Annotated in this window: 60 protein-coding genes, 2 tRNA genes and 1 other RNA gene (1 of these 63 running past the window's edge); 30 read left to right on the top strand and 33 right to left on the bottom strand. The window is 47.5% G+C overall.

Annotated features, from left to right (window positions below):
* The 7 genes in view from MVO87_RS05165 to MVO87_RS05135 are tightly spaced (at most 9 nt apart) and all read left to right on the top strand, a layout consistent with a single transcriptional unit that may run on beyond the window.
* Positions 1–597, top strand: partial view of a class III signal peptide-containing protein gene (locus MVO87_RS05165; RefSeq protein ID WP_297552465.1) — the 3' portion only. Its footprint begins 57 nt before the window's first position; only the last 597 of its 654 coding nucleotides appear in the window; its start codon lies off the left edge, out of view; it ends in the stop codon at positions 595–597.
* A gap of 1 nt (position 598) precedes the next feature.
* Positions 599–1,048: a hypothetical protein gene (locus MVO87_RS05160; protein WP_297516369.1), complete on the top strand. Its 450-nt coding sequence runs from the start codon at positions 599–601 to the stop codon at positions 1,046–1,048.
* Entirely contained in the window at positions 1,023–1,529 is a 507-nt protein-coding gene (locus MVO87_RS05155) for a hypothetical protein (RefSeq protein WP_297516368.1), read from the top strand. Before MVO87_RS05160 ends, MVO87_RS05155 begins: the two co-directional genes overlap by 26 nt.
* Complete coding sequence (locus tag MVO87_RS05150) at positions 1,526–2,956, top strand: hypothetical protein (RefSeq protein ID WP_297516366.1); 1,431 nt, start codon at positions 1,526–1,528, stop codon at positions 2,954–2,956. Before MVO87_RS05155 ends, MVO87_RS05150 begins: the two co-directional genes overlap by 4 nt.
* A 6-nt stretch (positions 2,957–2,962) precedes the next feature.
* Positions 2,963–5,050, top strand: a complete 2,088-nt coding sequence (locus MVO87_RS05145) for a TPM domain-containing protein (protein WP_297516364.1) — start codon at positions 2,963–2,965, stop codon at positions 5,048–5,050.
* Positions 5,050–7,440, top strand: coding sequence for a DUF2341 domain-containing protein (locus MVO87_RS05140; protein WP_297552463.1), 2,391 nt, complete (start codon positions 5,050–5,052; stop codon positions 7,438–7,440). Before MVO87_RS05145 ends, MVO87_RS05140 begins: the two co-directional genes overlap by 1 nt.
* 9 nt (positions 7,441–7,449) lie before the next feature.
* Positions 7,450–8,205: a DUF2101 family protein gene (locus tag MVO87_RS05135; protein WP_297552461.1), complete on the top strand. Its 756-nt coding sequence runs from the start codon at positions 7,450–7,452 to the stop codon at positions 8,203–8,205.
* Here MVO87_RS05135 and MVO87_RS05130 read toward each other — a convergent pair.
* Positions 8,160–8,435: a TonB-dependent receptor gene (locus MVO87_RS05130; protein WP_297552459.1), complete on the bottom strand. Its 276-nt coding sequence runs from the start codon at positions 8,433–8,435 to the stop codon at positions 8,160–8,162. The two genes, MVO87_RS05135 and MVO87_RS05130, sit on opposite strands and share 46 nt — an antisense overlap.
* A gap of 120 nt (positions 8,436–8,555) precedes the next feature.
* Here MVO87_RS05130 and snatA point away from each other — a divergent pair, with 120 nt between their 5' ends.
* Complete coding sequence (snatA, locus tag MVO87_RS05125) at positions 8,556–9,203, top strand: neutral amino acid NAAT transporter SnatA (RefSeq protein WP_524540271.1); 648 nt, start codon at positions 8,556–8,558, stop codon at positions 9,201–9,203.
* Positions 9,204–9,254: 51 nt separating this feature from the next.
* A complete protein-coding gene (locus MVO87_RS05120) occupies positions 9,255–9,533 on the top strand; it encodes a family 4A encapsulin nanocompartment shell protein (RefSeq protein ID WP_042691463.1) in 279 nt (92 codons plus the stop codon).
* Here MVO87_RS05120 and MVO87_RS05115 read toward each other — a convergent pair.
* The 3 genes from MVO87_RS05115 to MVO87_RS05105 form a co-directional block, all read right to left on the bottom strand.
* Entirely contained in the window at positions 9,517–10,440 is a 924-nt protein-coding gene (locus tag MVO87_RS05115; RefSeq protein ID WP_297552457.1) for a triphosphoribosyl-dephospho-CoA synthase, read from the bottom strand. The two genes, MVO87_RS05120 and MVO87_RS05115, sit on opposite strands and share 17 nt — an antisense overlap.
* A 44-nt stretch (positions 10,441–10,484) precedes the next feature.
* Positions 10,485–10,985, bottom strand: a complete 501-nt coding sequence (gene pfpI, locus MVO87_RS05110; protein WP_297512519.1) for a deglycase PfpI — start codon at positions 10,983–10,985, stop codon at positions 10,485–10,487.
* A gap of 70 nt (positions 10,986–11,055) precedes the next feature.
* A complete protein-coding gene (locus MVO87_RS05105; protein ID WP_297552487.1) occupies positions 11,056–11,511 on the bottom strand; it encodes an Lrp/AsnC family transcriptional regulator in 456 nt (151 codons plus the stop codon).
* 117 nt (positions 11,512–11,628) lie between these two features.
* Here MVO87_RS05105 and MVO87_RS05100 point away from each other — a divergent pair, with 117 nt between their 5' ends.
* Complete coding sequence (locus tag MVO87_RS05100; protein ID WP_297552455.1) at positions 11,629–12,795, top strand: OBG GTPase family GTP-binding protein; 1,167 nt, start codon at positions 11,629–11,631, stop codon at positions 12,793–12,795.
* Here MVO87_RS05100 and MVO87_RS05095 read toward each other — a convergent pair.
* Positions 12,792–13,274 carry a hypothetical protein gene (locus MVO87_RS05095; protein WP_297515821.1) on the bottom strand — a complete coding sequence of 161 codons (483 nt, stop codon included), beginning with the start codon at positions 13,272–13,274 and terminating at the stop codon, positions 12,792–12,794. The two genes, MVO87_RS05100 and MVO87_RS05095, sit on opposite strands and share 4 nt — an antisense overlap.
* A gap of 149 nt (positions 13,275–13,423) precedes the next feature.
* On the opposite strand from MVO87_RS05095, the gene MVO87_RS05090 reads away from it, so the two are divergent.
* The 5 genes from MVO87_RS05090 (at position 13,424) to MVO87_RS05070 (ending at position 19,254) form a co-directional block, all read left to right on the top strand.
* Entirely contained in the window at positions 13,424–13,597 is a 174-nt protein-coding gene (locus tag MVO87_RS05090; RefSeq protein WP_297552454.1) for a hypothetical protein, read from the top strand.
* Complete coding sequence (locus MVO87_RS05085; RefSeq protein WP_297552452.1) at positions 13,594–15,210, top strand: sodium/proline symporter; 1,617 nt, start codon at positions 13,594–13,596, stop codon at positions 15,208–15,210. The genes MVO87_RS05090 and MVO87_RS05085 overlap by 4 nt, the downstream gene beginning before the upstream one ends.
* A gap of 90 nt (positions 15,211–15,300) precedes the next feature.
* On the top strand, positions 15,301–16,779 hold the full coding sequence (locus tag MVO87_RS05080; RefSeq protein ID WP_297515829.1) for an FAD-dependent oxidoreductase: 1,479 nt from the start codon (positions 15,301–15,303) through the stop codon (positions 16,777–16,779).
* Between the two features lie 2 nt (positions 16,780–16,781).
* Positions 16,782–17,942, top strand: coding sequence for an NAD(P)/FAD-dependent oxidoreductase (locus MVO87_RS05075; RefSeq protein ID WP_297552450.1), 1,161 nt, complete (start codon positions 16,782–16,784; stop codon positions 17,940–17,942).
* Positions 17,943–18,015: 73 nt separating this feature from the next.
* Positions 18,016–19,254 (top strand): MFS transporter, encoded by a 1,239-nt coding sequence (locus MVO87_RS05070; protein WP_297552449.1) that lies wholly within the window; start codon positions 18,016–18,018, stop codon positions 19,252–19,254.
* On the opposite strand, the gene MVO87_RS05065 is transcribed toward MVO87_RS05070, so the two are convergent.
* The 12 genes from MVO87_RS05065 to MVO87_RS05010 all read right to left on the bottom strand — a co-directional run bounded on the left by MVO87_RS05065 (position 19,238) and on the right by MVO87_RS05010 (position 29,186).
* Positions 19,238–19,774: an RNA 2'-phosphotransferase gene (locus tag MVO87_RS05065; RefSeq protein WP_297514416.1), complete on the bottom strand. Its 537-nt coding sequence runs from the start codon at positions 19,772–19,774 to the stop codon at positions 19,238–19,240. The two genes, MVO87_RS05070 and MVO87_RS05065, sit on opposite strands and share 17 nt — an antisense overlap.
* A gap of 32 nt (positions 19,775–19,806) precedes the next feature.
* On the bottom strand, positions 19,807–20,565 hold the full coding sequence (locus tag MVO87_RS05060) for a hypothetical protein (protein WP_297514414.1): 759 nt from the start codon (positions 20,563–20,565) through the stop codon (positions 19,807–19,809).
* 54 nt (positions 20,566–20,619) lie between these two features.
* A complete protein-coding gene (locus tag MVO87_RS05055) occupies positions 20,620–21,939 on the bottom strand; it encodes an NAD(P)/FAD-dependent oxidoreductase (protein ID WP_297514428.1) in 1,320 nt (439 codons plus the stop codon).
* A gap of 60 nt (positions 21,940–21,999) precedes the next feature.
* A complete protein-coding gene (locus MVO87_RS05050; RefSeq protein ID WP_297514412.1) occupies positions 22,000–22,266 on the bottom strand; it encodes a type II toxin-antitoxin system RelE family toxin in 267 nt (88 codons plus the stop codon).
* Entirely contained in the window at positions 22,263–22,472 is a 210-nt protein-coding gene (locus MVO87_RS05045; RefSeq protein WP_297514409.1) for a hypothetical protein, read from the bottom strand. Before MVO87_RS05045 ends, MVO87_RS05050 begins: the two co-directional genes overlap by 4 nt.
* Positions 22,473–22,517: 45 nt before the next feature.
* Positions 22,518–23,510: a potassium channel family protein gene (locus tag MVO87_RS05040; RefSeq protein ID WP_297514406.1), complete on the bottom strand. Its 993-nt coding sequence runs from the start codon at positions 23,508–23,510 to the stop codon at positions 22,518–22,520.
* 85 nt (positions 23,511–23,595) lie between these two features.
* Positions 23,596–24,753 carry a pentapeptide repeat-containing protein gene (locus tag MVO87_RS05035; protein ID WP_297514403.1) on the bottom strand — a complete coding sequence of 386 codons (1,158 nt, stop codon included), beginning with the start codon at positions 24,751–24,753 and terminating at the stop codon, positions 23,596–23,598.
* An 81-nt stretch (positions 24,754–24,834) separates the two neighbouring features.
* The gene (gene pyrH, locus MVO87_RS05030) at positions 24,835–25,512 is read right to left on the bottom strand and encodes a UMP kinase (RefSeq protein WP_048150627.1); all 678 of its coding nucleotides are present in this window, start codon (positions 25,510–25,512) and stop codon (positions 24,835–24,837) included.
* A 90-nt stretch (positions 25,513–25,602) separates the two neighbouring features.
* The gene (locus MVO87_RS05025; RefSeq protein WP_297552485.1) at positions 25,603–26,769 is read right to left on the bottom strand and encodes an NAD(P)/FAD-dependent oxidoreductase; all 1,167 of its coding nucleotides are present in this window, start codon (positions 26,767–26,769) and stop codon (positions 25,603–25,605) included.
* Complete coding sequence (locus MVO87_RS05020) at positions 26,762–27,034, bottom strand: (2Fe-2S)-binding protein (RefSeq protein ID WP_015857979.1); 273 nt, start codon at positions 27,032–27,034, stop codon at positions 26,762–26,764. Before MVO87_RS05020 ends, MVO87_RS05025 begins: the two co-directional genes overlap by 8 nt.
* Before the next feature lie 207 nt (positions 27,035–27,241).
* The gene (locus MVO87_RS05015) at positions 27,242–27,748 is read right to left on the bottom strand and encodes a 4Fe-4S binding protein (RefSeq protein ID WP_297552447.1); all 507 of its coding nucleotides are present in this window, start codon (positions 27,746–27,748) and stop codon (positions 27,242–27,244) included.
* Positions 27,741–29,186, bottom strand: coding sequence for an FAD-dependent oxidoreductase (locus MVO87_RS05010; RefSeq protein ID WP_297552445.1), 1,446 nt, complete (start codon positions 29,184–29,186; stop codon positions 27,741–27,743). Before MVO87_RS05010 ends, MVO87_RS05015 begins: the two co-directional genes overlap by 8 nt.
* Before the next feature lie 123 nt (positions 29,187–29,309).
* Here MVO87_RS05010 and ffs point away from each other — a divergent pair.
* The 8 genes from ffs to relB all read left to right on the top strand — a co-directional run bounded on the left by ffs (position 29,310) and on the right by relB (position 33,555).
* Positions 29,310–29,623, top strand: an RNA gene (gene ffs, locus MVO87_RS05005) — signal recognition particle sRNA.
* A 62-nt stretch (positions 29,624–29,685) separates the two neighbouring features.
* The gene (locus MVO87_RS05000) at positions 29,686–30,588 is read left to right on the top strand and encodes a dihydroorotate dehydrogenase (RefSeq protein WP_297552443.1); all 903 of its coding nucleotides are present in this window, start codon (positions 29,686–29,688) and stop codon (positions 30,586–30,588) included.
* Between the two features lie 90 nt (positions 30,589–30,678).
* Positions 30,679–30,915, top strand: a complete 237-nt coding sequence (locus MVO87_RS04995) for an AbrB/MazE/SpoVT family DNA-binding domain-containing protein (RefSeq protein ID WP_297516606.1) — start codon at positions 30,679–30,681, stop codon at positions 30,913–30,915.
* The gene (locus tag MVO87_RS04990) at positions 30,903–31,313 is read left to right on the top strand and encodes a PIN domain-containing protein (protein ID WP_297516608.1); all 411 of its coding nucleotides are present in this window, start codon (positions 30,903–30,905) and stop codon (positions 31,311–31,313) included. Before MVO87_RS04995 ends, MVO87_RS04990 begins: the two co-directional genes overlap by 13 nt.
* Positions 31,310–32,029 carry a 7-cyano-7-deazaguanine synthase QueC gene (queC, locus tag MVO87_RS04985; RefSeq protein ID WP_297516610.1) on the top strand — a complete coding sequence of 240 codons (720 nt, stop codon included), beginning with the start codon at positions 31,310–31,312 and terminating at the stop codon, positions 32,027–32,029. Before MVO87_RS04990 ends, queC begins: the two co-directional genes overlap by 4 nt.
* 67 nt (positions 32,030–32,096) lie before the next feature.
* Positions 32,097–32,173, top strand: a tRNA-Phe gene (locus MVO87_RS04980).
* A gap of 8 nt (positions 32,174–32,181) precedes the next feature.
* Positions 32,182–32,259: transfer RNA gene (locus MVO87_RS04975), tRNA-Gly, on the top strand.
* Positions 32,260–32,823: 564 nt separating this feature from the next.
* The gene (gene relB / locus MVO87_RS04970) at positions 32,824–33,555 is read left to right on the top strand and encodes a type II toxin-antitoxin system RelB family anti-toxin (RefSeq protein ID WP_297516612.1); all 732 of its coding nucleotides are present in this window, start codon (positions 32,824–32,826) and stop codon (positions 33,553–33,555) included.
* Here relB and MVO87_RS04965 read toward each other — a convergent pair.
* The 11 genes from MVO87_RS04965 to MVO87_RS04915 form a co-directional block, all read right to left on the bottom strand.
* The gene (locus MVO87_RS04965; protein ID WP_297516614.1) at positions 33,552–34,334 is read right to left on the bottom strand and encodes a 4-phosphopantoate--beta-alanine ligase; all 783 of its coding nucleotides are present in this window, start codon (positions 34,332–34,334) and stop codon (positions 33,552–33,554) included. The genes relB and MVO87_RS04965 overlap by 4 nt on opposite strands.
* A 50-nt stretch (positions 34,335–34,384) precedes the next feature.
* Positions 34,385–34,849, bottom strand: a complete 465-nt coding sequence (locus MVO87_RS04960) for a hypothetical protein (RefSeq protein ID WP_297516616.1) — start codon at positions 34,847–34,849, stop codon at positions 34,385–34,387.
* 272 nt (positions 34,850–35,121) lie between these two features.
* Positions 35,122–35,619, bottom strand: a complete 498-nt coding sequence (locus tag MVO87_RS04955; protein ID WP_297552441.1) for a hypothetical protein — start codon at positions 35,617–35,619, stop codon at positions 35,122–35,124.
* 74 nt (positions 35,620–35,693) lie between these two features.
* Complete coding sequence (locus MVO87_RS04950) at positions 35,694–36,449, bottom strand: hypothetical protein (protein ID WP_297552439.1); 756 nt, start codon at positions 36,447–36,449, stop codon at positions 35,694–35,696.
* Positions 36,450–36,565: 116 nt separating this feature from the next.
* Positions 36,566–36,874: a M48 metallopeptidase family protein gene (locus MVO87_RS04945; protein ID WP_297552437.1), complete on the bottom strand. Its 309-nt coding sequence runs from the start codon at positions 36,872–36,874 to the stop codon at positions 36,566–36,568.
* Positions 36,852–39,812 (bottom strand): type I restriction endonuclease subunit R, encoded by a 2,961-nt coding sequence (locus MVO87_RS04940; RefSeq protein ID WP_297552435.1) that lies wholly within the window; start codon positions 39,810–39,812, stop codon positions 36,852–36,854. Before MVO87_RS04940 ends, MVO87_RS04945 begins: the two co-directional genes overlap by 23 nt.
* Entirely contained in the window at positions 39,773–40,570 is a 798-nt protein-coding gene (locus MVO87_RS04935) for a hypothetical protein (RefSeq protein ID WP_297552433.1), read from the bottom strand. Before MVO87_RS04935 ends, MVO87_RS04940 begins: the two co-directional genes overlap by 40 nt.
* Positions 40,557–41,030, bottom strand: coding sequence for a hypothetical protein (locus MVO87_RS04930; RefSeq protein ID WP_297552431.1), 474 nt, complete (start codon positions 41,028–41,030; stop codon positions 40,557–40,559). The genes MVO87_RS04935 and MVO87_RS04930 overlap by 14 nt, the downstream gene beginning before the upstream one ends.
* A 74-nt stretch (positions 41,031–41,104) precedes the next feature.
* Complete coding sequence (locus MVO87_RS04925) at positions 41,105–42,451, bottom strand: restriction endonuclease subunit S (RefSeq protein ID WP_297552429.1); 1,347 nt, start codon at positions 42,449–42,451, stop codon at positions 41,105–41,107.
* Positions 42,451–44,061 (bottom strand): type I restriction-modification system subunit M, encoded by a 1,611-nt coding sequence (locus MVO87_RS04920; protein WP_297552427.1) that lies wholly within the window; start codon positions 44,059–44,061, stop codon positions 42,451–42,453. Before MVO87_RS04920 ends, MVO87_RS04925 begins: the two co-directional genes overlap by 1 nt.
* A 101-nt stretch (positions 44,062–44,162) precedes the next feature.
* Positions 44,163–45,413, bottom strand: coding sequence for a hypothetical protein (locus MVO87_RS04915; protein ID WP_297552425.1), 1,251 nt, complete (start codon positions 45,411–45,413; stop codon positions 44,163–44,165).
* A 565-nt stretch (positions 45,414–45,978) separates the two neighbouring features.
* Between MVO87_RS04915 and MVO87_RS04910 the strand changes: the two genes are divergently transcribed.
* Both MVO87_RS04910 and MVO87_RS04905 read left to right on the top strand, forming a co-directional pair.
* Positions 45,979–46,218: a hypothetical protein gene (locus MVO87_RS04910; RefSeq protein ID WP_297552423.1), complete on the top strand. Its 240-nt coding sequence runs from the start codon at positions 45,979–45,981 to the stop codon at positions 46,216–46,218.
* A 188-nt stretch (positions 46,219–46,406) separates the two neighbouring features.
* Positions 46,407–46,763 carry a hypothetical protein gene (locus MVO87_RS04905; protein WP_297552421.1) on the top strand — a complete coding sequence of 119 codons (357 nt, stop codon included), beginning with the start codon at positions 46,407–46,409 and terminating at the stop codon, positions 46,761–46,763.
* Between the two features lie 27 nt (positions 46,764–46,790).
* On the opposite strand, the gene MVO87_RS04900 is transcribed toward MVO87_RS04905, so the two are convergent.
* A complete protein-coding gene (locus tag MVO87_RS04900; RefSeq protein WP_297552418.1) occupies positions 46,791–48,350 on the bottom strand; it encodes a winged helix-turn-helix transcriptional regulator in 1,560 nt (519 codons plus the stop codon).
* Positions 48,351–48,604: 254 nt separating this feature from the next.
* Positions 48,605–48,769 (bottom strand): hypothetical protein, encoded by a 165-nt coding sequence (locus MVO87_RS04895; protein ID WP_297552416.1) that lies wholly within the window; start codon positions 48,767–48,769, stop codon positions 48,605–48,607.
* A 313-nt stretch (positions 48,770–49,082) separates the two neighbouring features.
* Here MVO87_RS04895 and MVO87_RS04890 point away from each other — a divergent pair, with 313 nt between their 5' ends.
* From MVO87_RS04890 to MVO87_RS04870, 5 genes are all read left to right on the top strand, one after another.
* On the top strand, positions 49,083–49,997 hold the full coding sequence (locus tag MVO87_RS04890) for a hypothetical protein (RefSeq protein WP_297552415.1): 915 nt from the start codon (positions 49,083–49,085) through the stop codon (positions 49,995–49,997).
* Between the two features lie 46 nt (positions 49,998–50,043).
* Complete coding sequence (locus tag MVO87_RS04885) at positions 50,044–51,255, top strand: MFS transporter (RefSeq protein WP_297552413.1); 1,212 nt, start codon at positions 50,044–50,046, stop codon at positions 51,253–51,255.
* Between the two features lie 185 nt (positions 51,256–51,440).
* Complete coding sequence (locus tag MVO87_RS04880; protein WP_297552411.1) at positions 51,441–52,211, top strand: type IV toxin-antitoxin system AbiEi family antitoxin domain-containing protein; 771 nt, start codon at positions 51,441–51,443, stop codon at positions 52,209–52,211.
* Positions 52,208–52,363 carry a hypothetical protein gene (locus tag MVO87_RS04875; protein WP_297552409.1) on the top strand — a complete coding sequence of 52 codons (156 nt, stop codon included), beginning with the start codon at positions 52,208–52,210 and terminating at the stop codon, positions 52,361–52,363. The genes MVO87_RS04880 and MVO87_RS04875 overlap by 4 nt, the downstream gene beginning before the upstream one ends.
* Before the next feature lie 18 nt (positions 52,364–52,381).
* The gene (locus tag MVO87_RS04870; protein WP_297552407.1) at positions 52,382–53,872 is read left to right on the top strand and encodes an AAA family ATPase; all 1,491 of its coding nucleotides are present in this window, start codon (positions 52,382–52,384) and stop codon (positions 53,870–53,872) included.
* A 568-nt stretch (positions 53,873–54,440) separates the two neighbouring features.
* On the opposite strand, the gene MVO87_RS04865 is transcribed toward MVO87_RS04870, so the two are convergent.
* From MVO87_RS04865 to MVO87_RS04855, 3 genes are read right to left on the bottom strand one after another with little or no spacing between them, the layout of a single operon-like run.
* Positions 54,441–54,623 (bottom strand): hypothetical protein, encoded by a 183-nt coding sequence (locus tag MVO87_RS04865; RefSeq protein WP_297552406.1) that lies wholly within the window; start codon positions 54,621–54,623, stop codon positions 54,441–54,443.
* Positions 54,617–55,078: a hypothetical protein gene (locus tag MVO87_RS04860; protein ID WP_297552404.1), complete on the bottom strand. Its 462-nt coding sequence runs from the start codon at positions 55,076–55,078 to the stop codon at positions 54,617–54,619. The genes MVO87_RS04865 and MVO87_RS04860 overlap by 7 nt, the downstream gene beginning before the upstream one ends.
* Positions 55,079–55,094: 16 nt before the next feature.
* On the bottom strand, positions 55,095–55,424 hold the full coding sequence (locus MVO87_RS04855) for a hypothetical protein (RefSeq protein ID WP_297552402.1): 330 nt from the start codon (positions 55,422–55,424) through the stop codon (positions 55,095–55,097).
* Between the last annotated feature and the right edge of the window lie 387 nt (positions 55,425–55,811).

Genomic DNA, 55,811 nt, shown 5'->3' with positions numbered 1-55,811 from the left:
TCGGTAATGCTGATTATGCTACTCTACTCCGTCAAGAACGTGGGGTTTGATTCAAGCTCTCCCTCCTCCAGTACTTTAGCGATTCAAATCGCCCTTGAGGAAAAAAGCCTCGCCAACGCAATCTCCAACACCATAAGCCAAGTTTACGCCCAAGGGCCAGGTTCAAAGGCAACAACATATATTAAAGTAGTGTATCTTAGGAATCCCTCGTATTTAGAAAAAGGGCTAAATGTAGTCACTCCGAGGATATTCATCACGTATGGGTCGTATCCCTCGGGGGGAAATGGAACCTATGTGGCTGTCGTGAACGGCACCGGAACAGCAAGGCTGATTCGCTTAGGTGAGGGCAAAAACGCATTCTGGAGTAGAGCCATGTACCAAGCAGACCTGTTTAAGAACTCCTCTGTGTGGGTAAGCCCTAGAGTCACGCTTAAATGGGCGGACGATGGAGTGACTGTTTATGGGCTGGGTCTTGACCCTGCTACCTTACCCTCTGAATTGAAAATCGTCGTTGAATGGAATCCTGACCGAGAGGACTCTTGGTTTTATAACGGAACGGCTGGTGAGCTTAGGATAAATATTAATCCGGGGGGATAAAATGAGAGGCGGCCAGGTGAGTCTTGACCTCATGTTCGCCGTGACACTTGTCGCCCTAACCATCGTAAGTCTGATAAGTCTTGCAACCCACGAAGTTGAAGAGGTGAAGGCGTTCGACGCATCCACTAAGCTAAAAGTCTTCACAATTGACCTTCGGGATACTGTGACCAAGGTTTATGCCTCTGGAGATGGATTCGCGGTTAGGAAGACAAGCCCATTCGCGCTGAAAAGCGGTGAGTACGTAAGGGTCATATTAAACGCGACATCTAACGAACTAAAAGTCGAAGCGGAAATTAACGGGGAAACCTATACAACCGCCCAGAAGGTTCCCGTGCCCATTGTATCAAGTAGTGCGGTCACGCTCACACAATCAAATGATGAACTCTGGATAGTTTGTAAATACAACGAGACTGTCGGTGGGTTAGATGTTAGGGTCAGCGAGAATCCGTAAAGGACAGACCGCGATTGAGATGCTCTTCATAGTTGGGATAATACTCACTGGGATAGTTGTTATTGTTCCTCTATATGTCCACGAGAGCGGAGATTCAGTCATGATAACGGTGGTAAGGGACGCCGCGGCACAGGCCGCAGTTTACATCGAGACGGGGGTTGTCACTAACAAGCCAGGATACGAGAAGCTGAATGAGATTATACAAAACTATACTGAATACAGAAGTGTGGGATTTCGGTTTGTGGGACTCGGTGTAACTTCCGAAAGCGACAGGAATATCACGATAGCTGTAAAATTCATCCATGGTCTCTCTCAGAACACTTCAAGGGACTCCAGAATAGCTAGGGATATAGGAGAATTTTTCAAGGAGTATCTTAAGGATGTAAAAGGATTTCAGCTTGAAGAAGGTCACCTTTACTATCGGGGACGGCTTATCGAATTCAACGTCACGGTTGGTGGGACTTGGGAGGTGGTATCGTGAGACGCGGCCAGCTCTTTTCGATGGATGCGCTCGTCTCGATAGTTCTTGTAATCATGATACTTGGTACAGTCTCGGCTACGTCTGAGAACCTAAGGAGTGAGATAGCCTCGATGGTTGGATGGTATGAGAGGGTAAACATAGCGGACAACATGCTGGACATTCTGACAAAGAGCCCTGGTGAGCCGGAGGACTGGGAAACTAATTTTGTGAGAGTTAAAATTCTTGGACTGAGAGGGAAGACGGGTTTTGGCCTTAGTTATGACAAGATAACCGCTATGAACGAGCACGCGAATGAGCTCATTGATAAGCTCACCAATCTGTCGATGGGAAGGGATTTTCTTATTTTCACTTATATCTCAAAGTTCCAAGTAGGAATCAGTGGAAGCTTTCCTAAAGTCTATATTGATAACATGACATTTTCGAATCCCAATGGTAATCCACCGGGGGTATACTTTCAAGTATCCGGCGGAAATGGAAACAACCCTGTAACAGTGAGTTACATTGAGATTGTTAGAAATGGGAACCACTATATAAATGAGGAGATATGTAGTCTGAAAACAGGCAGTAGTATTAACCTTGCAGATGGTGACACTCTAAGTTTCATTCTAGCTGATACTGCGATACTGACTGCTAAGAGAGGCCAATATATATACACCAAAACACTCCCCGAGGGTACCTTTGTTAGGATATACATAACTGGACCAGACTCCAGTAATTTTCAGATAAACTTTGGAGGCGGTAGCTGTCCTTATTCCTTTAAATTCTCCGGAAACGGAAACGTCATTGTCACAGTATCTGCCTATGATAGTACCGTACCCGATATAACGGTCAATTACACCTACGCATCAGAGCTTATGGATGAGGGAAGCCCCACGTACTACTTTGCTATTATAAATGGTACTTTAACGACAAACATGAATGTTGTACAAGAATCTAAAAATAACTCCCCGTGGAGTGAAGTTGCTCAGAAAAATATTATTGTCGAAAGACTCGAATACAACCTATCCAGGGGACCCTCTCCTGAGAGACCTCTTGTTTACGGAATTCTTGACGGAAAATTGCCGTTAAATGCACAGTTGCTTATCTCAGTTCCCAAGGGAGTGGGTAATTTAACCTTCGTAATCTTGAGTGGGTCGGATGTTAGAGGTTTGATGGTTTATAAAGATGAGATTAATGAACCAGTTAGAGCAGTTCTTGTTAGAGACAATACAACGATTCTATACAAAGGAAATTCGACGACCCTAATAATTCCTCTAAAAGATCTCATAGGGAACAAGATAAAGATTCCTATAGGGATATGGCTTTACTCTGTAAATGGCTGGGATAGAGAAAGTATTGAAATTTCCATCATACCCTCTATAAAGTGGAACTTAAAGCCAAAGTTCGAGGAGGGCATGCTAAAACTTGTTGTATGGGACGATGGGTGATGAGAGATGAGAGCAAGGGTAGGATTTGTACTTACACTTGATGCAATGTTATCTTTAATAATAATAACATTATTCGTTACTGGCATAATTGCTGTAACTGAAAACAGCTCAAAGGTTTACTCCACCTACATGAGGGATCAGTCAAGAAAGATAGCATCGAGCACCTTACTGGCCCTTAGAACAGTTCCCCTTAATGAGATAGTCGATCCTAGTGTCATTCAAAGTTGGATCCACAATGGAATCCTTGAAACTGATCTCGTGAGTCCTGATATGAGTCCTCTTGACATAGTTGCAACCTACTGGGCAACTGCTCCGATATATCCTAATTTAAACCTGAGCCACAAGGCGGAAATCATCCTGGGGTATATCCTCAATAAAACGCTCACGGAATACAACTACGAGCTCCTAATTAACAATTACACCAGCCCATATTTGAGAAAGGTTGGATCAAGCTACTCCACGGCTTCTGATGTTTCACCTGCGACGCTAATAATGAGCGGTTACGCATACAACCAAACGCCACGGGGGTACATGGCTAGGGCATACTTAACGAGAGCAACCTTTGAGAGGTCCGACATATTTGGAATACAGAGAGTTCTGGCACGGTGTCACTATTATTCCTACTACGGATGGCACTCCAACACCTTACGCGTTGAGACACACTTTAAACTGCCCTATGATGCAGTGATAGAGAGCGCGGATCTTAATTTGGTAGAGAGGACCGGTGCTCAGACTTCCTACTTCAAGCTCAATGGCTACCCCTTGAGTGCTGGTTATCACTTTGATGTTTCGGGTTATTTAGCGTCTGGAGATAATAATCTGACTGCTGAGTTTACCACGCATTACTTACCTAATTACTGCTACGAACTCGGGTATGGTAGCGGTTCAATGATGTATGTTAAATACATCACAAAAAGCACAAATACATCGCTTTTTGATCCAGCAAAGAGGTACGGGGAGCTTTACGATGTTCAGAGTTATACAGGAATATATTATCTTAATGCACTTTTTGTCCCTGGGAACATAACATCAATTTCACTACATCTTGTGACTGAGGGGGTGAGTGATATAAGGATATACTATGCATACGGTGCTAATTACTACGAGCTCGTTCACAAAACACTAAGTCCTACGGGTGTCGTGACAACTGATATAACGGCACAGGATATAGAGCAAGGACTTGCGAACTATGGATTTACGTTGGAAAACCTTTCAAAAACATATTTTAACCTTGTTATAGCCCTTGATTCGTGGTGGGACAGGAGTATAAGATATTTTAGATACGACACAAACTACAGATTACGCAGACTATATGGCAATGGACAGTCGTATGTTACTATAGATTATATCCCTCGAGCTATAACTACGAAGTACTCGATTCCCCTTTCAATCTTTAAGGATTATGATGATATCCAATATGGTGGGGCTTCAGTTGGCAACAGGTATCAGAGGATGAGCTTTAGTTATTATTTACCATCGAACGCTGAGCCCTGGTATGTTGATATATGGACTGCTATTCAGTTCACAACATTTACGCCAACCTCGTATACCACGCTCTCAGAGAACGGTCAGGTTTTCTACGATTATTATTCGGACATCTATATGATAAGAGCTGCGTATTCTAAACTAACCGATAGCATGATGGTACCTGGTCAAATGAACACTTATGTGGCTGAGAGCTCAGATGTTGACCAGTATGGATTTAGATATCAAGAAAGCAGGGCACTCATAAACTACTTTATCCAAGCTTACGCTGGTTATGGTAACGTCTTCCCAAAGCATATTCGTGATGGATGTAATGGGTATAACATAACTTACTACTGGATAGGTGATAACTTTCCTCACAACATTCTTGCGGGGGATGCTCCTTACTGTAACCTAACCGCAGATGATCTGCTGAATGGCCGTACTATATATGCCGTTGACGATGCGATAATAAGACTGTTCAACAACCTTGGTGGGGACGGAACCCAGAGCAATCCGATTCTCGTTGAACTCCCCTCAACGATTCGTATAGAAGTTGCGTCCATGGGAGATATTCCCGGTCTCTTTAAACCAATCCAGATAACCCTGCGCGTATGGAGGGAGGGCTAATGAGGCGAGGTTTCCTTCTTAACTCTACAGCTATTGTACTTTTAATTCCTCTCCTCCTTCTTTTAGCAACATATGAGGATGTATCTCTATTAGTAATTAAAGCCCAGAGTGAACGAACTCAGGTTGAGAGGACCTATGATGTAGTTAGTTTCCTGAATATTGAATTTCAAAAGGTTATGGAACTCTCCGGAAAAAGGGCCGTTGTTGCCGCGGTTGATTACGTGGCCGTTACAGGAAACTTTATAAATCCCTCGTATGGGGCCAACAACACTATTCGCGATTTAATGAAGAATGGTACATCCCCTCCACTCGCTGGATACGATACCTTCCGCATTATGAAAGGTCAGACTCTCGAAACTTGGCTCTTAAATGTGAGCAGGCTACTTCATGATCAGGGGTATAGCCTCCATCCCTCAATAAGCGATATTGTTAGTTCTGCGGAAATAACAGTGGCACCTCTTGATGCATTTACAATTGTTATTAAAGCTCGTATACCGCAAGTTAGGATCACAGATTTATCTGGTCTTGTCATTTATGAAGGGCCAATACCCTCAACAGGCGGATACGTGTACTCAACTGTTGACATTCGCAATCTTGAGGATCCTATATTCTCAGCAATGACCGGGGGAAGGTATCAGCGATCTCTGAGGGCCTGTCCCTATGCCTATCCAGAGCTCGGATTAAGGCCACTTACTATTGCCAACGGTACAGGGGTTGGTACCTCGTCGACGGTTATAGGTTACTTTGGAACGGATTTTCAGTACAACCTAACGGACATATGGGACTCTTCTGGTAATCATGTTTCTAACCTAAGCATTAACGGAATCCCTGCGACGACAAGGGATATAATCCTCAACAGCGGAGATATTGGAGTCCTTAAGTTCAGCAACGTTACATCCTCTGGAACTGGAACGGGACTTCCACAGGGATGGTGTTCTCCTCTCGGCTATCGTATAAACCTGACCATTGAGAACAACGTGGGAATGGATCTCAATAACTACCAGATTCCTCTCCTGCTAAGCACGGCCAAAGGCTTCACAACTCAGATTCTGGACTTTATTTTCCAGAATACTCAGAATACATATTCCGGAGATCCTTACCAAACAAACTCTTCAATTGCCTTTTATGATACAAACTGCAATCCGGTGCCGTTCTGGATAGAGTATTGGGATCCAACGACAGAAACCGCTTTGGTGTGGCTCAGGCTGTCGATTCCAAATAACGGGCGCGTGACTGTGGAAATGTACTTTGGCAACGAAACTATTCCAACTAAAGGAGATGGAAGTGCAGTGTTTGAGTTCTTTAGAGATTTACTTACAATCGATGGTGGAGATGAGGTTGAGATTCCGCTGAACCAAAATCCTTTGAATCTTTACGGTGGATTTGCTGTTAGGTTCAGAATGAGAGCTCAGAGGAATTTTAGAGACTGGGACTCTGGCGTTGGTATTGAAGACGCAACCGGTAACATGTTACTTTTCACGGATGATGGAACCCAAAGTAATGATGGTCTTGCAATCCACCGACCCTGGTGGAATCATCTCTCAAGGATTGTGGGTAGGAATCCAATAAACACTTTCCACGTTTATGAGGCCCTTATGAAGCCGTACTCTTCAGTCTCCAAAGATTCTCAGCTCAAAGACGTAACTGATGGAAGAGTTAACAACGATAACTATTATCGGTTATGGGTTGAGCCACTTACCTACGTTTATGCAGTTACTGATAGTGAAAAAGCAAATAGAAGGACAGAATACCAATGGATAGCCATCCGCAAGTATGACACATCTACTGATTTACTTGAGGATCCCTATTTCAATGGTATAACACTTTATTGGAAGACTACAACATTAGATCAAGTCATAGAGTCCAAATCCGCTTTAGCAACTTCTTCCTTAACATCGAGCAATGCCACGGTATATGATATACAACCCTTTATTAACTGTCTCCTGGATCAGAGGTATATAGCCATAGAAGATGGGTGGTCATTTTTTGAGAGACTCGAAGGAAGTAATATCAATCACGTTTCTTACGTTGCACTCTCTCATCAGATGCAGGATGAGATGGGTTACAAATACGGAACTCGGTACTATCCCATCGGACTTGTAAGTTTTATGATACCTGATCCTATTTACGACCAGAAACTCTTTAACTTATTCCTCACACTTGGAATTTCAGTGGAGGAAGGTCAATCCAGCACGGATTATTACTTCCTTAGCTACTACTTTAAGCATAAAACAAAGGTTTGGGGCTATAGAGTATGGGGTATATCAAAGGGGATTTTATCCTCAGGAGACCTTAGTACAGTGCCATTCTTCTTAGATCCCCAGACAGGTGAGGATATCATGGGGTCTCAAGGAGCATGCGACCTTCTTTATGGGTATAACTGTTCGTGAGGTGATTGAATGTCCCTTTTAGATTTCTTTTATTCAATTGGTGAAGCTACAGAGGAGCTTTTTAGGAAAGCTAAGTACCACATTAAGGAGATCATACATCCGACTCCCCAGTTAAGACCTCCTGAGTTTAGAATTCTTTGTCGGTTGGTTAGAAAGACCATGACAGTCAATGAACTCATCAGCCTTCATCTCCAGCTATGCTTCCTGACGTACCTTATAGCCAACTTTGCTGTAGTGTTCCTAACAAGCACTCCCCTCTATCTGTTAGCTGTTTCAATCCCCTACTTTCTCTACCTTCGCTATTTTATACTCCGCTATGGCAACTTCCTCATCGAAGAGAAACCGTATAGGGTTTTTTACTATGGAGTTTCTATTATATCTTTTCTGGCATTTCTCGGGTACTCGCTACTGAAATTAACATCCCCAAAAATCTATCACTACTACGCATATGTAGGAGCAGTAGCAGTGGCAGTTTTGCTCTTCCGCTGGTACTTCAAGAGAACCTTCGGCAGGGACTACACTTACGGTGTCGTCGAGGAGCTCAAGGGCGACCTCGTCAGGGTATTCGTGCACGATGACCTCTCCGCCAACGTCAAGCCCGGCCTTTACTGGCTCCCAGCTGTTCCAGACGCTAAGCCTGGCAGGGTCGTTAAGATTCTCGTGGAAGACAGGGCCTTCAGGAGCGCCAAGCCCGTGAGGATAATCGAGGTCTATCTCTCTCAGTCCTCCCAGAGCTCCACCGAGCCGAAGAACGCTATGGAATGAAGGATGAGCAGGTAAATGGAGTGGTGGGGCTCTATCAGATTGGTCTTGGCGAAGCCCCTTCCCCTTTTCTCTATCACCAGGGGTTCGACCAGCGGATGGCCCGGGTCGAGTATTAAGGACTCCCCGATGGCCTCTATCTCGTAGCCTATCCCGTAGGCGACCCTCTCAACAAACTTGCTGAACTCTCCCCACTCTTCCACATCCGTTTGATAGTGGATGGAATGCCCCACGATATCACCGTTTGAGGTAATAACAAAACCTTAAAAAGTTTTTCTTGATGCAACTTTGTAACGTAACAAACCCATTAAGTTTTTAAGGACAGCCCATCGTGCTCGGTTGGTGGTGTCATGATGGACGTTGTGACTCTTTTTAAGTACCTTCTGATTCTCTACGGTGGCCTGTTCGCGATAACGAACCCAGTTGGAGCCGTTCCCGTGTTCTTGAGTGTTACCCATGACCTCAGCCTGAGGGAGAGGCGGGAGATAGCGACGAAAACGGCCCTGACCGTTATCGTGACCCTAATTGTTTTTGCCCTCATCGGTCAGTGGATTTTCAGGTTCTTCGGTTCGAGCGTTGACGCTTTTGCGATAGCCGGTGGAATCCTTCTCTTCAGGATGGCAATGGATATGCTTTCAGGCAAGCTTTCTTCGGTCAAGATAAGCAGGGAGGAGACGGAGGAGTTCGATGAAGAAGTCGTCACGCTTGAGGAGGTCGCCATAATCCCCCTCGCAATTCCCCTGATTTCCGGCCCAGGTGCCATAACGACGGTGATGCTCTACATGGCAAAGGCGGGGAGCGTTGCTGAGAGGGCGGTTGTTCTGCTCACGATAGTTCTTATCGGCGTTACCGTCTGGCTCGTCCTCTGCTCGGCAAACGTGATAAAGGCTCGCCTCGGTAGGGTTGGCATAAAGGTAATGACGAGGATGATGGGTCTAATCCTGACGTCAATGGCCGTCCAGATGATTATAAACGGCATCAAGGGGGCCTTTGGCCTCTGATTTTTCCAAAACCCTTAAATCGTCCGGGTTGAACTTTCACCGGTGTTGAAAATGCGCGGAGACCTGATAAGGATTCTGAGCGCCGTTGAGGAGAAGGCAAACGAGCTAAAGCTTGAGGGTTTCGAGCCCGACGTGGTTCTCGTTGGAGGGGAGGCCTACGAGTTCATAAAGGCCCAGGTGAACGAGGAGTTCGGTGGCGACGAGGAAGTTCTTGAGCTCTCTGGGCTCCCCGTGAGGATAGTTGATGAACTCGGCAAGGACGCGGTTGTGATAGACAGCAAGGCCCTCGGCTACGCACCCGCCGCCAAGCGCTTCACCGTTGTGAGGTGACCAGCCAGGCCCTTCCGTTTCTCATTTCGACCCTTACCCCAGCCAAAAACAGCAGGCTCAGCGAGACTGCCATGATGTCCGCTAAGCTTCCCGGGTTCCTTAAGTCACTCTTCTCGCGCATGAACGCGTCGAACTCCTCGGAGCTCATCCTTCCCTCCACGACGTCTCTCGCCTTTTCCCTAACGAGCTCAGCCTCTTCCCTGCCTGCCTTGCGCAGGATTAGCGTGTCGAGGTTTTCAGCGAGGAGCTCGATGAAGACTCCAACGACGGTCTCCTCCAGCGGGCCGGGGATTCTTTCGGCGAGCCTCTCGAAGGTCTTGTAGGTGAGCTGGTAACCCCCAATCCACTCGCGGAAGACGAGCTCCCGCTCTCCGCTAATCTCGGCAATCCTCGAAAGGTTTATCCTGTCCCTGAAGAGCTCCTCGAAGGCCTTCTCCGAGTAGACGTCGTACTTCACCCCGTTCGGGAGCCCCTTGGGGTTCGCGATTCTTATCGCCCGGTAGAGCTCCATCGTGTCCCCGACCGTTGACTCCTCGATGAGTAGCTTTGCCTTCTCGCCACCCTCGCGTATCTTTTTCGTCATTGCGAGCCCCATGAGGAGCGGAATCGAGAGGACGATTACCCCAAAGTTCGGGTTCCCACCTTGAACCCTTTTGCTCGCCTCAACGCTCCGCCTTATAAGCTCCCCTATCCCTGCCTCGTTCGGCCTGAGAAGGCCGGAGCGGATTGACTCGGCCCGCTTTATCGCCTCGTGGTAGATGCCGGCCAAAGCAGGATACGCAACGAGAAAGTTGTAGATGCTCAAATCCTCAAAGTCTCTCCTCCTGCTCACGTTCCCGGGCTTTGGGACGGCTACCTCTATTAACGGCCCCGTGAGAAAAGCCCTGATAAGCTCCCACCGGTTCATTCTTCCACCGGTAGAAAAGAGGGGAGAAACCTTAAAACGCTTTCTCAGCGGAGCAGTTTGACAAACTCCCTCATCCAGGCGTATAAATCCCCGGGGTGCCTTGAGCTGACCCAGTTGCCGTCAACGACAACCGGCTCATCCACCCATTCTACCCCAGCGTTCCTCATGTCGTCCCTTATTCCAGCGTAGCTCGTTCCCTTCCTGCCCCTGAGCACACCGGCCGAGATGAGTATCTGCGGCCCGTGGCAGATGCTCGCGACTGGTTTTCCGTCCTCGAACATCTTTTTGGCTATCGAGACGGCCTTCTCGTTGAGCCTCACCCTCTCGGGTGCCCTTCCACCGGGCAGAACGAGGGCGTCAAACTCATCGGGGTCAACCTCGTCAAAGGCCAGCTGAACCTCAACGGTGTAGCCGTGCTTTCCAGTAATCTTCCCGCGCTCGAAGCTCGCTATGTAGACCTCGTGACCCTCTTCCTTGAGCCTGTGGAGCGGATAAATCAGCTCGACGTCCTCAAAATCGTTGGCACTGAGGAACAGAACCTTCACTTCAACCACCCCCTTAACGTTCAGAAGAATATATGGGTGACCGCTTATAACCCTAACTGGGCAAAAATGGTTAGAGCGGGAGCTCGGTCGTTTCCTTGTGGGTCTTGAGGACGACCATTGTGTGGGTTGATTCGACTCCGTCGACCTCTCCAATCTTGTCGAGGAACTCGTTGAGCTCCTCACTGCTCTTTGTTCTAATCTTGACGAGCATGTCGTAGTCCCCGGTCGTCTCGTAGACCTCGCATATCTGGGGGTATTTCTTGAGCTCGTCCGCGACGTGGCTGTACATGCCCGCGTGGGCCTTTATGAGAATAAAGGCGAGAATCTTGAAGCCCAATGAGTCTGGGTCGAGAATGACCGTGAACCTCTTTATTATTCCTCTATCCTTCAGCTTCTTTATGCGCTCGTATATGGTTGATTCGGCGAGACCGACTTCCTTGGAAATCTCACGAAGGGGCGTTCTGCTGTTCCGCTGGAGTATCGTGAGTATTTTTCTATCAACATCATCTAGGCCGCTCCTCGTCATTCTCACCACCGTCATGGAAAATTTTCGGAAACCCTTATAAATTTGCCGATTCTCGATAACCATACGTTTATAAAACGCCGTTCGTCTTTTAGTTCCGGGCCGGGGGGGTGAGCAGGAATGCCAACGAACGTGACAGCGGAGTACCTTGCCGCGGAGGAGGAATACAGGAATGCAAAGACGATTCCCGAGAAGATTCGAGCCCTTGAAAAGATGTACTCGACGGTTCCGAAGCACAAGGGAACCGAGAAGCTCAGGCTCCAGATAAAGCGCAAGTTAGCGGAGCTCAGGAAGGAGCTCGAGAAGCAGAGGCAGATGAAGAAGGGCGGTGGCGGGCCCTCAATGGCAGTCAGGAAAGAGGGCGCGGCGCAGATAGTTTTGGCCGGTCTTCCCAACGTCGGCAAGAGCTCCCTCCTCAAGGCTTTAACAAACGTCGATGCGGACGTTGCCGACTACGCCTTCACAACCGTTCAGCCGATTCCGGGAATGATGCATCACAAGGATGTTCAAATTCAGCTCGTTGAGGTTCCCGGCCTCGTTGAGGGTGCCGCTTTAGGCAAAGGAATGGGCCCACAGCTTTTAAGCGTCATAAGGAACGCCGATGCCATAGCGATAGTCGTTGACCTCTCCCAGGACCCGGTCAAGCAGATGGAGATTCTTTTGAGGGAGTTCGAGAGGGCTGGAATAAAGGTCAACAAGAGGAAGCCGAGGGTCGAAATCAAGAGAACAGCAATGGGCGGAATCGTCATCAACGGCCAGGAGAACATAAAGGGGGACATCCAGGAAGTCATGAAGATGCTCCGCGAGGAGCGCATACACTCCGCTGAAATTACCGTCAAGGAGCCCGTAACGCTCGAGGAGTTCGCCGATGCCATAGACGAGAGCCTCGTCTGGAGGAGAGCCATAATCATAGCCAACAAGGGCGACGCTCCCGGCAGTAAGGAGAACTACGAGAGGCTCGTTAAGGTCTACGGCGACCGCTTTAAAATAGTCCCAGTTTCTGCCAAGAGGAAAATAAACCTCGACAAGCTGAAGGACGAGCTTTACGATTTGGCCGGAATCATCCGCGTTTTCACCAAGAGCCCCGGCGAGGAGCCGGCTTATCCTCCGGTCGCCCTCAAGAAGGGTTCAACCGTCATGGATTTGGCCGAGAGGATTCACAAGGACTTCGCCAAGAACTTCCGCTATGCGAGGGTCTGGGGCAAGAGCGTCAAGTTCCCTGGCCAGAGGGTCGGTGCCGACCACGTGCTTGAGGACGGAGACATAGTGGAGATTCACGCCCGCTAACGGCAGAACGGCCCCTCGCAGGTTCTTCTTCCCTTCCCGGTCAGTACGTCAAGGCTGTATTCCCTTCCATCGAGGCTGTCGAGGATTAACCTCTCACCCCTCCTTTCGAAAATCCAGAAGACCTTGTAGGCGAGTTCCTCTCGAACGACCTCAATCCTCGGGAGCCACCACGAAATCACGCGCGAGTTTCCCCAGGTTATAGCGCTCTCAAAGGCTTTCATTCTGGCTTCCTCTTCATCGACTAGCGGGTCCATAACGGCCTTTTCCTCAACCTCCCACTCCTGGAGTTCTATGAACCTGTCTCCCCTCTCGGCACCGAGCCGGTAGAGGTCAACGTAGGCGAAGTAGTCGAAGACCTTATCCCTCATTCCCAACCTCTTGTAGTAGAGCCTGAGGTGGTATATCCTGTATGGGTACAAAACGAAGCTCGATTCTATTTCAGGACGGAATATAGGTCTCATGACTTTTACCCTGTTCATGCTCAACACCGTAACGGTTTGTACTAATTCGGCTTCCAGATTTTTCACAAACTATTCAAAATATAGTTTTGAACGATAGGTTTATAACTTTTTGGCAATAATATACAGTGCTGGTCATTGGCCAGCATACATATGCAGGAGGGTTCAATATGGGGCTCAGTGCCGGTGGATGGGCATTGCTACTGGTTCCAACCCTTTTGGGAATAGCAACGATGCTCCTCTATGGTTTTTGGGACAGAATAACCGGTGAGGAGTACTACGTTGACGACGACATTCTCGCCTACGACGAAGACCTGATTAGACAGCAGGAGGGAGGGAAATGAACACCGAGATACTGATTGGCTTCCTCTTCTACCTCGCGCTGCTGGCCTACATCGGCTGGTGGGCCAACAAGTACACCAAGACCGAGGACCAGTACTTCGTGGGTGGAAGAAAGGTTCATGTCCTGGCCGCTACACTCTCCGATAAGGCGAGCGACTTCAGTGGCTGGCTGATGCTCGGCTATCCGGGAAGCGCCTTCAAAGCCGGTCTCGGTGCATTCTGGGCTGCGGTGGGCTGTCTCTTTGGAACGCTCGCAGACTACGTGCTCATTGGACCAAGGCTGAGAATTTACGCCGGTAAATTCAGGGCGATAACCGTTCCGGACTACCTCGAGGCCAGGCTCAAGGACGACACAAAGATGATAAGAATCCTCAGCGCGCTGATAATCCTCATATTCATGACCGCTTACGTTGCCGCCCAGTTCACGGCCGGTGGAAAGACGTTTGCAGAGGGCTTTGGAATCAGCGACAACGCGGGAATAATTCTGACTGTGATAATCTTAACTGCCTACGTCATAACCGGCGGCTTCTTCGCGGTCGTCTGGACCGACGTCGTTCAGGCAATGTTCATGCTCCTGACTCTGATAATCGTTCCGTTCCTTGCACTCGCCAAAATAGGTGGTTTTGACAAGGCTACCCAGATAATAGCCCAGGCAGACCCGACCAAGCTCGACCCCTTCGGAGGAGCAACCGGCTGGGCCGCGATAATATTCGCCATCGGCTACGCCTCCTGGATAGTCGGTTACCTCGGCCAGCCACACATAGTTACGCGCTACATGAGTGTTGAGGACCCGAGGAAGCTCAGGAGGCCTGGAATCTTCATAAGCGGGACCTGGACAATAATTGTCCTCTGGGGTGCATTCTTCGCCGGATTCCTCGGCTTCGCGATGCACCAGGCTGGAATGCTCCAGGTCAGCGACCCTGAGAAGGTAATCCCCGCGATGGCCGTCGAGCTCATGCCTGGCTGGTTAGCTGGCTTCGTCATAGCTGGTATAATCTCGGCTGTCATGAGCACCGCCGACTCACAGCTTCTCGTCGCTTCCTCCGCCATAGCGAGGGACTTCTACCACAAGGTCCTCGGCAAGGAGGTCGGCAAGAAACAGATGGTCAACATATCGAGGGTTGTCGTTGCAGTTGTCGCCCTCGTCGGACTCTGGTTCGCGCTCACCGGCAACAAGGTCGTCTACGAGATGGTTGCGACCGCTTGGGGCGGTCTCGCGGTCGGCTTCGGCCCGATTCTCGTGCTGAGCCTCTGGTGGAAGCGCGTCACCAAGGAAGGCGCAATCGTCGGCATGGCCTATGGCCTTGTCAGCGAAGTCATTCTTGAGGCCAAGGTCTACGGCTGGGCCTTCAACCCGGACGCCCCCGGAATCTTCGGAACAATCGGCTCCTGGTTCAACGGCGTCCCTGTGTTCTTCATCAACTTCTTCATTACCCTGTTCATCATAATCGTCGTCAGCCTATTCACAAAGCCGCCAGAGGACGTTGTGAAGCTCCACGAGGAGCTCTTCAAGAAAGTTCCCATCGAGACCGGAAAGAAAAGCATCACCGAGACCAGGGCCAAGAGTCAGGTCGAGAACGTCGCCGACTTCCTCATCGAGCGCGGCCTCGCCTGATTCCTTTTTAACCATTTTTGGACAACCTAACGTTTATAAGCATCGGTGTATAAGGTCGAACGCTTGCCGTAAAATTTTCGGGGTGGGAGCATGAGACCGCTCGACCTAACTGAAAAGGACCCTTCTAAGAGAGTCACGATTTACTTTGAGGGGCAACCCCTTGAGGCATACGAGGGAGAAAAGGTTACCGTTGCCCTGCTCGCGAACGGCATATACTGGCTCACGACGAGCACGGGGGGAAGAAGGAGGGGCGCCTTCACCTTTGGCCCCGTCCCGATGGTCGTCAACGGCGTCAAGAACGTCAACGCGAGGAAAACCGCTGTAAAGGACGGCATGAGGCTCGAAAGGCAGGGCTACGACGATTTCCAGGAGAACGTGGAAATTGATGAAGGTAAGCCCGTTCTTCAGTACGTGGTTGACGTGGCCGTTATCGGCGCCGGTCCGGCTGGTCTCGGCGTCGTCAAGGAAATCGGCGGAAGGCTTACGACAGCGATAATCGAAGAGAGAGGCTGGCTCGGCGGAGACTTAAAGCTCAAGGGCGTCGAGCAGGAGGGCTTTGGAGACCCCAAAGAGGCCCTGAATGAGCTCTCTGATTTGCCCGAGAACACCCGCGTCTTCCTGAAGAGCGTCGCCATTGGGGTTTTTGACAAGGGTGAATACTTCCTTGTGCCGATAGTGAGGGGTGACCAGCTGATTGAAATTCTCGCCAAGCGCGTGGTTTTAGCTACCGGAGCGGTTGACAACATCATGCTCTTCGAGAACAACGACTACCCCGGCATCTTCAGGAGGAGCGACGCGCTCGAGGTTATGAACGTCTGGGGAGTGGCCCCGGGGAGAAAAGTTGCCGTCGTTGGAGCGTTTCCCGAGGAGATAACGGCCGAGCTCGACCGCTGGGGGATTGAGTACGTTGTCGTGCCCAATCCGAAGCGCGTTGAGGGCAACGAGAAGGTCGAGAGGCTCATAGATGCAAACGGTAACGTTTACGATGTTGATGCCGTCATCATGTCCGACGGCAGGAGGCCCGACATAAACCCCGTAACTCAGGCCGGCGGGAGGCTGTACTTCAAGCGCGGTTACTACAGGCCCGTAATTGACTCGAACCACAGAATCCGCGAGGGAATCTACGTTGCAGGCAGTGCGGTTTCAATAAAGCCCCACTACGCGAACTACCTCGAGGGAAGACTCGTCGGCGCTTACATCCTCAGGGAGTTCGGCTTTGAGGCCGAGCCGTGCGTCTACGAGGAGAGGCTCAAGAACTACGAGCCGATAGCCGTTCCAGTCCACAGGCTTCCGTTGGATGAGTTCAACGGCGAGGACGTTCACATCTGCGGCTGCGACGTGACGCTAAGAAAGGTCGACGACGTGGTGAAGTCCGGCATCACCGACCTCCAGATAATCAAAAGGCTGACCCACCTTGCGATGGGCTTCTGTCAGGGACGCTTCTGCCTCTTCAACGGTGCAGTGGTGGTCTCCCAGAGAACCGGAACGCCGATGGATAAACTTGACATTCCCGTCGCGAGACCGCCAATTAAGAACGTCAAGATGAAGGTTCCCGCGAGGAGGGATTGAAGATGCCGACGAAGGAACTCCCTGAGAGGAGCGAGATAACGATTATCGGTGGAGGAATAGTCGGCGTTACGATAGCGCACGAATTGGCCAAGCGCGGTGAGGAGGTTACGGTCATAGAGAAGCGTTTCATAGGTTCGGGCTCGACCTTCCGCTGCGGAACGGGCATAAGACAGCAGTTCAACGACGAGGCCAACGTCCAGGTTATGAAGCGCTCGGTCGAGCTGTGGAAGCGCTATAGTGAGGAGTACGATTTCCCCTTCGAACAGACGGGCTACCTCTTCCTGCTCTACGACGATGAGGAAGTGGAGACCTTCAAGCGCAACATCGCGATACAAAACCGCTTCGGCGTTCCGACGAGGCTCATAACGCCCGAGGAAGCCAAGGAGATAGTCCCGCTCCTCGACATCAGCGAGGTTATAGCGGCCTCGTGGAACCCCACGGACGGAAAGGCGAGCCCCTTCAAATCAACGGCAAAGTTCGCGATAAAGGCCGAGGAGTTTGGGGCCAAGCTCGTCGAGTATACCGAGGTCAAGGACTTCATCATCGAGAACGGCGAGATTAAGGGGCTGAAGACGAGTAGAGGGGTCATAAAAACGGGGATAGTGGTCAACGCGACCAACGCCTGGGCCAAGCTAATCAACGCGATGGCAGGGATAAGCGTGAGGATTCCAATAGAGCCCTACAAGCACCAGGCGGTAATAACTCAGCCAATAAAGAAGGGAACCATCAGGCCGATGGTCATCTCCTTCAAGTACGGGCATGCATACCTAACCCAGACCTCGCACGGCGGCGTCGTCGGTGGGGTCGGCTACGAGCTCGGGCCAACCTACGACCTCAATCCAACGTACGAGTTCCTCCGCGAGGTGAGCTACTACTTCACCAAGATTATCCCCGCTTTGAGGGAGCTCCTAATATTGAGAACCTGGGCCGGCTACTACGCCAAAACTCCCGACAGCAATCCAGCCATAGGAAAAATCGAGGAGCTGAGCGACTACTACATTGCCGCCGGCTTCAGCGGACACGGCTTCATGATGGCTCCAGCGGTGGCCGAGATGGTGGCGGACCTGATTACCAAGGGCAGAACCGACCTGCCGGTCGAGTGGTACGACCCGTACCGCTTCGAGCGCGGTGAACTCCGCGGGCAGGCTCTTCAGATGGGCTGATTGCCCATAATTTCCACCTTTTTCTTATCATTTCGACGGAAATTTTATAAGTCCCTCGCCGGTTCTTCCAGCGATGAGCAAGCGAGAACTCGTTGTCACCCAGGGAAAGCGCGAGAAAACGCTCAAGCTCAATAAGCTGAGGGTTAAGCGGAGGAACGTCGTAATCCTGGCAATAGCCATGTTCATAGCCAACGTCGCCTTTGGAATGGCCTTTCCATACCTTGGCGTCTACATGCGCCTCCTCGGCGCGAGCATGTTCATGGTCGGCCTTTTGAGCGTGGCCTTCAACCTGACCTCGACGGTCTTTCAGTACCCCTTCGGCTGGCTTTCCGACTCGACCGGCAACAGGAAGGGCTTCATAGCCTTCGGCGTGGCATCTATAGGCATCTTCTACGTTACGATGGCCTTCGTTAGCTCGGCAACCGGCGTTCTAATCCTCAGAACACTCCAGGGGATTTTCGGTTCGGCAATGACCCCTGCCCACTCCGCGCTGATTTCAGAGCTCTCCACGAGGGCGGGCTCGATATTCGGCCTCTTCAACTCAATTGAAAACGCCGGCTTCATGGTGGGCAACTTCCTCGGCTCCGCGATAGTCCGCTATTTCGGCATCAGGAAGCTCTTCCTGATTTCCGGCTTTCTCCTATTCGTCTCGGCTGGGATAGTCCTCCTAATCCGCGAGCGCCCGACGGGGAGGCGCTCCCTCCTCGGTATGATTCTCGTGCAGGAGGGTAGGGAGAGCTGGAGGGCAACCGTTAAGGGCTCGGCTTTCAAGAGGCTCATGCGCGGGCACCTTGGACTCTTCTACGTCACGGTCTTCCTCGTTATGATAGCGAGCGGGCAGTTCTACGGCGTTTCCTCCGTTTACTTCAAGGAGACCTTCGGCGAGTGGAGTGTTGGCGTAATCTTCGGCATCGAGAGCTTCGCCGCTGCTTTGACTGGCTACTTCCTAGGAAAGCTGATAGACAGGTATGGAGCCAAGAAGTTCTACCTGGTTGCGATAGCGGGCTACGGTTTAGCTTTCCTGCTCTACGCCCTCGTTAGAAACGTCTGGCTCGTCTTTGGAATAGCCTTCCTCTCAGGCGTCAAGTGGGTTCTGACAATAAACTCTACTTCAGCATACGTGGCGCAGAACGTCAGGGTGAGCGAGAGGGCCCAAGGGATGGGTTTGTTAAACGCCATGATGAGCCTCGGCTGGGTCGTCGGGCCTTTGATTGGGGGCTACCTCTCGGGGATAAGCTTCCAGCTGAACTTCATGAGCACGCTGGTTCCCCTCGGGCTGGCATTCGTTTTGGCCCTCAGACTGCCAGGGTGATGCACTCGGGCGGGACTCTCTCAACAATCCTCACGTTCTTTCCGGCTTTGTAGATTTTTAGTCCCTTCCTCCTCAGGCAGTCCGCATCTATGATTAGCAGAACCACGTCCCTCCCGTGCCTCCTGCCCGTTTCGATTGCTTCGCTCCTGCTCGTGCTGAGGTGGACGAACTGCCTCTTCATCGGCTTAAGGCCTTCGCGCATAATCCTCCCGAGGTTCCTCCTCGGCGTTCCGTGGTAGAGAACCCTTGATTCCGTGTCCTCCTCATGGTTCAAAGAGACTGGAAAGCTGTGGCCGTAGCGGGCGCGGATTTTTCCGCCTTTAATCTCGTAGCGCCCCTTGGAGTCCCTCTCAACTATCTCCCTAACGAGCTCCTCGGTAACGTCGGGATAGACGGTTTGAAGTGCCCTAACGAGCTCGTCCAGCGGGACGAAACCCTCTCTGTCAGGCCTCAGCCCGAACTCTCCCGGCGAGTGTCTGAGAATGTAGGCCATGAGCTTGCTTACCTTCACGCGGTTCATACCCACCCCCGAGAAAGAAAAGGAACGGTGCCTTAAGTCCCTTTCCCGGTTTTGATTTCTTGGAGCTCTATCCGTTCGACCGCGGTTACAATGTTAGTAATCCTCACGCCTCCCTGCTCTGAAACTGTTTTGAGGGTGTATCTAAAGACGACCTCAACGGGGTATCCTCCCCTGAACCTCAGAATCGCGGTTCCGTTAATGGCGACGTTTCCACTTCCCTCGATTCCGGGAACTTCGCCGAGCATCATTGTATTGGTGACGTTGTAGTAGAACTCCTGAGTGCCGTTCACGAAGTCCACCTTGAAGGGTTCAAGCTCCGTTAGATACCTTCTCACTACTTCAAGGACGTTGGTGGATTCCCAGAGCTTCTCAACGGCCTCTGGCTCGGTCAGGTTCTCGCCCCTGCCCGCGAACTCGAAGTAAGCGCTTTCGTTGGTCACAATGATTCTCGATTTAATAATTGATGAACCCACCGTGGCGGTGGAGTTTACCTCTGTCCTCCTGCTGGCAATGTCAACGTAGCCTACTTTACTGCCCTTTATCTCCATCGTCTGGTTTGCGTTTCCGATTATGACTACTGTAACGCCTGTTGTTTCCTCCCAGAACCTAAGAAACGTTATCCTTTCAAGATTCTGGAGGAGCTCTTCTTGGGTGTAGTTCCTTGGCTCTCCCGCGGGCAGGAGTGTGGTGGTTGGAGTTGGGGACGTTTTTGTCGGTCTTCCGCTTTCCCCCGAGATGCACCCCGAGGCAATGACAACGATTAAAAGGAGAACGATGAGGCGACGTTTCATTCAATCACCCAAAAAGGTTAGAAAAACTGACTTTAAAAAGTTGTTGAAATGGGCTCAGCGGAACTTCCTCAACGCCATCTCCCCGGCAACGGTAATCGGGTCTATCGTCGGGCTTATTGGCGGGGCGTAGGCGGTCTCAAGGTAAACTACGTCCTCAACGGTCGCACCCTTCTGAGCTAAAGCCGAGAGCGTCATTATCCTGCCCCAAACCCTCTCACCGCCGACTATCTGCGCGCCGACGAGCTTCCTGTCCGACTTCCTGAAAATCAGCTTCACAGTTATCGGCTTTCCGCCGGGGTAGTACTCGGGCTTCGTTGAGCCTTTGAACTTGCCGACCGCTACTTCGATTCCCTCTTTCTTCGCTCTTTCCTCCGTTATCCCAAAGGTCCCTATCTCAAGGCCGAAGAGCTCGGTTATGGCCGTGTTGAAGACGGGCCTGAAGGAGACATCCCTTCCTGCTATGTGCTCCGCTGCCACCTTCGCCATTCTAACCGCGCTCGTTCCAAGCTGGCTTAAGGTTCTCTTGCCCGTTACCGCATCTACAACCTCGGCGCAGTCGCCTATCGCGTAGATGTCCGGGTCGCTCGTCTGGAGGTGCTCGTTGACCACTATCCCGCGGTTCACCTCCAGCCCGGCTTCTTTGGCGAGGTCTGTGTTGGCCCTAACGCCTGTCGCAACGAGAACCAGCTCGGCCGGAACTTCCTCGTCGCCTATTCTAACCGCCTCGACGGGACTGCCGATTATCTCGCTAACCCCAACGCCGAAGCGGAAGGAGACGCCGTTCGCTTCCATCTCCTTCTGGACGAGCTTCGCGGTATCTTTGTCGAGCATCGTCGGCATTAGCCTGTCCATAAGCTCGACGACGAGAACCTCCATTCCGAGCCTCGCGAAGGCCTCAGCCCCCTCGAGGCCGATTAGACCCGCGCCGATGACGACTGCCCTCTTTGGCTTCCTATCGGTGATGTAAGCTTTAATCCTCCTCACGTCGTCGAGGCTCTTGAGGGTGAACACTCCCTCGTTCTCAACGCCCTTTATCGGCGGGATAAACGCTTTGGAACCAACTGCCAGAACGAGCTTGTCGTAGGGAACCTCTCCTTTGTCGGTGATTACGACTTTCCTCTCGCGGTCTATCGCCTTTGCTTCGGTGTTGAGCATGAGCTTTATCTTCTGCTTTTCGTAGAACTCGTTCGGGAAGACGATGACGTCCTCGGGCTTCTCTATCGTCCCGCTGATGACGTGGGGCAGGGCACAGGGTGAGTACTGCATGGTCTCCTCCTTCCCGATGACAACTATCTCCGCCTTCCTGTCGAGCTTCCTCATGAAGAGGGCGAAGTTGCTTCCTGCCGTTCCAGAACCGATAACGACGATTTTCATCAGCACCACCAGCTTGAGAAGGGAGAGGAGGTATAAAAAGTTGGCTTTAACCTTAGGTTGTCAGCGATAGGCCCTTTCGCGGGGTTCGACCTTCAAAATAACAATGGTGTCTTCATCCCAGCGGACTGTGTAAAGAACCCTGTAATTGCCAAGTCTAACTCGGTAAGCCCTCTCAGAACCACGCATCTTTTTGACGTCAAAGCTCTCAACTGGGACGGGGTTGATTTTCAGCGTCTCGACGAGTTCCGCAAAACGCTTTAAATGAGCTGGGGGAAGACTTCGTATTCCCTTCTCAGCCCTTTTACCGATGATTACCTTAAAACTCATAAGCCGAGCTCCCTCTTCAGTTCTTCCCAGTCCTTTCCGTCTTCAAGTGCTTCCTTTTCGAGGGCTTCTATCTCCCCCGGGCTTTCCCCCTCTTCCTCTTCAACTAACTTTGCCTTGAGCATCAGAAGGGCTTTCTCCATCTCGTCAAGTCGCTTCTTCATCTCGCGGATATCGTAGAGGAGAACGTTTATTGGGTCTGCTTCCATGCTCTCACCACTTCTGAATACGCGGAAGAATATAAAAGGGTTGAGTCAGCGCATCCACTTCCTCGCTATCACCGCGACGATGAGTGCCATGAAGACGGCTCCGGTTAAGGCTTCAAGGGCGCTTAAAGCCTTGAGCCAACCGGTAGGGTGCATGTCGCCGTAGCCAAGGGTTGTGAAGGTGACTAGGGAGTAGTAGAGGGCGTTGAGGAATGTTCCGAACCAACTTCCGTACGGTTGCTGTTCGGTAATTCCTATAGGCGTATTGTTTAGGAGTATCCTAGCGGGAGCTAGTACCTGCCACTTTGAGGAGATGAAGTGACTGCTAACATATTGATGACCAACAAATAGAGCATATAGTAGTAATGTGGTAATTGTAACTCGGATTTTCATATCAACTGGCGGTTTTATTAATTGTTTAAGAGACACAACATCTTCAAATTTTCCTGAATAGGCCAAATGACCGAAATACGATATTATGCCTAAAGTCAGAAATATTCCAATGTTTAACCACCAAGGTATTCTATCCCAGCTGTAACTCACTATAGTGAGCCAATATATGATGCCAAATATTCCAATAGTTAATATAACATTCCAAAATATTCTTTGTCCACTAGTCCCATATTCCGATGATAAGTCCCCAAAGAGCCATTCAAATAAGTTTAGTATCTTTATCCAAAGTTGCTCTAATTTTCCTCTTGACTCTGCTTCAGCAAGTCTTAGCTTTCTTTTAGTACGCATCTCGAAAATAAACATGATATCCGCCTCTTCTCTTCTTCCTTCTTTTTCAAAACTGATTCTCTGAATACGAGCTGCTTCTGGAATGGCAGTTGGAATTTTAAATATCCTATTAAATTGTTGGTTTAGATTTGAAAGTAAATCTCTCGTAGACTTCGTTGATTGTGGAGGTGAAATCAGTTTAACTATATTAACTGAGGTATATGAAAAATCAATGTCTCCTCCGAACTTATACTCGTAGTTCAGTGTATTTACATCCACCCCCGCAGGAACCTTTTTAGAAATGTCTTCTTTGTCCTGCATTTCAGAAAAATCTACTACCTGATTAAATGCAACCTCCCGAAAGATAGCATCCTTATTGAAAAAGACCTTTCTAAAATCTGCTCTACTACCAAATACACTCTTTTAAAAGCTTTGATCTCTTTAGGAATATCGCTTTCGGAAACTCTGCGATGCTCTCAAAAAATGTTGATTCAAATTTAGCATCCCCTACAAATACTGCATTATGAAACTCAACTGGCGCTCTAAATTTTGTTTCCCTGAATCGAGCTTCATCATGAAACGTTGCATTATTAAAGCTCGCTCCCCTCTCAAAGACAGCAAAGTTAAAGACAACTCTTCCAAATTCAGCACCTATAAACATAGCCGTTTCTTTGAAAACTGAATGGTCAAAATTCGTACTTAGTGTCTCGAAATATGGATGTGGATCTTTGATATCTAGTTTAATAATAAATGGCATATACGTCTGGAATTTGGTGAAGTATCCTGTAACAGTACCATTAAACTTACATTGATGACATTCCAATCCATAAACAAAACAGGCGTTGTTATAACGTACATAGTCGTGGAATACTGACTGGGAGAAGTCAATGATAACAGAGGAAAACACGCTTTCAAAAGAAACACTTTTCATAAATTCTGCTTTAAATGTCCTCTTGTAGTATTCGCCTCCCTGTGTCAAATCAGGTCTGAGAAACTGAAGTCTGGTATTATCAAGACGATATAACTTGCCAATAAACTTAGTATTATCAAACTTTGCTGTTTCATTGAAAATCACATCTACAAAAGAGAAATATTCAAAAATACTGTTATCAAAATATGCCCTCCCCTTGAATGATGTTTTAATAAAATACACCTCACTAAAATGCGCCCCTGAAAAGGAGACTCTTTTCTTGAAAATAGTTTCGTTGAAAGATGTGCGATACTTGGAGGATCCATTAAACTTGGAATCACAAAAATCAGCCCTTCCCTCAAATATTGCTTTATCAAATAGTGCCATACTTTCAAATACAACATTTTCAAAAGTGAATTCTTTCCCAGTCTTGGTTTTTGAAGGAATCTCTGGAAAAACAAACCCCTTTGCATCTATTGGTCCTGCAAAGACCCACCCTTCGTTCCAAGGGAGTTTATACCCAAAGAACTTCAACACAAACTTATTGTAAAACTCTCTCGCCTCTTCCTCATTCTTGGTTGGCTTATGGAAAATACAGTACTCTTGGTCGGCCGTTTCAGGGTCGCAGTTCTCAAAATGTGCCATCTTGCACATGGTCGCATATTACTCGTCCTGAATATAAAAGCTTTTTGGCTTAGCAAAGATTATTCAGCAACCAAAATCAAAAGAAAGGCTTCAAGGCTCCACCACGGTCCCGCTGTGCTTTCCTCTGACCACGTCGAAGAGATGATAGGCGTCCTTCTTGCCGACAATGTACGTCCTTATCCGCCCACGCTGGATGAACTTCGCCGCCAATGCATCGACGACACCGCTTCCGCCGGCTTTGCTCTCGGCCTCCATTGCAATCTCGACGAGCTGTTCAGGGGTTATCCTGTCGAGCTTCTTCGCGTTTGGATTCTTCCTCGGGTCGGAGTCGTAGACTCCATCAACGTTGGTTACGACGACCAGAAGGTCGGCCTGAAGGTACTCGGCGAGGAGAGCCGAGACCGCGTCTGTCGTGTGGCCGGGATGGGTTCCGCCCATTATTGGTATCTTCTTGAGCTGGATGACCTCCCACGCCTTGCGAAAGTCCTGAATGACGAAGGGATACGCTTTCTCGCCGAGCGCCGCTATCAGGAGCATTGCGTTCGCTCTCGTGATGTGGATTCCTATGTAGTCCTTGAAGGTCTCGTTGGGCGTGAAGGTCTTCGCGGCCTTGATGTACTTGCGCGCTACCTTTCCACCGCCGACTACCACCGCCACCTCGTGGTCCTCGCTTATCTTGATGAGTTCGTACGCTATCGCCTTGATGAACTCGACGTCCGGGTCTTCGGGAACGAGAACAGAGCCACCTATATCGAAGACGATTCTCATGACGACCCTCACGGTGCTAATCGGCTCGATTTATAACCTTTTTCTTGACGGAGGGATGTTAAAGAACAAGCAAAAAAAGTAAGGAACGGCTTACCCAATCTGGAACGCCGAGCTTCTCAGCTCACCGCGCTCGAAGCGGTACGGGTCGTACCACTCCCAATCGAGGGGAACCTTCGAGCGGCCCTTCGAGATTAGCTCGGCCATGGCCTGGGCAACGGCCGGCGCCATCATGAAGCCGTGGCCAGAGAAGCCCGCCGCGATGTAGAAGTTGTCCAAGAGCTTCCCGATTGCAGGGTTGCTGTCGGGAGTTTTGGCGTAGTAGCCGGCCCACTGCCTTACAACGTGAGCGTAGCGGAGCGGAGGGGCGATTCTCACAGCGTATCGGAGAACCCCGCGCAGGAAGTCGTAGGTCGGCTCAACGTCGTCCAAACTCTTCGCCTCGTGCTCTATTCCTGCACCGCAGATGATTCCGCCGTCCTCGCCGTCCTGGATTATGTAGGCGTCGTTCCAGCTCGGCGGGCACACTAAAGGCTCTGCCTGCCCCCTCTCAAGCGGTTCGGTCTTGACGAGCTGGTGCTTGTAGGCCTTAATCGGGACAAGGTCACGCTTTAAGCCCGCCATCCCGTTGATTAGAGGCGCCCAGGCATTGCAGGCGTTTAGAACTGCGTCAACCTTAACGCGCTCAACCTTCCCTTTGCTCCTGAACTTGACCGCTGTTATGGTGTCCCCCTCGCGCTCAAGTCCAACGACCTCTGTGTGCTCGCGCGCGTCAACGCCAAGCTCCCTCGCCCTCCGCAGATAGGCGAAGAGCGTCTTGAAGGGGTTCGCCTTGGCGTCCTTTGGGTTCCACGCTCCCGCCAAAAACGGCTCGGTGTTGAGGATTGGCACTATTTCCTTCCCCTCGTCCATATCAATGAGCCTAGTCGGAACGCCGAATTTGTTCTGGAGCTTTATGTTGGCCTTGAACGCCTCGACCTCGTCCTCACTCGTCGCTAAAAACAGGTAACCCGTCTGGTTGAAGCCTATATCCGCCCCAAGCTCTTCCTCAAGTCTCTCCCACCGCTCGACGGAGTACTTCATTAACCTGATGTTCGCCTCGTCCGTGAACTGGGCGCGTATTCCCGTGGCACAGCGGAAGGTCGAGCCCGAGCCGAAGTAGTTCTTCTCGAAGAGAACCACCTCCTCGCCGAGCTTCGCCAGCTCGTAGGCCGTTGCGACTCCTATTATTCCGCCACCGATGATGGCTATTTTACTCATCGGCACCACCCACGATGACCTCAACGCGGACGGGCCGAACCGGAACCCTCGCCTTCGGGGGCGCGATTTCCTCCGGCTTCTTCCCTGTCTTCCTCGCGAGGATTGAGATTACGATTGGAATGCACGTCCTCCCCTGGCACGGTCCCATGCCGACGCGGAGGAGCCTTTTGATTTCCTCGATGTCCGTAACGCCGGAATCGATGAGCGCTTCGATTTCCTCTACGGTAACGTCGTTGCACCGGCATACAATCGTCTTTCCCGCCATATCATCCCCTCCGTTCGGCCCTTTCTGAGGAAAGCGCTGGCGGAAAAGCTTTTACTCTCAAACTCGCTCTGGCGTGAGTGAGAGCGTAACTCAAAGCCTCTCCTTGAGCCTTCGCACGTGGAATGCGCCCTTCGGGCGCGGTAAGACTGCGAACTGCCCTAAAAGCCTCGCTTTTCAACCGCTCTCCTGTCTGAATGTGTCGGATTTTCATTCTCTCACTACCTTAACTGCCCTGACATCCCACGCCAGCTCTATAGGCACCTCGACCGTGATAATTGGCGTGTCACCCTTCGTTTTCTCCCTCGGGACAACTGTGATTACTTTCCCCTTGCCAACGGGCTCGCCGACCCTGTTGAGCAGAACTACCTCTTCTCCGCGCTCCGGAATCGGAAGGAGCTCGTGGGGCATCGTAATCCTCGCCTTATCGCCGACGTAGTGCACCATAAAGAAGGCCAGACCCGGGCAAATCTGGACACAGAGGGAGCAGCCGATGCACTTGTCGTAGTCGACTATTGGCAGGTCGTTCGGGGTGGGCATGTTTATAGCGCCCGTCGGACATATCTCCCTGCACGGGGCGCACGGTATCTCCTGCGGGCACTCAGGAACTGCGACGGGCCTCTCTCTAAGCCTCTCCTCGCTCGGCTTCGGAATTATTGAGAAGAGTTCCTCCGGGGTTATGTATCCCCTCTGAAGGTAAGAGGGGATTTCACTCACCGGCGACACCTCCGAGAAGAGCCTTCCTAATCCCCTCGGCCACGCGTCTTCCGAAGGGACCGGAGCGGAACTCGTCGAGGTCACGCTGGGCCTTCTCTATCTCCTCAACCCAGCTCTCGTCCGCTATTCCGAGCCTGAGAGCTGCGGCTATGCCCGCTATCTTCCCCTCGAGCATCGCGGTGGTTGCCTCCTCTATTCCGGCGGAATCCCCCGCCACGAAGATTCCCCTGACTGTTGTCTCCATCCACCCGTCGCGAACTGCCACGTGGCCACCGAGCTCGCGGACGAACTTTATCTGACAGCCGGCCTGGTGGAGCAGTTCGATGCTGGGCCTCAGGCCAACGGCGAGTGCTATGACGTCAACCTCGAAGGTCTTCTCTGTTCCCGTAATCGGCATCCAGTTCTCGTCGAGCTGGGCCACAACGGCCCTCTCGACCTTTTCCCTTCCTTCGGCCCGGAGGATGGTGTGCCTCGTGAGTATCGGAACTCCAAGCCTTCTGACCTTCGCCGCGTGGACGAAGTAGCCTCCAACTTTGGGCATGGCCTCAACTATCGCCTTCACCTCGACGCCCGCCTGAATGAGCTGGTAGGCGAGGATAAGCCCAACGTTTCCAGCCCCAACGATGAGAACCCTATCGCCGGGCTTGACGCCGTAGGTGTTCATGAGCGTCTGGATTGCACCAGCGCCGTAAACCCCGGGCAAATCGTTGTTTTCGAAGGGAATCATCCTCTCCATCGCGCCGGTGGCGACGATAACTGCCCTTCCCCTGAACTCTATCAGCTCGCGCTCCTTTCTGACGGCCAAGACAAGCTTCTCTTCGCCCTCCTGAAAGATGCCGACGGCAGAGGTTTCGAGAAAAACCTCAGCGTTCTCGCTCTTCCTCAACTCCTTCTCAAGGATTTTCGCTATCTCAACCCCTCTGACTCCCGCGAACTGTTCCCTCTTTCCGAAGAACTTGTGGGTCTGCTTGACAAGCTGGCCGCCGAGCCTAGGGTTCTCGTCTATGAGGACGACTTTTGCTCCGGCGCGTGAAGCATGAATCGCCGCCATCAACCCCGCAGGACCGCCGCCTATGACGATGATATCGGCCTTAACTACCTTCGCATCCTTGAATTCCGGCGGCTTGGCCTTAGTTGGGAGCCTGGACCTTCCGTGCTGGCGCTCTATCCTCATGCCGTCCTCGACCAGAGTTATGCAGGAGCGAACGTTTGGGATTCCATTGACGACCATCAGGCAGGAGGAGCACTTGCCGATGGCGCAGAAGAGCCCCCTCGGACGCTTTTTGTTTGGAGAATAGTTGAGGACCCTAATCCCCGCGGCGTGTAAAGCTGTGGCTATCGTCTCGCCTTCGTATGCCTTTATCGGTTGTCCCTCGAAGTATATCGTGACCTCCCTACCGCGTTCAAACCTGAGAACAGGATGTTCATTTAGGCGCATTAAACGTCACCTATGCATTGATGCTCAGCTTTGTTTATGAAAATTTTTCAATCCGATGGTGGGCAACCTTTGGTTTTCCCGCCTACCAAAGCTTTATATATCGGGCTCAAAAACTAACGTTGGCGGCGGGCTAGGCCGGGGGGTTCGGCGTCCCCTGTAACCGGAAACCGCCGATATGCCGGGGCCGAAGCCCGGGGGGCGGTTCCCAAAACCGCGCCCCGAAGCCGGGGTATAACGATGAGCCCTCGTCCCGGGGGGCCGGCGGTGGGCGAGGTCCGGCTGGAGGGCCGGGCTAACGCCCTTTGCCCGCCGAACCCCGCCAGGCCCGGAAGGGAGCAGCGGTAGGCGGGACGTTCGGCGCTCCCGGGGTAGCGGGGGTGAGGGAGCCCCGGTGGAGGGGCGCGGCGGAGGGTTCCCACCCCCGGGCGCGCCCGCCGCCACTTAAATTCTGACAAAAACCTTAATAGCAAACCGCTCCTTTTGCCTTTGAGGTGTCAAGATGGCGAGCCTTGAGGTTGAGCTCTTCGGGATAAGGTTCGAGAACCCGCTTATTCTCGCATCGGGAATCAACGACAAGGTTCCGGAGCAGTGGATTCGAGCGCACGAGGAAGGTGCTGGAGGAGTCGTTACGAAATCAATCGGAATCGAGCCGAGGAAGGGCTACGACAACCCCACCATAGTTGAACTTCCCTGTGGTTTGATAAACGCGATGGGTCTGCCGAACCCGGGCTGGAAGGGCTTCCTCGAGATGGTTGAGGGCTACACCTTTGACTTTCCGCTGATAGTCTCAATCTTTGGCGGAACGCCCGAGGAGTTTGCCTTCTTAGCTGAAAAGCTGAGCGACGTGGCAGATGCCTTCGAGCTGAACCTCAGCTGCCCCCACGCCAAAGGTTATGGCATGGAAATCGGCCAGAACCCGGAGAACGTCTACGAGGTGGTGAAAGCCGTCAAGGACGCCACCGATAAGCCGGTTATCGCGAAACTAACGCCGAACATAGACGATATTACAAAGCTCGGTCTGGCGGCGGAGAAAGCCGGTGCAGATGCAGTCTCGGCGATAAACACGCTGAAGGCGATAGCCATTGACATCTACGCAAGGAAACCAATCCTCAGCAACCGTGTCGGCGGATACTCGGGGCCCGGCGTTAAGCCTGTCGCGCTTAGAGCGGTTTACGACCTCGCGAAGGTTCTTGACATTCCAGTGATAGGCATCGGCGGAATAACCATGTGGCAGGACGCCGTTGAGTTCCTCCTCGCTGGTGCATCGGCGCTTCAGATTGGGACGGCGGTCTCGCTCAGGGGCTGGAAGGTCTTCAGGGAAATCAACGAGGGCATCGAAGCCTACCTCGAAAGCGAGGGCTTTTCGAGCGTGGAGGAGATAGTTGGTCTTGCCCTTGAGTGAAGTTTTATTTCTGCATTCTGTTTTGTCCCTACTCCTTCTGGCCAGAAGAGCTTTATAGGAGGAAATTCTACTATACTATGGTGAACTACTATGCCGGTAACGAAGGTGACGCGGAACTACCAGATAACGATTCCGGCCGAGATTAGAAAAGCTTTGGGCATAAAGCAGGGTGAATACCTCACCGTCGAGCTGAGGGGGGACGAGATAGTCATAAGAAAAGCCGAGATGGAGTGGCCGAGCATTGACCTCGGCAGGGATTTCACGCCCGAGGAAATCGAGGAAAACACCGAAAAGATGCTCAAGGAGGCGTCCAGATGGGAGGGGTAGCGGTAGTTGATACGAACGTGCTCCTTTACTCCGTTAACAGGAGCTCCGAGAGATACGAAGAGGCGAGGGGCATTATAAATTCTCTGGACAGAATCGTCTTGCCGACAATCGTGGTGTACGAATTTGTGTGGAACCTTGCCGTCGCGGGGATCTCTGCTCAGGAAGCCGAAAGAACGCTCTCCAAAATCCTCCTTAACGAAAGGGTTGCCCTCGTGGACGACAGGAGGTACCTACTATCGGCCTTCGAGCTCTTTGGAAACCTCGGTCTCAAGCACTACAACGACTCTGTAATCCTCGCTATGGCCAAGGAAGTCGGAACCCTCGCGAGCTACGACAAAAAGCTTAGAAACCGTGCAAGGGAAGTTGGAATTAAACTGCTTCCGGAGGAGTTGGAATGAAGCGCGCGGTGGTGCTGTTTTCGGGAGGGCTTGACAGCACGGCCTGCCTATACTGGGCAAGGAAGCACTACGACGAGGTTATGATGCTCGTCATCAACTACGGGAGCAACGAGGAGCGCGTTACGAACAGAGTTGCGGAGTTCTTCTCGAAGGAACTGAACGTCCCGCTGAAGATAGTTCGCCTCGACTTCCTCGAGGAGTTCTCAAAGCTTCGCGGAACGACGCTCGTTGGAGGAGAGACTCCAAGGGTGAGCGCCGAGGAGCTTGAGGACGAGAACGTTGCCCAGGAAACCGCAAAGAGCGTGTGGGTTCCAGCGAGGAACCTCGTTCTCATAAGCGTTGCCGCTTCTCTCCTCGATGCCCTTGGAGGCGGGGACATAGTGGTGGGCTTTAACGCAGAGGAAGGGACAACCTTTCCGGACAACACGCCCGAGTTCGTTGAGAAGATGAACGAGGCTCTAAAATACGGGACTATGGCCGAGGTTAAGGTTGTTGCCCCGCTCATAGACCTCGACAAGAGGGGCATAGCGAAGCTCCTCAAGGAGCTGGACGCGAAATACGAGTACTCCAACTCCTGCTACATGCCGAAGGGCTTCACAGAGGACGGAAAGCCTATACATTGCGGTCAGTGCGAGAGCTGTGTCAGGAGGCACCGCGGTCTCATTGAGGGCATAGGAGAGGACAGAACCGTTTACGCCGTCGAGCCGAAGATTTGATGTGCATACATGTTCATTCGCCACCGCAAGATTTATAAATCTCTTCCTTTCCCTTATCTTTGGGCGTGGGGCGGTAGCTCAGCCTGGGAGAGCGCCGGACTGAAGATCCGGGTGTCGGGGGTTCAAATCCCCCTCGCCCCACCACTTTCTGTGCGGTGGTAGTCTAGCCTGGTCTAGGACACCGGCCTTCCAAGCCGGTGACCCGGGTTCAAATCCCGGCCACCGCACCACACAAACTTCGCCTGCGCGAAGTTTGACCAAGGCTCGTGATTCTTGTCTAAAAGGTAATTCTAAGGAGTTTGCACTCTCAAAAGACAGTGCTCTCAAAGAATTCCCTTCAAAAGGAGCCACTCTAAAGGTGTTTCTCTAAGAAGCGCTCCTTCGGAGCGCGGGAAAATGTAAACCCGCGTGAGAAAGCTTCCAAAATTTAGGAATTCGCCACACTACAAGAGCCCATTAAAAGCGCAAACACTCTCAAAACACCCCCATTAAAAGAATCACGAACTTTGATGAAACTTTGCTAAGCAAAGTTTCTTCGGTCAAGCTTTTTCCAAAAGCTTGTTCGTGAGTGTTTCACTCTGAAGAGGGTCCGAAGGGCGTCAAAGAAAAATAGACTCCTTTGAATATGCTGTTTAAGAGTGTTCCCCTTTGGAAAGCGTGATTTTACGAGCAAAATCTCCTCAATTCGAGCCAGTAGATAAGAGCTACGAGCTTTGGTAAAGCTTGCCTAAAAACCGGAGTGGGGTTTCAGCAATTGCCGAAAGGCTTATAATCTATTACGAGTAGTAACGGGCATGCTGGAGAAAGAGAAGGAAGCGCTCGCTAAGAGGATTGCGGGTGAGATAACGCTCTCCTCTGACCCCGGGAAAACAATGAGAAAATGGCGCGAAATCTTTGGAATCAGCCAGACCGAGCTTGCTGAATACCTCGGCGTCTCTTCCTCGGTCATCAGCGATTACGAGGGTGGAAGGAGAAAGAGCCCCGGCGCCTCAACTATAAGGAAGTTTGTGGAGGCCCTTCTTGAAATCGACGAGAGGCGCGGTGGCAACGTCATAAGGGCCTTCAGCAAGACCATCGAAGGGGAGCTCCCCACGAGTGCGATACTCGACATAAGGGAGTTCGCGGTTCCGGTGAAGATTTCAGACGTCGTTGAGGCCGTCCGTGGCGAGGTCGTGGCGAATCCACACCTCATCGAGCGGAGAATCTACGGCTATACCGTCGTTGACAGCATAAGGGCAATCCTTGAGATGAGCAGTGAGGAGTTCCTCAAGCTCTACGGCTGGACTACCGAGAGGGCCCTGGTTTTCACGAAGGTGACCACAGGGAGGAGCCCCATGATAGCAGTCCGAGTCCAGGGGTTGAAGCCGGCCGTCATAGTCCTTCACGGGGTCAAGAGGCTCGATGAGCTCGCTGTTAAACTGGCCGAGCGTGAAAGGGTTCCTCTCGTGGTTTCCAAGGCCTCAAGCGAGTCAGAACTCATAGCCAACTTGAGAAAGCTCGTTGAAAAAACGGAGAGGGAACTTTAAAGCTCCTTCCTTCTCCAGATTCCTTCTTCGGCGAGCTCAGTTAGTCTGTTCCTTATGTGGAGCAGGACGTCGCTCAGCGTTTTCCCGTTGTCATAGGACTCAACTATCTTCCTGAGCTTTTCCCTTGGGAGGTTCCGCATCTCCTTTGCCAGCTCAACCATTCTCGGGTATGCACGGACTATGTTGTCAACTATCGTTATATCAGCCATCCTCGCGGAGCGTGAGAGGGGGTTCAGGTCAACCGTAACCACGAACTTGCCCATCTTCACGAGCGCTTCCGTCCTGTCGCCGTCCTCGAGCGGGACGAGAACGACGTCGGCCCTCCAGATGCCATTTTCGTCGACCTTCCCGCGCTCGTGCTCAAGGCCGGGAATCCTCTTCGTCGGGTTTATCCCGAGTATTTCGATGTTCGGGTCGTACTTCCGGAGCTCCCGCTCTATGGCTCTAACGCGCTCCTCCGTTCTGTAGAAGAGGTTTATCTCAAGCTTCGCGTTGAGGGCCTTCGCCAGCTCAATCGTCTCCTTTGGAACGAGCGCCGCGACGTTACCGTTCACCGAGATTACGGGCCACTCCGCGAGCAGGAACTTGGCAACCGCTGCCCTTATGGCTCTTTCCGCTGGCTCTATCGTTTTCTCACCGATGAGGTAGTCAAAGGCCTCCCCGCGCCCGTGGGCGATTAGACCGGCTTTGGCCGTCATTCCCTTCTCCATGCCCTCGATGATTTTCTCGCGGTAGTAGAGGCTCCAGTAGCGTGGATGGCTCTTGGGAATCTTCACCATTTTGACCACCCGTGGAAGGTAAAATGTAGGCGTAAATAACTGTTTCCCGATTACCACTCCCTTTTTCTAGAACCCAAGAACAGGCCCCTTCTCAGGTAGTCCATGAACTCGCTGTTGAGAAAAGTCTTGGTGAACTCCATCGTCTCTTCCGGCGAGAGCCATTCGACGTCCTCGGGAACTCCTTCAACCCAGAGATAGACGAGCTCATCCCCCTTCCTCGCTATGAGCAGGGTGAAGATTTTAACGCCGAGTTCCTGTGCGAGCTTAACTTCCCTTCCAACGAGGGACGTGAACTTCCCGAGGGGGGCGACGGCAACGAAGTATTCAGCATCCCTAATCCTGTCGCTCGTGTCCCTCAGGCCATATTTCGAGGGCACGAGGATGTTGTTGGAGTTCAGTTTTTCTTTGATAATTTCAACGATTGCCCTCTCGGTTCTGGTGTGGTAGAGGAAGGTGGGCTCGCTCAGGTAAACGAAGGGCCCGTAGGTTTTCTTCCTCTTCAAAAAGCCCAGCATTGGACCACCTCGGGTGGGGATAATGTCATCATCTCGAGATCAGGAGGGATGACACTCCTCATCGGTTCGCAACCCAAACCTCCCCTCTCAAGCCTCCTTTCGGCCAAAGGAGCATTTTCAGCGGAGTGGGTGTCATCGGTTAAAGGGGCCCTGTCATCCCACCCCTTTAAACTTACCCAAGAAAGAAGGGGTTAAAAGGTTTTACCATCCAAAAACAGCTAAGAAAAAAGAGTCAATTAGCCGTCATCGGTTAATAAAAATACTCAAAACCTTTAACCTTCAAGTTTCTTCTTTAGATTTTCCTTAACTTCTGGCTGGCTAATCTCAGCCATTGCCGAAAGAATTTCAAAGCTAAGTTGATTTCTTTCATGAGCATCAAAAAGGTTAACATTACTTAACAAAACTTCCATAGCGGCTCCTGGGAAGCCCCTTTCAATCAAATGTTCGATTATCTTGGTGATAGCCTCTTCCAGAAGGTTAGATGAAAGTTCACTAACGATCTCATTGGCTGTATTTTTAAAGAGTTCTTCAATGTTAGTTTTATCACTGTTAACCCTGGCATTTTTGAACTTCCTAAGGATGTCGATGACAAGAGGCTGGTTTTCCTTGTTTAACGCTTCTAGTATTGCCAAGCTTGCTAGTATTATGTCTGAATATGTGTATGAGACATTAGAAATCTGATTCAGCTTTTTCTTCTCAAAATTTAGGATTTTGTATGCATCTAATGTGAGCCTAATGGTTTTTGTATCTACGTTTTCCATAAGATCCACCAAATTAGCAGTCTCAAGACGCTGTTATAAATTTTGTCAGTCGGTTCACAATAAATTAGAGAAAAATAAAACGATCAATTTGTGATAACGATGTATTCTTCATCTATACAATCGATCACACTCTCAGTAAAAACAATAGCCTTTCCCAATCCAGGAATTACTTGATTTAGTAGATCTTCGATTATATTATCTCTTACTGTGTCAGATGCAACCTTCTTGATGCATTCCCAGCTCAGTTTTAAAACAGGCTTCTTGTTATTGGCCCATTGTCTTCCCTTAGATATTACAGCCTTAAATCTGGGCTTTCCCTTCCTGATCATATTGTTAACAGGTTCAAGAAAATGTAATTCTCCCTTGAGCTTCAATGAAACTCCCAATGCTAGGGTGTTTGTTAACAGAGTGTCTACTCTCTGAATACGTCCATAAGAGTATCCGGACCAGTCTATTATGAAATACAAGTTATGTCTACTATGAATCTCTCCAAATTCATTACGTAGGTTTGAGCCAGCTATATCAAAGATTCTCCTTAGTGAAGGTAATCTCTCGAATATATAATCAAAAATCTCTAATATCCTCTGAGTACATGTCTCGATGTTCTCCTCAGAGCATGTTTCAAAGATTCTCCATATTTCGCGAAGGTCATCTCCAATAGTCCAACTTATTTCTCCTAACGCTCTAGGAGAAAGTTCCCACCTTATTACTCTATACACTTCGTCAATGAACACTCTTGGATCTACACCCACAGTACTCTCTTTTTCTGGGTTTGCGAGCTCCCATAGGTCTTCTTTAATCTTTTTTGGGTCTATACACCATCTTTCTGGGTTCTCCATGATATTCCCTCCACATGTTTTGTCATCAAAATTCTATTGATAATGCTATTTTTAACTATGAACTGTTTATTGAGTAAAGAAACTATATTAAAACTATTTAGATATAGTTTACTCCATCACTTTTTAGAGTTAGAAGCTAGCTTCCTTTGAAGAATTCGCCAGTCAGGAATATAACTCGAAAGAAGGGCCCTAAACAGCCGATTATGACGTGGGGAACCGACCTTGATATGTATCAGCTCGTGCACCACGATATATTCTACAACTTCATAGGGAAGCTCCAATATGTCTACACTAAAGGTTAGTGTTCCTTTTGATGATGCAGAGGCCCATTTATGCCTCATTTTTTGGAATCGAACTCTCTTAGGATAAACACCAAGTTCTTTTGCCCATCTAGATACAAGTTCATGGACTTCCTCTGGTGTCATTTATCAGCCTCCCTCCCAATTCAAGGAGATCTTTCCCTATTTTCACTCGTTCCCTCACCTGTTTGACGCCATTCTCTTTCAAAATGCGATATATCTTTCTCAGCAGTCCTTGTTGAAGGTTTTGATTGTATGTCCAGCCTTCGTTTGACAATAGGACTTTGGTAATCTCCTCAGATACTGTCACATCATCTATGCCATAGCTTTTGAGAAGCCAGTGGACACTGAAAGTTGCAGGGTCTAATTTTGATTCTTTGTAGTTTCTCACCGACTCGACGGCACTTTCAGACAATCCTATAACCTTTTCTAGGGCCTCTTTTGCACTAATTTGTCTTTCCTCAAGCCTCTTTATAATAGATTCTATCTTTTCGATTAAGAACTCCAGATACGGAACCTCATGTTGGTGCTCTTTTATGTAGCTCATCAAACTACGGCGGAGGTTGTAGACCTTGACAATGTCGTCTATCCTTTCATTTTTTATAGTGTCGGCAATATGCTCATCGATTTTATAAACAGGAAGGCCATCCACAATGGTTTCAATATCAACGCTGTTTCTGATTAGTTCCTTCGTCTTTTTCAACAGTTCTCTTCTCTCAAAATCTGTTGGATAGAACTGGGCCTTGATAAACCGGTGGAGCTTTAATAGTAACTTATAGTCTTCGAGATAGTCTCTGAGAAATGGGTCCGGAGATAGGATCTCATAAATGTCCTGAATGTTCTTGAAAAGTTGAATGGAGTCATCCCTCTTTTTGCGATTGCTGAATACCTTCACTAGTTTCTCCAACTTTTTATCCCAGCTTAGACTATTATCCCGTAATAGCCCGAGATACTCTTCCGCTCTCCCCATTAATTCCGCAAACCTCTTGCGTAGTACTTCCAAGTCAAAGACTGCTCCTTCAATACTCTTACTGTCAAACGCCAGAGCCCTCTGAAGGTCTTCAAAAATTCCGATGTAATCCACGATTAGACCGGCTGTCTTATGAAGCTCCCCATCTGAATAGGGGCGGTTAACTCTTGCAATGGCCTGAAGTAGTGTATGGTCTTTCATGGGCTTGTCCAGATACATGGTTTGGAGAATGGGAGCATCATATCCCGTTAAGAGTTTCTCGGTAACTATGAGAATCTTAGGTGGCCTATCCCGTTTTTTGAAGTTTCTTCGTATCTCATCCTCTTGGTCTTCTTTAAGATGGTACTTCTTTAGTATACCTTTGTCATTATGCATGGGAGTATATACAACTGCAATTTCTTCTGGAGGAATCGCTGAGTGCGGATTCTCTTCATAGAGTTCCTTAAACGCTTCTATATACAGGGCACAGGCTTCTCTATCCACGGCAACAATCATCGCCTTAAATCCAGAGGGTTCAACGAACTTTTTATAATGCTCGGATATATGTTTAGCAACCTTTTTAATTCTCTTTTGGGCTTTGAGGACCTCTTTTATCTTCGATACTTTATCAAGGAGCTTGTTAAGTTCCTCTATGCTGGCTATTCCTTTCTCTTCGTATAACTTGAAAAATTCCTCCAGAATTGTTTTCCTGTCTAAGCGATATTCTTGTGGTGCGAGGGTGTAATATAAGGGGACGGTAGTTCCATCCTCAATGGACTCCTTGATACCGTATTTGTCTAAGTATGGTCTGTGATATTTCTTCATGTCCTCAAAGGCAAAGAGATTAAATGTGCCCTTGCCGACCTTCCCCTTATCTATTGGAGTACCAGTGAACCCAAAATAGAACGCGTTGGGAAGGGCTGACCTCATCTGGATCCCTAAGTCTCCTTCCTGTGACCGATGAGCCTCGTCGATGAATACAAAGATGTTCCTACGGGTGTTTATATTGGAAGGCATTCCCTGGAACTTATGGATTAACGTGACGATGATTCCCCTGTAATCGCTCTCTAACAGTTCCCTAAGGTGAACTTTGGATTCTGCGACAATGAAATCCAGCCCAAACTTTGTAAGATTACGGACTAACTGTTTCTGGAGTTCAATACGATCAACGACCATTATAATAGTTGGATTCTCCAGCTCGGGTATTCTCCTTATTTTTGAAGCGGCAACCATCATAGTTAGAGTTTTTCCTGAACCCTGGGTATGCCATATAAGGCCAGTTCTTGCATCTCCTGTGATTGCCCTATTGACTACCCTCTCAACTGCCTTAACTTGGTGTGGTAGCAAGACGAACTTGCTGAGCTCTTCATCCTGTTCAAAGAATACTATATAATCCTCGATAAATCTCAATGCTCTTTCTTTTCTTAGCATTGAAAAAATCAGGTCTTGGAGGCCGTAATCTTTACCCTCCTCCGTTTTCCAGCGATAAACGTTTCTTTCGTTGAAGTTCCAAGTTGCCGAGTATATTAGATTGAGACCGTTACTGGCCAGATACATCTGAAAATATTTCATGAAGTTGGGAACCTCTTCGTGATACCTGGAGATTTGCTCCACAGCATGAGAGCGCCAATCTTTAACCTCGCCATCTACAATGTTAAACAGCCAAGAAGCTTTAGTCTCAACGATAAAAAGCGGAATTCCATTGATAAAAAGCACAATATCGGCCCTATCCTTTTTCATATCCTCCATCCAGAATTCCTGGGTGTAATGAAACACGTTATTTTCAGGATTTTCAAAGTCAATCAGTCTTAAATTCAACTCCCTCTTCTCGGATTTGCTATAGAACGTCTTTTGTCCCCGCAAATATCTAAGGAATTCCCTATTTCCCTCTATATTAGCCCTGATGTTTCGTATTCTTTGGAGAACCACATCAGCTTCTTCTTCACTCATAGAGGGATTAAGTTCCAGTAACTTTTTCTTGAAAATCGGCAGGATAAAGGGCTCTTTCCAAGTTTCTCTCAGTGAATCGATTTTTTCGGGAGAGATGTATTCCCATCCAAGGCTGGTAAGGTACATCATGAACGGTTTCTTTGCTGTCTCTTCTTCTGTAAACACTCTGTATCCCCTCCGCATTCTACGTAGTCTTTCATGAGATTGAAAATCTCCCGACCAAATTCATCTACGTGTTTTTCAATAATTCTCTCGGCCTCTTCTTTGCTTAGTACCTTCTTTTGGTAATGGAGTAATGCATTCCTAATGTAGTTTATTTTATATCCTCCATAAAGTCCATTAAAATTGTACTTCTCGTATAGTGTATTAACCCACTCTCGCTTTTTCTCTGAAGGTTCTTTTCTTAATAAGAGCCCTTTTAGAAGTTCAAGTGCAATATACAAGTTAAGAAATTTATCAATAGGATCCGGATCACTCATTGCTCGATTCCAGTATTTAATTGCCCTAAAGAGAACAGATTTTGAATCCTCATCTAGATTTTTGAGAGACTTGAAAATTTCAAAAAACTCATCTAAGCGTACCTCTTTGATGTTAGGAACTACTTTAACGTAAATAGTCTTAGAACCGATAATCACCCATCTTGGGTCAAGATCGATAATTTTTATGTCAGAGATCTCATAGGGCACTTCTCCACATAAAACAATCACAGGAAGAATTTGTTCAGTTATTAGAGATGTAGCTGTTTCTTTAGCATCCCCTAAATCCTGTGAATCCACGGTCATTTCAACGAGGATTACTGGAGAATTTGAATCACTTTTATTCTCCGACTTTACTATAATCCCACCCAGTTTAATAGGGCTATCAAAAGATAATGCTTTGTCGCCTGCAGACTTTAGGGCCACTGTAACTTTATAAGAGGGCATTCCAGTTTCTCCTCCGCTTGGCGGATTTCTTCCTTGGAGTGTGGCCTTTTTGAGACTTTTTCTTTTGCGATTTCTTTTTTGGCCTTGAGTTCTGGTTCCCAACCTTGAATTTTCTTAGTTTTAGAGCTCTAATGTCGGATGGGAGGCCAGAGACATCCGCTCCGGCAGGGTAAATGATGTTCTTGCTTTTTATTTCGACGTTTGGACCTGAGAGGTATTTTGCATACCTATTAACCTGCCGAACATGCTCCTCTCTTGCTTTGGGTTCCCTTTTCACCTCAAATATATGTCTCTCAATTCTGTTACCTCTCCGTCTCTCAACAATGTAATCAGGCTCGTATCCGTTCCTTCTCTCCCGTTCTTTGATAACCCATCCCTTAGAAGCGGGGAACCTTCGCCGGAGTAGCTCTCTCACATAGGGGTACATATCAAACTCTCTAAAACTTCCCGACATAGGCATCCCCCGTATTACGTTAGTTCTATCTTTGTTGGATTTTTATCACTTTCGCTAGTATCGAGAAAAGGAGAAGGCAATCACTCCGTTGGGGTTTTGAGGTTAGAAACGCGAATCTGGCCCGTCATGAGTTTGTGCCTGAGCGTTGAGAACAGCTCCTCCAGGGCTTTGCGCTTTTGCTGGGCCAGTTCTATTTTTTTGTCTACTGTCAGGAGGATATTGGCAATTTTGCGTTGTTCTTCCAATGGTGGAATTGGTACAGGGAGATTTGATAGTATACTTGCGTTTATGCCTTTTTTCAGTTTATCTTCTCTCTCTTTTTTAATAAACCTCCAGTACCTCTCCGAATGAGTGTAATAAAAGAGGAATTCAGACAGTATTTTAGATGATTTTGTCCTAAACCTAATAAGGTACGAAGCAAAAACGGCCTTAATATTCTCTTTAATAAATCCAGTTTTTCCTGCAGTTGCTCCAATTCTTGCAAACACAATATCTCCTATCCGAAGAGCGTATTTAGGATACTCTCTATCACTGATATAGCAGTAAGGAACATCTTCCCAGTTTATCCGATAATCTTCATTTATGTCTGTAATGCGCAAAAACTTGACACCTGTGTTGATACTAATTGCAGATGAAGTGTATCCGTATTGAAGTTCTCCAATATCACCTAGTCTAAGTATCCCCCAATGCTCTGGGATCTCTCCAATCTCCGTCATCTTTGTCGGCTGATTTGGGTCAAGGCCCTTGGTGAATAACCTCTTCATTAGAGCCCTTTTGAGTTCTTTGGTGGTTTTGATTATCTTCTCCTGCTGTTCGATTGCCCGCTGGACTGTTTTTAAGATATAGACGATTTTGCGTTGTTCTTCTAATGGGGGGAGTGCTATTTTGACTTCAAGAAATTCATTAACTTTAGTTCTTGACTTGTCTTTAAGTCCTCTAGAATATTGGCCAAATAACCCCCACATTATAGGTTGTGATAAGTAATATTCAATAAACTCTTGAAGTGCAACCTTCTGATTAAGTTTTAGAATTGGGTATTCGTTAGATACAATTGCTCCCTCCAATTGTGGTGGTATAAACCCGTAGGCCCCTTGTTTTGCCCTAATCTTTGAGAAAATGAAATCGCCCGCATGTACTATGTACATAGTCTTTGTTTTTATCTCTCTCCCAAATTTCCACTCTCTAAACTTTATTCCCTTTGAATACAAGCTAGCAGATATTAGCATATACTTGGTATTGTCTTGAACTCTAATTCTTCTAGATTTCATGTCAACAGGCGTAAAAATGTCTCTAAGTTTGACTATCTCCCATCCTTCCGGGAGTTCTCTACCATAAAGTTTCTTTCTCTCTTTTTGGAGGACTGCACTGCCTTTGGCTGGAGTCTTTGTGTGATATTGCTTATTTAGGAACTCATCCAGCGTTTTCATCAGTCCTCACCCTGAAGATACCCCTCAAAGCCAAGTTCAATCAGGATTTTGTTGAGTTCACTATCTATCACTCTAGTTTCCTGCTCAATTCTTCTGAGGTCCTGGAGGATTTCGGGTATCTCTCTGTACTCGCCTTCAGTTATCAGGGGGATGTATCTCGAAGGGCTTAGGTTGTAATCGTTCTTCCTGATTTCTTCCAAGGTTACAACCTTGCTAAAGTCTTCTATGTCCCTGAATTCCCGATAGGCCTTGATTATCTTGCCAACGTGTTCTTCGGTCATATAGTTCTTGGGAGTTCCCTTCTTGAATTCTTGAGAGGCATTAATGAGCAGTACTTTTCCTCTGCGCTCCTCAGGTTTGTTTTTGTTGATAACGATGATAACTCCGGCTGCGGTGGTGTTGTAGAAGAGGTTCTCTGGGGTTAGAATAACGGCTTCGATTAGATCCTTCTCCACAAACTTCTTTCTGATGTCCCTCTCTCTATTCGTCCCCTTTGTTCCCGAACCCCTCGAAACAGCCCCGGTATCGATGATTACTACTACTTTTTCCCTTGCTGAGGCAAACATGTGTTGTATCCAGCCCCAATCTCCCGTATTACTGGGAGGTATTCCAAATTTAAACCTGTCAAATTTGTCGTTGATGTAAACATCCTCCGGAAAGTCTTGGTTCCACATAGGATTCGCGATAACGTAGTCGAACTGTCTTAATTTGCCGTCCTCGTCCAAAAATTTGGGATTGCGTATGGTGTCTCCTCTCCGTATATCGGCCTCCATGTTGTGCAAAATAACATTCATTCTGGCTATAGCGTACGTGAAGGCCAGTTTCTCTTGACCAAACAGCTTTAAGGGCCTTTTTTCGGCCTCTTCCGGATAGTTATACTTAACGTAGAGCTGAGACTTTATCAAAAGACCTCCAGAGCCACACGCGGGATCGTAAACCTCCGAGCCTGGCTTTGGGTCGAGGAGATTAACCATAAGCCACGCAACCTCGCAGGGAGTGTAGAACTCCCCTGCACTCTGGCCACTGTCTTCAGCGAATTTTCTTATCAAGTATTCGTAAGCCCTACCCAGAATGTCGGGTTCAACATCCTCTGGACCCATTTTCATCTTGTTTAGTATCTGAAGAACCCTCTGGATGATATCATCGCTGATTATTCTTTCTCCCCCATGAGTCTCGTTGAAATCTACGACGTCAATTATGCCTGAAAGCTCAGGATTTAGCCTTGCTATGCCCCTGAGGGCCTCCGTAAGCTTTTCTCCGACGTTTGTTGAAAGTTTAACGATGGTGTCCCAGTGATACTCTTCTGGAATGACGTATCTAATTGACTTGGGCCTTCCATGCTCCTCTCTTTCGGCCTCTACCAATTCGTAGACCTCATCAACAGTGTCGATCACGCCCTCCTCAATTAGTTTATTTACCTCATATGTGAACGTATCTGAAAGCCTCTTATAGAAGATGAGGGGAAGAATGTATTTCTTGTAGTCTGTGGGATTAACAGAACCCCGAATTAGGCTGGCAGCTTCCCAAAGTATGCTCTCCAGCCTAGAAAGCTTCTCATTCTTGTCCTCGCCACATACCATGTTTAGCTTTGTTGACTCAGATTCTACCATTCAGCTCACCTCTCACTGAAGCCTGTGGGTTAGACTATTAAAATGCTTTATGTTCTGATAGCTCAGCAGATAGGTTTCTTATTTAACAAAGTTTTATTCGGTCACTTTAAAGAAAGCTTACCTTCTAAGATTTCATGCCCTATCTGGAACAATATCCCTTGGATTACTGATTCCGGCGAAATTTCGACAATTTTAAGGAGATAAATCTGTTTAGGATCCGTAATTACAGTCTTTTCAATAGTTTTCTCGCCTCTCCGGTTTGTTATTGTCTTTTGGGTTCGTTTCAAATTGTATCTCAGTTCTGTTTCAATCGTAAAGATAGCAATAGATACAGTTTCAGGGTACTTGTGAATAAGATAGACTGAACTCATAACACCCGGAGTTGTTGAGACAACATTTTGAAGCTGGTATTGGATAGCATTCTCAAAATCTTCTCTGGTAATTTGTTTTTGAGTTAACGGACTGTATACAGAATATTTCTCATTGTCCTTACTCTCAAAGAGTATCTGTACAAATCTTAGGAATTCTTGACTAGGTGGATCTCCATTGTTAATCTTGTAGAGAATGGTGAATGTCCAAACTTCCGGCTTTTTGGGCGAGTTCAAAACCTGATCCAAGGTGAAGTAGGGGAAAAGGGATGCGATAAGCATTGCTAAGATGTATCGAACCGCACGACTAGAGTGTATGTTTTTGCTACTGGCATTTAACGTATCTAAAAGGGGAGACAATAAGCCAGTGGTTAAAGTTATCAGAAGGGTAAGAAGCATGTATGAAATGGCCCCCATTCCGAGATTCATAAGGGAAGGCTCTAAGATATCACGAAGAATGGAGTTATAGGGGATATCCCTTCCTAGATATACTAACATCCAAACTAACGCGTAGAATAATAATGCGGGAAGAATACGACTGCCGCTTGCTATGGATCTTATCATTTTATATGTTGCTTTGGACAGGGATATCGAATTAAATCTGTTGACTAATAAGTCTGTTATCTCTAGTGATGTCCTCTCCAAAGTTTCCTTTGTAATCGTGGTAGTCCCCATTAGCTCTTTCCAAGAGACATGAGAAAGGTATTCTTGTATAACATCTTCAGGAGATGGGGTGTCCTTTTTATCGGGTTTGGCCCTTTCTCGTAGTAGTAGGTATAGAAGTCCAACGAGTGTTACCCCCATGATATAAATGGCAATTGCACAACTTACCCTTTTACAGAATGAAGATAGGGGTTTTATAACAAGAATCGCCTGTATTAGAGTATAGTACAATACAATCGCTTGAAACGTTTCTAAAATCCTTAATGACTTTTTGTTTTCAAATAGATACGAAGCAACATCTATGACATCTTTTAGGAGCATGGTAAACAGTAAGATATTCTGATATTTAACCTTTAACAGCTACATGCAATCAAAACACGACACGCTATCGTATTACGTTCCATGTTTACTTTTTCCGTCTGGCTGTCGTAATAGATACTGAATCAATTCTAACTTCTAATTCATAGCAGAAAAGCTAGCAGTCCAAAGGATCTGAAAAGAGACCAATAGCAACAGCAATAATATTATGAATAAATCCACCAACTTTCCCAGCAGTAACAACCCCAACTCCTCAATACCTGATTAAAGATAGTTATGTTGTTATTAAAGAACTCTCAGAGCTTTTCTAGAATTTTGGAGCAGTTATACCAGCAATAACTATTAGAATAAATCCCTACAAGCTTTAACATCTGAGATTTGAGACAAATTGAGACTTCCTTTCTGTTCATTAATACCCGTTAATGGGTATTTTCGTGACGGATACACCATGTCTCTACACAAGGGCATTCCGTCACTATATTCTTATATTCTCCAAGCCTCCGAGAAAGTTGTGTGGGTTGATGGTCTATATTCATGGCCTCCTAAATAGATAGAGGGGTGATGTAGCATGAATGACGTTCTTCATAATCTCAATGAGATATTGAGAAAGGTTATCCAGATTGAGAAAGATGTAGAAGAGCTGAAGATCATGATCCTGAAGATGATTGCTGATAACCTGCCTGAAGAGGAGATTGACAAGGAAACGTTGAGCCGATTGAAGGCTGAGCTGAAAAATTTGAAGCCAGATAATGTCTCTGGCTTGAGCGTTGAGGAATTTATTGAACTGCTCGAAAAAGATAAAGAGTAAAGGCATATTTATTCACATGTTGTTGTGAATATTCTTTTGTCTTTGGGGTTTCCTGTGTATGGGCTAGCCTATTCAGTGCAGAACCACACTTATTCACATTGAAATGTGAATAAGCATGACCTTGCCCTAATCACTTTAGGGGAAATATTTACAAAGTAATGAGTATATTATACTATGAGGTGTGAATAATGCCAAGACGTCCAAAATATCCTTCGGAAGTTAAAGTGGCAATACCCAAAGAAATAACAGTTCTGTATGAAACGCCGATTCTAGAGATCCTATTAACCAAAAACGAAGCTGAGATGGCAGAGAGAATTATTAACCACATAAAGACAAACGGAAGACTGTGGCCGGATGAGTGGAAGGTTGTAATTCCCACTAAGTCTTCAAGGGACATCCAGCTCTACTATCGTACATTGAAGAAATTGGTCAGCTTAGGTTTGATCGGCCGAGGTAAGGAGGGTAGCTTCATATTGAGCGGAGAGCTCAGCAGAAAGCTAACTGTAATGATTGAGAAAGTCAATGCACTGACAGGTGGTGTGTAAGCTCCCGCAGAGAAATGTTCACCTGAGTTATATTCCGAATACCTTATAGTAATCCAAATCCTTGAGGCAGGCTTTCAAGGTCTTATCAATTAGAACGTACCTTTTCACTTTCTTCTTTCCCACATTAAATCTCTCGACTGTTACTAACCCTATGTTTGTTAGAAATTTCAGATATCGTGTTATAGTTTTCTTAGACAGTTTCCTCAGGCCTCTTCTCTTTCCGAGAAATTTTGTAAACTCAAATAATAGATCACTCGTGCTCCATCCAATCCCTGTCGCCCAGAGGATCAGGCTCATCTTTTCAATGTCCTCCTGACTATAAAATGACTCTGGGGCAATCTGTTTTAATATACTAACCGAGCACTCCAAAAACTTTGGATCCACATATGGAAAATTGTCTTCTTTGATTGAGGCTACTGAAAAATCTTCAGATAGCTTAAGCCAGTAGTAGTTTGGTCTCTTACCCTTTGTGGCAGAGACGTATCCAAGCCTCTCCAGCTTTTTTAATCTTCTCCTTATCGTAGATTCACTTTTAGATAGAATCTTAGCTAACGTTGGGACTTCAATGGGAGCATGCTCAGTAAGTATTTTGAGTATCTGGTAATCTAACTTGTCTAATTCTGTTAGGTGTTGTCCGTAGGATGCTAAATAGGTTGCAGGCTCAGTGTCCCACAGATATGCCAAAAATTCTTTATCAACTAATAGCTTCTGAGTTAGGTACTTGTAGTCCTCAACTGGATCCCATCTAGGGGCTATCCCCATAAAGGCCATGATTGCACCTAGGATTCCAGATGCCATGTTGAGCCGTTCTCGGAGGATATCTAGCTTCCTTATAATTAAATTGGGATGTAGTTCGTTTTTTGAAATTTCTACTTTGTCTCTGACTATTATTTCCAGCTTAGGATCTCTATAGGGGTACAATTTTGAAGTATACAACTTTAATCTGAATTTATGGCCTCTCCAAATTATATCAACACTGTTACCATGCTCATCTAGACTGTTAACGTCTCCCTTGCTGATAACATGCTGGTATCTCCCATTTCTTTCTCTCAATTCATTTAAGAGCCTGTTCATCTTTAAGAGATTGTCTACAGTTCTACCATCTTTATCTATAGTGTATCTGGGAAACCTCACGTAGAGTTCAGAAGTTAATAATTTGATTCTTTTGAGTCTGTAAGTATAATCTATAGGTCTGTTTGGAAGGTCTCTAATAGCGTTAAGGATGTCAAGGGGATAATAAGTATCATAGCGATCAATTCTCATTGTCGATTTTATATATCCCGCTCTCGTATATGTGGTGTCTATTGTGTTCTTGTATATGAGCTCCACGGTTACTGTCCATTGAGGACGTTCCTTCCATGGATCCTGGTCATTTTTGAAACCTTTTATGATGACTGGAAGTATTCCGATCGAGTCTTTCATCCAGTTTGACTTATAGACTGAGGTTGGAGGAGCCTCCAAAACAATCTGGAGTTCTCCCGTCTTTGGTTTCTTTAGGAATAAATAGTACTTTTTCCCGTTTTTTCTTGTCTCACCTATATATCTCCACTGCTCTATCTCTCTTATCTTATCCCGGCTGTTTATCACATTCCGAACTAGAGCCCTAATTAGATGCCTGCTTAGAAATTCCAAGACATCATATATGTATGTGCTAGAGTATGAGAAATACATCACAAAATGGTGCCTAACGGCGGAATAATGAGACTGTAATCCAAAATGAGAGCTGTTGATTGATGATATTTTGTTGTATTCATTAGCAGGGACAAAATTTATAGTGTCCTCTAACCTAGTCATTCTCGGGTATCCCCCATTATTCAGTTGGAGCTATTATCCGGAGAGTTTCAATCTTCTTTTATTTTCGTAACCGCATTCTTCTCAATCCACATCCTGAGGGCCTCGGTGACTGCAATTCCTAATGCGCCTTTCTTTGATCCGTATCTCCTTCCAACCGCGAGCCTAAATTCCTCATCCAGCTCGTCTGGGATCAGAACGTGCAGTTGCCCCATTACTATCTCACCTCGTTCAAATTCTCATGGTAGTGTACACGAGTTCTTATGTAATTATGTAGATTTGCAAGTTTATAAACTTTGAGAAATGGGCATTTTTTATGCTCTTATACTATATAAAGTTTTCAATTCAGATTCTGGCCACCTTAAGAGCTTTTTATTCCGTAAACATTTGTTTGCTCCCTTTTGTATATCTCACGGCAAGAAATGGTGGTGGTTAAAAGTGAGACCCAATAATTATTTAATTAATTAGAGCATAGAAATTATGCAGATCAATTACTCATGGATATAAAAACAACTGGGGTGGCAGATAATGAAAAGGGAGGAAATTAAAGAAATTATTGGGTTGCTTTACGGACTCATGGAGCCGGGAGAATTGAAACTGAAATGCATTAAGGTGACTCCGGGAATAAATGCTTTACTGGATATTTTAGCTTCAGGATGGTACCCTAAGGACCCGGCCCAAGAACAGATAGTTTACACCCTTGAAGATCTACTGGTCCTAGGGCATATCCTTAATTTAATTGAAACCCCTGAAGAGCTAGAGAGTGCTCTCGAAGAGATTTTAGAGCATAAAGAAGCAAGAAAGAACTGGATTCACAGGCTGAACAAATACCGGAAAGATAAGAGGCGGGACAAGGTTCTCCAGAGATATGAGAATGTGCTGAACACAATCCTATCTAGATGGAAAATGGACATCAAGGTTCCATGGACTAAAGTGCCTATCCCCGCCGTGGTCTTTGTTGACGCTTTGAGAACACTGAACAAGGATTCCCGGACTGTAAAGAAAAGTCTGCTGGAATTTGAGTCTTTGGGATTAATCAAAATTAAAGCCTGCACATCACTCAACTTGGACTCGTGTACCGATATATCAACGCTGGCTAGGAAACTTACTGAAACATTTCACAGAACCCGCAATAAGAAGAAAGCTGAAGAGGAGATATCTCGCATATTGATAGACACAGGGCTTTCTGAAGTTTCTCCTTCATTATTGGCCAAAACCTTGGACATCCTCAAAGAAAAGGACCGGTCTCTGGTGGAAAAATACCAGCTTCTTCTCGATGAAATGGTAACTGCCATCTCAACGTCGAGGGTCTACTCTCCCACTATAATAATAGAGCTCCTCATACTTCCGCTCCAAACCACTGAAAAAGCCTTAGATGAAGCCACAATCAAAGAGATTATTGGGGATATTTACCGCTCTAAGAATGTCCCACCTGAAGAGTGATAACTTTTTATTTTTCCTGCTCCTTAATTGGGGCGGTGGATGTTAAGTGGACCTGGTTAGGAAATACAAGCTCTTTTATGCCCTCATGAACGTTGGATTCGTAGGAAACATTCTCGTCATCTACTACCTAACCAAAGGCTTCAACTACGCCCAAATAGGCACAGCAATGGCCATAGCAACCATCGGAACATTCCTATTCGAAGTCCCAACCGGAGTCGTAGGAGACAAAATAAGCAGAAAAACCAGCGTCCTCACCGGCCTCGCCCTCTACCCAATCGGAACCTTAATCCTCATATTCCTCAAAAACTTCCCAATGCTCATCGCTTACTCAATAATAACACCCCTCGCAGTCGCATTCATCAGCGGAAGCCTCCAAGCATGGCTATACGACAACCTCAAACACCTCGGCAGAGAAAAAGAGTATAGACAACTCATGAAAGACATCAAAACCATAACCCTACCCCTCTCCGCCATCACAGTAGCCATCGGAGGAATCCTCGCCCAACTCTACGGCTTCACCCTCCCCTTAATCCTAACCCTAATCCTCGAAATAGCCACCCTCATAGTCGCCTACACAATCCCAGAATACGAATTCCAGAAACCCGAACGCTCCTATCTAACCCACACCCTCCAATCCTTCCGAGAAATCCGCCGGCCCGAACTCCTCTGGCTCATAATCCTCTCAATAACCGTCGTCATGGCCACCAACCAATTCCGCCAATTCTTCGAGCCTTACTTGGGCGACATACTCGCCAAAATCCTAAAAACCACCCTCGTGGGAACGCTCGGCATTCTCGCAGTCATAGAGGCCATTGTCAAAGTCCTGCCCAAACTCATCGGAATCCGCCTCAGGGACAAATGGAGCGTCAAAGCCTACTCCCTCGCCCCAGTAATCGTCCCAGTAATGACAGCCCTCTCCGTGATTTACCAGAACCCGCTCTGGATAATCGCCTTGGGAATCCTCGTTACGGTAATACACACGGCCTTCGGCTTCAACCTCGGAATAGAATTCCAGCATAGAATTCCGAGCGAAAAGAGAGCCACAATAATGTCAATCTACTCAATGGTTTCCGCCTTGGCAATGGGTGTCTTTTACTTCATCTACGGTTTCGTCGTGGACTGGCTGGGACTGGCTGAAGCGAGGTTAGTCTTCGCCCTAATCCTTCTCGGTGCTGGAGTTTCATTGAAGGCTGGAGAACTCTTAGGCCCGCTCAGAGACGTTCTAAAGCTCAAACACATGGAAGCTATGATCAAATAAACTTTGATTGGGCTTTGTTTTTGTTTTAATTTAATCTTGTATCTTGCTTTGGATGATATCCGAGGAATCTGTGCATCTCCCAGCTAAGTCATCCAGCTGAAAGCATGAGGTACTTAATTTCCACAACCTTTATATTCAAAAATTCTCATTTTTATCCAGTTATATTGTGATTATGGTGAGAAAATATGAATACCACAGAGGTCTTAAGAAGGCTCTCCGAACTGGGGGATGTCTTCACCAAGAAGGAGGCCCAAGAGAAGCTTGGCATAACTACAAGACAGCTAAACTACTACCTTAACATGCTCCTCAGAGAGGGATTTCTTCGGAGAATCGCCAAGGGCATCTATACCCTCTCCCTAGAACCTGGAAGGGCCTCTTCGCCTCACGAGTTCCTTTTGGGCCAGTTGTTGGTGCCTAACGGGGCAGTTGCATACTGGTCCGCCCTCAACTACTACGGGTTGACTGAGCAGATTCCAAGAACGGTTTTCATCCAAACTCCAGTAAAGAGAGGCTATCAGAAGCTCATAGTACTCGACGGTAAGAGGTTTAAGGTAGTCGTAGTCAGCCCCGAGAAGTTTTTTGGAATCGGTACTATACGTCTTGGACGCAGGGAGGTTCGGATAACAGATCCAGAAAAGACGATAGTGGACTGCCTGGACAAGCCTAAGTACTGCGGGGGAATAATCGAGGTCGTTAAGGCTCTCAAGAACGCGAGGCTGGATTATGAAAAGTTGCTGGAATATGCTGAACGGATGAAGAGCAAGGCCATCCTGAAGCGTTTGGGATTTTTAAGTGAGAAGCTGGGGCTTGGGATTGAGAAGGAAATCAGACTTTCTGAAAATGATAAGAAGAGCTTTGCACTCCTCGATCCCTCAATGCCTCAGGGAGGCCGCTTCAGCTATCGGTGGGGCCTGAGAATCAACGTTCCGGAGGATTATTGGGGGGAGGTAGAATGATTGAAGATGAGATAAAGACCCTGAGTTCTGAGCTTGGGGTTCCGGTTTTTACTGTTGAGAAGGACTATGCTATAAGCTGGATGCTCTATGGGCTCTGGAAGTCAAAAAATCAGAAAGTATTAAATCATAATGCATTACAATCTTATGCATAAAACTGTAAGGTGAACACAATGTTTGTTGATAGAAGGAGAGAGCTCCAAATATTGAAGTCTTCATATGAACTGTTGAAGAGGGGAGACAAGGTTAACATTGCAGTTATAGGGCCGAGGAGAATCGGAAAAACCGAACTTCTCCTGCAATTCAAGGAGAAAGCCCAGGGAGTCATTCCTTACTTGAACCTTCAGAGAATTGGAAGCTTAGATTCATTTATCTTTGCATACACAAGAGAACTCCTGTATGAACTCTCCAACACCTCAGGGATAACTGTCGAAAGAAGTGAACTCTTGAACTGGGATGATCTGCTGATTCTTTCGGCAAAGCTCGGCGTTGATAAGGAAGTTAAGGCCATTAAAACGGGCACTCTTGAGACTCTGTTTGAAGCTCAGGAAGCAATCTTAGCCAACACCGGCCAGAAAGCCTTGTTTATTCTCGATGAATTCCAAGAAGTTCTCAATTTCAAAGGATTTTTAGATACGATGCGTGCCGTCACTGAAAAGCAGAAGAACATTGCGTATGTCGTCTCTGGCTCCGCCGTAAGGATGATGGAAGAAATATTGGAACCGAAGAATCCATTTTTTGGCCAGTTCCGCAGGATTTACTTAAGGGGTCTGCCAAGAGAAGATACAATAACGCTTGCAAAAACAACTTTGGAAAAGGCTGGGATTGAGTCTGCTCGGTCGGCGCTGGATTTGATATACAAGCTCACCCAGGGCCATCCATTTTACGTTTTGGCAGTGTGCAGACGTTTGATTGAAGAGGGGTTTGAAAAAGTTAGACGGAAAGAAGTCCACTATGCATTTCTTACTGAACTGCTGACCGAAAAGGGCGATATATACATGCATTTAGAGTACGTTTTTAATGAATCCCTTTCTAGAGCACACCGGGGACCCGTTCACAAGCAGATTCTCCTTATACTGGCTCAGGAGGAAGGGTTGAGGCTTTCAGATATAGCCAAACGTCTAAACAAACCCACGGGAGAGGTGTCAAACTACCTGAAGTTCCTTTTGAGAACCGACTTAATTGTAAAGCAGGGAGGGAGGTACTACTTCGCGGACAAACTCATGCGTTTCTGGCTTGCAAAGACGTATCTCGGCATTACGGAACTTGAGCTCAAGAGGGAGAAGTTTTTGGAAGAGTTAATCCAGGAGCTTGAAGAAAAATACCTCCGAGCAAAGATGGAACTTGGACTTGCAAAAGAGGCCGAGATAAGAGAGAAGATGAGGGAAATATTTGGGCTCGATTTTAAGAGCTACAGAAGGGGCAACGTTGAATTTGATGGGGTTGCGTTTGGGGACAAGATTTACGTGCTTGAGGTCAAGTGGAGGGAGAGACCCGCAACATATAGGGATGTGGAAGCATTCCTGAAAAAAGTAAAAGATGAGTTCGGATCAGCGGAGATGTTCTTTTTCTCAAAGTCGGGCTTTACAGAAAAGGCCCTAGAGTTGTGCAAGAAAGAGAACGTTAAACCTCTTACACCCAGAGACTTAGGGCTAATCGAGTGAAAAACATGATAAAAATGAATATCTTTAGCGGCAATTGCAATAGAACTCCAGTCATCGTTGAGACTGAAACAAAAACTGTAGAAAATGGAAGTGAATTCAAAGTGTTTAGGCTAAGAGCTCTGAATTAATGTGAAAATCTAACAAAAGTTGCAAAGCTACAGAAGGCCATGCTAGTTATGAGCTAATAGATAAGTGTATGTCCTAACAGCTATAGGCTGAATTATTAAAATATTAAAAGAATGCTCATAACAGAGCATTGAAGGGTTTTGAAAAAGAAAGAGTTAGAGGTATAGATATGGAAAGCCCTTTTCTGCGTTCCCATGAGTTCTATAGCGTTTTATCAAATTCTATCCTGTTCTATCTAGTTTCATCCTGTTTCATCTAGGCTCCCTCATGATCCTGTCTGATAATGTCTGAACATTCTATGTTCTTAGGAGATATTCTAGAACATCCATTTTTATGCCTGAACCTACAACTTCCAAATCCAATGTCCTATGAGTTGCCTGGTCTTGTCAACTTAATTCAGAGTATTAGCATTTGTTCAAATGAAAAGCCAGCTGACACGCTATCATTGAAGGTTCTGTTTGTATCTCTTTCCTTTTACAGCATCCCACCATTCATCTTCAGGTTTGTTCCAGTCTTCAGCTAAAATCGGCTCAATATTTCTGAGCATTCCGAGGATAAACTCTTCTTCATCGTTCTCTTGGTTATAACGAGTTTTCTTTTTCCTGCCATGATCCAATGTTACCATACATCACCCTCCTCTCGGATCAGCTCTGAATAGGATTCATAAAAGAATACCATCGGATTTTTCATCTTTTCTGTCTTAACTCTGTATTTATAGGCGAGTGTCCCAACGATTGTGACTTTCCGCTCAAGGAATCCCTTTTTGTATAAGCGGTACAGAAACATTCTGATAAAAGCCTCCCATTTCATGTCTTCAAAATCTTTGGGTGAGAGAATTGAGGCCTTTAAGAGCTCATCTATCAGCTCTCTAACTGTAAACCACGCCCAATCATTCTGAGCCAAGTGACTTAGAACAAATATTTTCACTCTCACTCTGAGATAATTCTCAGTATTTTCTTTTAGTTTATCCTGCAGTTTAAGTAGGTGTGCATAAACGTCATCGAGAGTCAGTTTTGAAATTTCAGCTTTGGCATTTTTGCTTTTTATCTTTCCGTGCTTTTTAACAGCGTATCTCCCCATTTTACCACCCCAGTGGCTACACAACTCCTTTTATCTCATGGACAGTTTCTACAGAGTTAGAATTGAGATGGCTGGAGAAGAATTTCCGGACGGTTTCTTCACTCAGAACTAAAAGAAGTTCTGGCATGGTTTCATCTATTATTGAATCAACAAACAGTCGTGTAAGTCTCTTATACCGCCTGCTAAATCTTTTGTCTTCTGTAAGAGAAATGTAGTGCATGAAATCAACGCCCTCTGCTCTTCCAAGAAGATAGTTCTTGTACCTTCTCAGCTCATCCACGAGCCGAATTCCGCTCAGAAAGTTCATGAAATCAGCTTTACCCTCATCTACTAAGCTGTATATCATGTTCTGAAGATGGCTGTCAAAGAACTTTCTGAATAGTTTAATTGTGATTATCGGCCTATCGGGACTGCACTGCTTAAGCCATGGGTATCTACCGTAAATCTCCTCTAGCTTCTTGCGGTTTCTGAAGGCTTCTTTAGGAGTGTAGTAGTGGGTAAATATCTTGTCTATCGAGTAGAAGCCAAAAATGGGTTGCGCCGGATCCAGAACGTATCTCTTCTTGAAAACCCTAAGCTCATTTATCAGTATTGGATGTATGAATACTCATTTATCAGTATTGGATGTATGAATACTCATTTATCAGTATTGGATGTATGAATACTCATTTATCAGTATTGGATGTATGAATACTCATTTATCAGTATTGGATGTATGAATACTCATTTATCA

Source organism: Thermococcus sp., from assembly GCF_027063845.1.
In the GTDB taxonomy this organism is placed as follows: Archaea; Methanobacteriota_B; Thermococci; order Thermococcales; family Thermococcaceae; genus Thermococcus.
Note: the sequence above shows the minus strand (reverse complement) of the source record. Positions and strands in the feature narration are given on the sequence as shown.

Excerpts from the sequence above, each read along its gene's own strand:
- MVO87_RS05100 (WP_297552455.1), top strand. The coding sequence starts at position 11,629 with ATGCCAACGAACGTGACAGCGGAGTACCTTGCCGCGGAGGAGGAATAC.
- MVO87_RS04905 (WP_297552421.1), top strand. The coding sequence starts at position 46,407 with ATGCCAAGACGTCCAAAATATCCTTCGGAAGTTAAAGTGGCAATACCC.
- MVO87_RS04870 (WP_297552407.1), top strand. The coding sequence starts at position 52,382 with ATGTTTGTTGATAGAAGGAGAGAGCTCCAAATATTGAAGTCTTCATAT.
- MVO87_RS05090 (WP_297552454.1), top strand. The coding sequence starts at position 13,424 with ATGGGGCTCAGTGCCGGTGGATGGGCATTGCTACTGGTTCCAACCCTT.
- MVO87_RS05035 (WP_297514403.1), bottom strand. The coding sequence starts at position 24,753 with ATGTGCAAGATGGCACATTTTGAGAACTGCGACCCTGAAACGGCCGAC.
- MVO87_RS05025 (WP_297552485.1), bottom strand. The coding sequence starts at position 26,769 with ATGAGTAAAATAGCCATCATCGGTGGCGGAATAATAGGAGTCGCAACG.
- MVO87_RS05085 (WP_297552452.1), top strand. The coding sequence starts at position 13,594 with ATGAACACCGAGATACTGATTGGCTTCCTCTTCTACCTCGCGCTGCTG.
- queC (WP_297516610.1), top strand. The coding sequence starts at position 31,310 with ATGAAGCGCGCGGTGGTGCTGTTTTCGGGAGGGCTTGACAGCACGGCC.
- MVO87_RS05120 (WP_042691463.1), top strand. The coding sequence starts at position 9,255 with ATGCGCGGAGACCTGATAAGGATTCTGAGCGCCGTTGAGGAGAAGGCA.
- MVO87_RS05055 (WP_297514428.1), bottom strand. The coding sequence starts at position 21,939 with ATGAAAATCGTCGTTATCGGTTCTGGAACGGCAGGAAGCAACTTCGCC.
- MVO87_RS04910 (WP_297552423.1), top strand. The coding sequence starts at position 45,979 with ATGAATGACGTTCTTCATAATCTCAATGAGATATTGAGAAAGGTTATC.
- MVO87_RS04995 (WP_297516606.1), top strand. The coding sequence starts at position 30,679 with ATGCCGGTAACGAAGGTGACGCGGAACTACCAGATAACGATTCCGGCC.
- MVO87_RS05040 (WP_297514406.1), bottom strand. The coding sequence starts at position 23,510 with ATGCAGGACAAAGAAGACATTTCTAAAAAGGTTCCTGCGGGGGTGGAT.
- MVO87_RS04890 (WP_297552415.1), top strand. The coding sequence starts at position 49,083 with ATGAAAAGGGAGGAAATTAAAGAAATTATTGGGTTGCTTTACGGACTC.
- MVO87_RS05010 (WP_297552445.1), bottom strand. The coding sequence starts at position 29,186 with ATGCGCCTAAATGAACATCCTGTTCTCAGGTTTGAACGCGGTAGGGAG.
- relB (WP_297516612.1), top strand. The coding sequence starts at position 32,824 with ATGCTGGAGAAAGAGAAGGAAGCGCTCGCTAAGAGGATTGCGGGTGAG.
- MVO87_RS04865 (WP_297552406.1), bottom strand. The coding sequence starts at position 54,623 with ATGGTAACATTGGATCATGGCAGGAAAAAGAAAACTCGTTATAACCAA.
- MVO87_RS04930 (WP_297552431.1), bottom strand. The coding sequence starts at position 41,030 with ATGCCTATGTCGGGAAGTTTTAGAGAGTTTGATATGTACCCCTATGTG.
- MVO87_RS04915 (WP_297552425.1), bottom strand. The coding sequence starts at position 45,413 with ATGCTCCTAAAAGATGTCATAGATGTTGCTTCGTATCTATTTGAAAAC.
- MVO87_RS04935 (WP_297552433.1), bottom strand. The coding sequence starts at position 40,570 with ATGCCCTCTTATAAAGTTACAGTGGCCCTAAAGTCTGCAGGCGACAAA.
- MVO87_RS04860 (WP_297552404.1), bottom strand. The coding sequence starts at position 55,078 with ATGGGGAGATACGCTGTTAAAAAGCACGGAAAGATAAAAAGCAAAAAT.
- MVO87_RS04950 (WP_297552439.1), bottom strand. The coding sequence starts at position 36,449 with ATGGAGAACCCAGAAAGATGGTGTATAGACCCAAAAAAGATTAAAGAA.
- MVO87_RS04945 (WP_297552437.1), bottom strand. The coding sequence starts at position 36,874 with ATGACACCAGAGGAAGTCCATGAACTTGTATCTAGATGGGCAAAAGAA.
- MVO87_RS05020 (WP_015857979.1), bottom strand. The coding sequence starts at position 27,034 with ATGGCGGGAAAGACGATTGTATGCCGGTGCAACGACGTTACCGTAGAG.
- MVO87_RS04895 (WP_297552416.1), bottom strand. The coding sequence starts at position 48,769 with ATGGGGCAACTGCACGTTCTGATCCCAGACGAGCTGGATGAGGAATTT.
- MVO87_RS05105 (WP_297552487.1), bottom strand. The coding sequence starts at position 11,511 with ATGACGAGGAGCGGCCTAGATGATGTTGATAGAAAAATACTCACGATA.
- MVO87_RS04875 (WP_297552409.1), top strand. The coding sequence starts at position 52,208 with ATGATTGAAGATGAGATAAAGACCCTGAGTTCTGAGCTTGGGGTTCCG.
- MVO87_RS05155 (WP_297516368.1), top strand. The coding sequence starts at position 1,023 with ATGTTAGGGTCAGCGAGAATCCGTAAAGGACAGACCGCGATTGAGATG.
- MVO87_RS05145 (WP_297516364.1), top strand. The coding sequence starts at position 2,963 with ATGAGAGCAAGGGTAGGATTTGTACTTACACTTGATGCAATGTTATCT.
- MVO87_RS05160 (WP_297516369.1), top strand. The coding sequence starts at position 599 with ATGAGAGGCGGCCAGGTGAGTCTTGACCTCATGTTCGCCGTGACACTT.
- MVO87_RS05140 (WP_297552463.1), top strand. The coding sequence starts at position 5,050 with ATGAGGCGAGGTTTCCTTCTTAACTCTACAGCTATTGTACTTTTAATT.
- snatA (WP_524540271.1), top strand. The coding sequence starts at position 8,556 with ATGGACGTTGTGACTCTTTTTAAGTACCTTCTGATTCTCTACGGTGGC.
- pyrH (WP_048150627.1), bottom strand. The coding sequence starts at position 25,512 with ATGAGAATCGTCTTCGATATAGGTGGCTCTGTTCTCGTTCCCGAAGAC.
- MVO87_RS04855 (WP_297552402.1), bottom strand. The coding sequence starts at position 55,424 with ATGATATACAGCTTAGTAGATGAGGGTAAAGCTGATTTCATGAACTTT.
- MVO87_RS05000 (WP_297552443.1), top strand. The coding sequence starts at position 29,686 with ATGGCGAGCCTTGAGGTTGAGCTCTTCGGGATAAGGTTCGAGAACCCG.
- MVO87_RS05050 (WP_297514412.1), bottom strand. The coding sequence starts at position 22,266 with ATGAGTTTTAAGGTAATCATCGGTAAAAGGGCTGAGAAGGGAATACGA.
- MVO87_RS04925 (WP_297552429.1), bottom strand. The coding sequence starts at position 42,451 with ATGAAAACGCTGGATGAGTTCCTAAATAAGCAATATCACACAAAGACT.
- MVO87_RS04880 (WP_297552411.1), top strand. The coding sequence starts at position 51,441 with ATGAATACCACAGAGGTCTTAAGAAGGCTCTCCGAACTGGGGGATGTC.
- MVO87_RS04960 (WP_297516616.1), bottom strand. The coding sequence starts at position 34,849 with ATGCTGGGCTTTTTGAAGAGGAAGAAAACCTACGGGCCCTTCGTTTAC.
- MVO87_RS05095 (WP_297515821.1), bottom strand. The coding sequence starts at position 13,274 with ATGAACAGGGTAAAAGTCATGAGACCTATATTCCGTCCTGAAATAGAA.
- MVO87_RS05065 (WP_297514416.1), bottom strand. The coding sequence starts at position 19,774 with ATGAACCGCGTGAAGGTAAGCAAGCTCATGGCCTACATTCTCAGACAC.
- MVO87_RS05080 (WP_297515829.1), top strand. The coding sequence starts at position 15,301 with ATGAGACCGCTCGACCTAACTGAAAAGGACCCTTCTAAGAGAGTCACG.
- MVO87_RS05135 (WP_297552461.1), top strand. The coding sequence starts at position 7,450 with ATGTCCCTTTTAGATTTCTTTTATTCAATTGGTGAAGCTACAGAGGAG.
- MVO87_RS05045 (WP_297514409.1), bottom strand. The coding sequence starts at position 22,472 with ATGGAAGCAGACCCAATAAACGTTCTCCTCTACGATATCCGCGAGATG.
- MVO87_RS05060 (WP_297514414.1), bottom strand. The coding sequence starts at position 20,565 with ATGAAACGTCGCCTCATCGTTCTCCTTTTAATCGTTGTCATTGCCTCG.
- MVO87_RS04965 (WP_297516614.1), bottom strand. The coding sequence starts at position 34,334 with ATGGTGAAGATTCCCAAGAGCCATCCACGCTACTGGAGCCTCTACTAC.
- MVO87_RS05070 (WP_297552449.1), top strand. The coding sequence starts at position 18,016 with ATGAGCAAGCGAGAACTCGTTGTCACCCAGGGAAAGCGCGAGAAAACG.
- MVO87_RS05115 (WP_297552457.1), bottom strand. The coding sequence starts at position 10,440 with ATGAACCGGTGGGAGCTTATCAGGGCTTTTCTCACGGGGCCGTTAATA.
- MVO87_RS04990 (WP_297516608.1), top strand. The coding sequence starts at position 30,903 with ATGGGAGGGGTAGCGGTAGTTGATACGAACGTGCTCCTTTACTCCGTT.
- MVO87_RS04920 (WP_297552427.1), bottom strand. The coding sequence starts at position 44,061 with ATGGTAGAATCTGAGTCAACAAAGCTAAACATGGTATGTGGCGAGGAC.
- MVO87_RS05075 (WP_297552450.1), top strand. The coding sequence starts at position 16,782 with ATGCCGACGAAGGAACTCCCTGAGAGGAGCGAGATAACGATTATCGGT.